Origin of the sequence: Knoellia altitudinis, assembly GCF_042666355.1 — a bacterium.
GTDB classification, from domain to species: domain Bacteria; phylum Actinomycetota; class Actinomycetes; order Actinomycetales; family Dermatophilaceae; genus Knoellia; species Knoellia altitudinis.
The window spans coordinates 115,343-170,582 of record NZ_JBHTDK010000002.1 but is presented as its reverse complement, the minus strand read 5'-3'; the positions used below and the strand labels follow the sequence as shown (position 1 = coordinate 170,582).

General features: G+C 69.8%; 58 protein-coding genes (2 of these 58 cut by a window edge). 34 read left to right on the top strand and 24 right to left on the bottom strand.

From position 1 onward, the window contains the following. Positions 1-169, top strand: the 3' portion of a protein-coding gene (locus ACFQW8_RS15540; protein WP_380088954.1) for an Lrp/AsnC family transcriptional regulator. Its footprint begins 110 nt before the window's first position; the window shows 169 of its 279 coding nt (coding positions 111-279); its start codon lies beyond the left edge, outside the window; the stop codon is at positions 167-169. 38 nt (positions 170-207) lie between these two features. Here the strand turns inward: ACFQW8_RS15540 and trpD are convergent, their stop codons facing one another. Both trpD and ACFQW8_RS15530 read right to left on the bottom strand, forming a co-directional pair. Beyond that, the gene (gene trpD, locus ACFQW8_RS15535; RefSeq protein ID WP_380088953.1) at positions 208-1,281 is read right to left on the bottom strand and encodes an anthranilate phosphoribosyltransferase; all 1,074 of its coding nucleotides are present in this window, start codon (positions 1,279-1,281) and stop codon (positions 208-210) included. 1 nt (position 1,282) lies between these two features. Next, entirely contained in the window at positions 1,283-1,744 is a 462-nt protein-coding gene (locus ACFQW8_RS15530; RefSeq protein WP_380088951.1) for a hypothetical protein, read from the bottom strand. A gap of 86 nt (positions 1,745-1,830) precedes the next feature. Here ACFQW8_RS15530 and ctaE point away from each other — a divergent pair, with 86 nt between their 5' ends. From ctaE to ACFQW8_RS15495, 7 genes are all read left to right on the top strand, one after another. Continuing rightward, the gene (gene ctaE, locus ACFQW8_RS15525; RefSeq protein WP_380088949.1) at positions 1,831-2,499 is read left to right on the top strand and encodes an aa3-type cytochrome oxidase subunit III; all 669 of its coding nucleotides are present in this window, start codon (positions 1,831-1,833) and stop codon (positions 2,497-2,499) included. 75 nt (positions 2,500-2,574) lie between these two features. Beyond that, positions 2,575-3,378, top strand: coding sequence for a cytochrome bc1 complex diheme cytochrome c subunit (gene qcrC, locus ACFQW8_RS15520; protein WP_380088947.1), 804 nt, complete (start codon positions 2,575-2,577; stop codon positions 3,376-3,378). 49 nt (positions 3,379-3,427) lie between these two features. Next, complete coding sequence (qcrA, locus tag ACFQW8_RS15515; protein WP_380088945.1) at positions 3,428-4,555, top strand: cytochrome bc1 complex Rieske iron-sulfur subunit; 1,128 nt, start codon at positions 3,428-3,430, stop codon at positions 4,553-4,555. Then, on the top strand, positions 4,552-6,363 hold the full coding sequence (gene qcrB, locus ACFQW8_RS15510; protein WP_380088944.1) for a cytochrome bc1 complex cytochrome b subunit: 1,812 nt from the start codon (positions 4,552-4,554) through the stop codon (positions 6,361-6,363). Before qcrA ends, qcrB begins: the two co-directional genes overlap by 4 nt. Positions 6,364-6,605: 242 nt before the next feature. Continuing rightward, positions 6,606-7,019 carry a YciI family protein gene (locus ACFQW8_RS15505; protein WP_380088943.1) on the top strand — a complete coding sequence of 138 codons (414 nt, stop codon included), beginning with the start codon at positions 6,606-6,608 and terminating at the stop codon, positions 7,017-7,019. A 14-nt stretch (positions 7,020-7,033) separates the two neighbouring features. After that, positions 7,034-8,188 carry an RNA polymerase sigma factor gene (locus ACFQW8_RS15500; RefSeq protein ID WP_380088941.1) on the top strand — a complete coding sequence of 385 codons (1,155 nt, stop codon included), beginning with the start codon at positions 7,034-7,036 and terminating at the stop codon, positions 8,186-8,188. Positions 8,189-8,200: 12 nt separating this feature from the next. Further along, positions 8,201-8,554, top strand: coding sequence for a metallopeptidase family protein (locus ACFQW8_RS15495; protein ID WP_380088939.1), 354 nt, complete (start codon positions 8,201-8,203; stop codon positions 8,552-8,554). Here ACFQW8_RS15495 and ACFQW8_RS15490 read toward each other — a convergent pair. From ACFQW8_RS15490 to ctaC, 4 genes are read right to left on the bottom strand one after another with little or no spacing between them, the layout of a single operon-like run. Further along, the gene (locus tag ACFQW8_RS15490) at positions 8,551-9,528 is read right to left on the bottom strand and encodes a DUF3500 domain-containing protein (RefSeq protein WP_380088938.1); all 978 of its coding nucleotides are present in this window, start codon (positions 9,526-9,528) and stop codon (positions 8,551-8,553) included. The two genes, ACFQW8_RS15495 and ACFQW8_RS15490, sit on opposite strands and share 4 nt — an antisense overlap. A gap of 22 nt (positions 9,529-9,550) precedes the next feature. Further along, a complete protein-coding gene (locus ACFQW8_RS15485; protein WP_380088936.1) occupies positions 9,551-9,955 on the bottom strand; it encodes a cytochrome c oxidase subunit 4 in 405 nt (134 codons plus the stop codon). Positions 9,956-9,958: 3 nt separating this feature from the next. Further along, complete coding sequence (gene ctaD / locus ACFQW8_RS15480) at positions 9,959-11,689, bottom strand: aa3-type cytochrome oxidase subunit I (protein WP_380089796.1); 1,731 nt, start codon at positions 11,687-11,689, stop codon at positions 9,959-9,961. A 31-nt stretch (positions 11,690-11,720) separates the two neighbouring features. Then, a complete protein-coding gene (ctaC, locus tag ACFQW8_RS15475) occupies positions 11,721-12,647 on the bottom strand; it encodes an aa3-type cytochrome oxidase subunit II (RefSeq protein WP_380088935.1) in 927 nt (308 codons plus the stop codon). Positions 12,648-12,707: 60 nt separating this feature from the next. Between ctaC and ACFQW8_RS15470 the strand changes: the two genes are divergently transcribed. Beyond that, positions 12,708-13,838 carry a cysteine desulfurase family protein gene (locus tag ACFQW8_RS15470; protein ID WP_380088933.1) on the top strand — a complete coding sequence of 377 codons (1,131 nt, stop codon included), beginning with the start codon at positions 12,708-12,710 and terminating at the stop codon, positions 13,836-13,838. Then, a complete protein-coding gene (locus ACFQW8_RS15465) occupies positions 13,835-14,077 on the top strand; it encodes a sulfurtransferase TusA family protein (protein ID WP_380088932.1) in 243 nt (80 codons plus the stop codon). The genes ACFQW8_RS15470 and ACFQW8_RS15465 overlap by 4 nt, the downstream gene beginning before the upstream one ends. A gap of 3 nt (positions 14,078-14,080) precedes the next feature. Here ACFQW8_RS15465 and aat read toward each other — a convergent pair whose 3' ends face one another. Together aat and ACFQW8_RS15455 are read right to left on the bottom strand one after the other, a co-directional pair. Next, the gene (gene aat, locus ACFQW8_RS15460; RefSeq protein WP_380088931.1) at positions 14,081-14,767 is read right to left on the bottom strand and encodes a leucyl/phenylalanyl-tRNA--protein transferase; all 687 of its coding nucleotides are present in this window, start codon (positions 14,765-14,767) and stop codon (positions 14,081-14,083) included. Positions 14,768-14,777: 10 nt separating this feature from the next. Continuing rightward, positions 14,778-15,761 carry a carbohydrate kinase family protein gene (locus ACFQW8_RS15455; RefSeq protein WP_380088929.1) on the bottom strand — a complete coding sequence of 328 codons (984 nt, stop codon included), beginning with the start codon at positions 15,759-15,761 and terminating at the stop codon, positions 14,778-14,780. 93 nt (positions 15,762-15,854) lie between these two features. Between ACFQW8_RS15455 and ACFQW8_RS15450 the strand changes: the two genes are divergently transcribed. The 4 genes from ACFQW8_RS15450 to ACFQW8_RS15435 are packed head-to-tail and all read left to right on the top strand — an operon-like array spanning position 15,855 to position 17,528. Next, positions 15,855-16,226, top strand: a complete 372-nt coding sequence (locus ACFQW8_RS15450; RefSeq protein WP_380088927.1) for a PadR family transcriptional regulator — start codon at positions 15,855-15,857, stop codon at positions 16,224-16,226. After that, the gene (locus ACFQW8_RS15445; protein ID WP_380088926.1) at positions 16,223-16,522 is read left to right on the top strand and encodes a hypothetical protein; all 300 of its coding nucleotides are present in this window, start codon (positions 16,223-16,225) and stop codon (positions 16,520-16,522) included. Before ACFQW8_RS15450 ends, ACFQW8_RS15445 begins: the two co-directional genes overlap by 4 nt. Beyond that, positions 16,507-16,758 (top strand): hypothetical protein, encoded by a 252-nt coding sequence (locus ACFQW8_RS15440; RefSeq protein WP_380088925.1) that lies wholly within the window; start codon positions 16,507-16,509, stop codon positions 16,756-16,758. Before ACFQW8_RS15445 ends, ACFQW8_RS15440 begins: the two co-directional genes overlap by 16 nt. Positions 16,759-16,802: 44 nt before the next feature. Then, a complete protein-coding gene (locus ACFQW8_RS15435; protein WP_380088923.1) occupies positions 16,803-17,528 on the top strand; it encodes a flavodoxin family protein in 726 nt (241 codons plus the stop codon). A gap of 147 nt (positions 17,529-17,675) precedes the next feature. Here ACFQW8_RS15435 and ACFQW8_RS15430 read toward each other — a convergent pair whose 3' ends face one another. Continuing rightward, positions 17,676-18,062, bottom strand: coding sequence for a HesB/IscA family protein (locus ACFQW8_RS15430; protein WP_380088921.1), 387 nt, complete (start codon positions 18,060-18,062; stop codon positions 17,676-17,678). Between the two features lie 120 nt (positions 18,063-18,182). Beyond that, complete coding sequence (locus ACFQW8_RS15425; protein ID WP_380088919.1) at positions 18,183-19,346, bottom strand: glycerate kinase family protein; 1,164 nt, start codon at positions 19,344-19,346, stop codon at positions 18,183-18,185. A gap of 178 nt (positions 19,347-19,524) precedes the next feature. Between ACFQW8_RS15425 and ACFQW8_RS15420 the strand changes: the two genes are divergently transcribed. The 4 genes from ACFQW8_RS15420 (at position 19,525) to nadA (ending at position 24,624) form a co-directional block, all read left to right on the top strand. After that, positions 19,525-21,183, top strand: coding sequence for an FAD-dependent oxidoreductase (locus tag ACFQW8_RS15420; RefSeq protein WP_380088918.1), 1,659 nt, complete (start codon positions 19,525-19,527; stop codon positions 21,181-21,183). Continuing rightward, a complete protein-coding gene (locus tag ACFQW8_RS15415) occupies positions 21,183-22,571 on the top strand; it encodes an ATP-binding protein (protein WP_380088917.1) in 1,389 nt (462 codons plus the stop codon). Before ACFQW8_RS15420 ends, ACFQW8_RS15415 begins: the two co-directional genes overlap by 1 nt. Before the next feature lie 96 nt (positions 22,572-22,667). Further along, positions 22,668-23,354, top strand: a complete 687-nt coding sequence (locus tag ACFQW8_RS15410) for a M15 family metallopeptidase (protein WP_380088915.1) — start codon at positions 22,668-22,670, stop codon at positions 23,352-23,354. Positions 23,355-23,430: 76 nt separating this feature from the next. After that, positions 23,431-24,624, top strand: coding sequence for a quinolinate synthase NadA (gene nadA / locus ACFQW8_RS15405; protein ID WP_380088913.1), 1,194 nt, complete (start codon positions 23,431-23,433; stop codon positions 24,622-24,624). A 19-nt stretch (positions 24,625-24,643) separates the two neighbouring features. Here nadA and ACFQW8_RS15400 read toward each other — a convergent pair whose 3' ends face one another. Both ACFQW8_RS15400 and ACFQW8_RS15395 read right to left on the bottom strand, forming a co-directional pair. Next, complete coding sequence (locus tag ACFQW8_RS15400; RefSeq protein WP_380088911.1) at positions 24,644-25,612, bottom strand: hypothetical protein; 969 nt, start codon at positions 25,610-25,612, stop codon at positions 24,644-24,646. Then, positions 25,609-26,151, bottom strand: a complete 543-nt coding sequence (locus tag ACFQW8_RS15395; RefSeq protein WP_380088910.1) for an RNA polymerase sigma factor — start codon at positions 26,149-26,151, stop codon at positions 25,609-25,611. The genes ACFQW8_RS15400 and ACFQW8_RS15395 overlap by 4 nt, the downstream gene beginning before the upstream one ends. Before the next feature lie 220 nt (positions 26,152-26,371). Between ACFQW8_RS15395 and ACFQW8_RS15390 the strand changes: the two genes are divergently transcribed. Beyond that, positions 26,372-27,598 (top strand): extracellular catalytic domain type 1 short-chain-length polyhydroxyalkanoate depolymerase, encoded by a 1,227-nt coding sequence (locus ACFQW8_RS15390; RefSeq protein ID WP_380088908.1) that lies wholly within the window; start codon positions 26,372-26,374, stop codon positions 27,596-27,598. A 2-nt stretch (positions 27,599-27,600) separates the two neighbouring features. On the opposite strand, the gene ACFQW8_RS15385 is transcribed toward ACFQW8_RS15390, so the two are convergent. Then, positions 27,601-28,641: a glutathione S-transferase family protein gene (locus tag ACFQW8_RS15385; protein ID WP_380088906.1), complete on the bottom strand. Its 1,041-nt coding sequence runs from the start codon at positions 28,639-28,641 to the stop codon at positions 27,601-27,603. 2 nt (positions 28,642-28,643) lie between these two features. Next, the gene (locus ACFQW8_RS15380; protein WP_380088904.1) at positions 28,644-30,017 is read right to left on the bottom strand and encodes a dipeptidase; all 1,374 of its coding nucleotides are present in this window, start codon (positions 30,015-30,017) and stop codon (positions 28,644-28,646) included. Between the two features lie 70 nt (positions 30,018-30,087). On the opposite strand from ACFQW8_RS15380, the gene ACFQW8_RS15375 reads away from it, so the two are divergent. Continuing rightward, the gene (locus ACFQW8_RS15375; RefSeq protein WP_380088903.1) at positions 30,088-30,666 is read left to right on the top strand and encodes a DUF3043 domain-containing protein; all 579 of its coding nucleotides are present in this window, start codon (positions 30,088-30,090) and stop codon (positions 30,664-30,666) included. Here ACFQW8_RS15375 and ACFQW8_RS15370 read toward each other — a convergent pair. Genes ACFQW8_RS15370 through gcvT form a run of 3 tightly spaced genes read right to left on the bottom strand, consistent with a single transcriptional unit; the run spans position 30,663 to position 32,488 of the window. Next, the gene (locus ACFQW8_RS15370) at positions 30,663-30,878 is read right to left on the bottom strand and encodes a hypothetical protein (RefSeq protein WP_380088902.1); all 216 of its coding nucleotides are present in this window, start codon (positions 30,876-30,878) and stop codon (positions 30,663-30,665) included. The two genes, ACFQW8_RS15375 and ACFQW8_RS15370, sit on opposite strands and share 4 nt — an antisense overlap. Continuing rightward, positions 30,875-31,351 (bottom strand): OsmC family protein, encoded by a 477-nt coding sequence (locus ACFQW8_RS15365; RefSeq protein WP_380088901.1) that lies wholly within the window; start codon positions 31,349-31,351, stop codon positions 30,875-30,877. Before ACFQW8_RS15365 ends, ACFQW8_RS15370 begins: the two co-directional genes overlap by 4 nt. A 24-nt stretch (positions 31,352-31,375) precedes the next feature. Continuing rightward, complete coding sequence (gene gcvT / locus ACFQW8_RS15360; protein WP_380088900.1) at positions 31,376-32,488, bottom strand: glycine cleavage system aminomethyltransferase GcvT; 1,113 nt, start codon at positions 32,486-32,488, stop codon at positions 31,376-31,378. Positions 32,489-32,549: 61 nt separating this feature from the next. Here gcvT and ACFQW8_RS15355 point away from each other — a divergent pair, with 61 nt between their 5' ends. Further along, positions 32,550-34,130: a leucyl aminopeptidase gene (locus tag ACFQW8_RS15355; protein ID WP_380089794.1), complete on the top strand. Its 1,581-nt coding sequence runs from the start codon at positions 32,550-32,552 to the stop codon at positions 34,128-34,130. 67 nt (positions 34,131-34,197) lie between these two features. Here the strand turns inward: ACFQW8_RS15355 and ACFQW8_RS15350 are convergent, their stop codons facing one another. Further along, positions 34,198-34,389, bottom strand: a complete 192-nt coding sequence (locus ACFQW8_RS15350) for a DUF5302 domain-containing protein (RefSeq protein WP_380088898.1) — start codon at positions 34,387-34,389, stop codon at positions 34,198-34,200. 118 nt (positions 34,390-34,507) lie between these two features. Here ACFQW8_RS15350 and ACFQW8_RS15345 point away from each other — a divergent pair, with 118 nt between their 5' ends. After that, positions 34,508-35,464 carry a hypothetical protein gene (locus ACFQW8_RS15345; RefSeq protein ID WP_380088896.1) on the top strand — a complete coding sequence of 319 codons (957 nt, stop codon included), beginning with the start codon at positions 34,508-34,510 and terminating at the stop codon, positions 35,462-35,464. Positions 35,465-35,479: 15 nt separating this feature from the next. On the opposite strand, the gene ACFQW8_RS15340 is transcribed toward ACFQW8_RS15345, so the two are convergent. After that, positions 35,480-35,809, bottom strand: a complete 330-nt coding sequence (locus ACFQW8_RS15340) for a hypothetical protein (RefSeq protein ID WP_380088895.1) — start codon at positions 35,807-35,809, stop codon at positions 35,480-35,482. A gap of 201 nt (positions 35,810-36,010) precedes the next feature. Here ACFQW8_RS15340 and lpdA point away from each other — a divergent pair, with 201 nt between their 5' ends. The 3 genes from lpdA to ACFQW8_RS15325 are packed head-to-tail and all read left to right on the top strand — an operon-like array spanning position 36,011 to position 40,377. After that, entirely contained in the window at positions 36,011-37,390 is a 1,380-nt protein-coding gene (lpdA, locus tag ACFQW8_RS15335; protein ID WP_380088893.1) for a dihydrolipoyl dehydrogenase, read from the top strand. Between the two features lie 39 nt (positions 37,391-37,429). Next, positions 37,430-39,463 (top strand): 2-oxoglutarate dehydrogenase, E2 component, dihydrolipoamide succinyltransferase, encoded by a 2,034-nt coding sequence (sucB, locus tag ACFQW8_RS15330; RefSeq protein ID WP_380088891.1) that lies wholly within the window; start codon positions 37,430-37,432, stop codon positions 39,461-39,463. 14 nt (positions 39,464-39,477) lie between these two features. Beyond that, positions 39,478-40,377 (top strand): TIGR01777 family oxidoreductase, encoded by a 900-nt coding sequence (locus tag ACFQW8_RS15325; RefSeq protein WP_380088890.1) that lies wholly within the window; start codon positions 39,478-39,480, stop codon positions 40,375-40,377. A gap of 69 nt (positions 40,378-40,446) precedes the next feature. On the opposite strand, the gene ACFQW8_RS15320 is transcribed toward ACFQW8_RS15325, so the two are convergent. After that, entirely contained in the window at positions 40,447-42,030 is a 1,584-nt protein-coding gene (locus ACFQW8_RS15320; protein ID WP_380088888.1) for a serine/threonine-protein kinase, read from the bottom strand. Positions 42,031-42,117: 87 nt separating this feature from the next. Here ACFQW8_RS15320 and ACFQW8_RS15315 point away from each other — a divergent pair, with 87 nt between their 5' ends. Beyond that, the gene (locus ACFQW8_RS15315; protein ID WP_380088886.1) at positions 42,118-42,852 is read left to right on the top strand and encodes a Type 1 glutamine amidotransferase-like domain-containing protein; all 735 of its coding nucleotides are present in this window, start codon (positions 42,118-42,120) and stop codon (positions 42,850-42,852) included. A gap of 9 nt (positions 42,853-42,861) precedes the next feature. Here the strand turns inward: ACFQW8_RS15315 and ACFQW8_RS15310 are convergent, their stop codons facing one another. The 3 genes from ACFQW8_RS15310 to ACFQW8_RS15300 are packed head-to-tail and all read right to left on the bottom strand — an operon-like array spanning position 42,862 to position 46,707. Further along, complete coding sequence (locus ACFQW8_RS15310; RefSeq protein ID WP_380088884.1) at positions 42,862-43,455, bottom strand: DinB family protein; 594 nt, start codon at positions 43,453-43,455, stop codon at positions 42,862-42,864. Further along, positions 43,452-44,516, bottom strand: coding sequence for a Gfo/Idh/MocA family protein (locus tag ACFQW8_RS15305; RefSeq protein WP_380088883.1), 1,065 nt, complete (start codon positions 44,514-44,516; stop codon positions 43,452-43,454). The genes ACFQW8_RS15310 and ACFQW8_RS15305 overlap by 4 nt, the downstream gene beginning before the upstream one ends. 10 nt (positions 44,517-44,526) lie before the next feature. Continuing rightward, on the bottom strand, positions 44,527-46,707 hold the full coding sequence (locus ACFQW8_RS15300; protein ID WP_380088882.1) for an MMPL family transporter: 2,181 nt from the start codon (positions 46,705-46,707) through the stop codon (positions 44,527-44,529). Positions 46,708-46,826: 119 nt separating this feature from the next. Here ACFQW8_RS15300 and lipB point away from each other — a divergent pair, with 119 nt between their 5' ends. From lipB to ACFQW8_RS15280, 4 genes are all read left to right on the top strand, one after another. Next, positions 46,827-47,459 (top strand): lipoyl(octanoyl) transferase LipB, encoded by a 633-nt coding sequence (gene lipB, locus ACFQW8_RS15295; protein ID WP_380088880.1) that lies wholly within the window; start codon positions 46,827-46,829, stop codon positions 47,457-47,459. A 93-nt stretch (positions 47,460-47,552) separates the two neighbouring features. Continuing rightward, on the top strand, positions 47,553-48,578 hold the full coding sequence (gene lipA, locus ACFQW8_RS15290; protein ID WP_380088879.1) for a lipoyl synthase: 1,026 nt from the start codon (positions 47,553-47,555) through the stop codon (positions 48,576-48,578). 55 nt (positions 48,579-48,633) lie between these two features. Then, positions 48,634-49,365: a DUF4191 family protein gene (locus tag ACFQW8_RS15285; protein WP_380088877.1), complete on the top strand. Its 732-nt coding sequence runs from the start codon at positions 48,634-48,636 to the stop codon at positions 49,363-49,365. 145 nt (positions 49,366-49,510) lie between these two features. Next, a complete protein-coding gene (locus tag ACFQW8_RS15280; RefSeq protein WP_380088876.1) occupies positions 49,511-50,164 on the top strand; it encodes a LysE family translocator in 654 nt (217 codons plus the stop codon). Between the two features lie 10 nt (positions 50,165-50,174). On the opposite strand, the gene ACFQW8_RS15275 is transcribed toward ACFQW8_RS15280, so the two are convergent. Beyond that, positions 50,175-50,591, bottom strand: a complete 417-nt coding sequence (locus ACFQW8_RS15275) for an RDD family protein (RefSeq protein ID WP_380088874.1) — start codon at positions 50,589-50,591, stop codon at positions 50,175-50,177. A 172-nt stretch (positions 50,592-50,763) separates the two neighbouring features. On the opposite strand from ACFQW8_RS15275, the gene glnA reads away from it, so the two are divergent. The 4 genes from glnA to ACFQW8_RS15255 form a co-directional block, all read left to right on the top strand. Then, a complete protein-coding gene (glnA, locus tag ACFQW8_RS15270) occupies positions 50,764-52,188 on the top strand; it encodes a type I glutamate--ammonia ligase (RefSeq protein WP_380088872.1) in 1,425 nt (474 codons plus the stop codon). A 322-nt stretch (positions 52,189-52,510) separates the two neighbouring features. Further along, positions 52,511-53,809, top strand: a complete 1,299-nt coding sequence (locus tag ACFQW8_RS15265; RefSeq protein WP_380088871.1) for an ABC transporter substrate-binding protein — start codon at positions 52,511-52,513, stop codon at positions 53,807-53,809. Further along, the gene (locus ACFQW8_RS15260) at positions 53,806-54,729 is read left to right on the top strand and encodes a carbohydrate ABC transporter permease (protein WP_380088870.1); all 924 of its coding nucleotides are present in this window, start codon (positions 53,806-53,808) and stop codon (positions 54,727-54,729) included. The genes ACFQW8_RS15265 and ACFQW8_RS15260 overlap by 4 nt, the downstream gene beginning before the upstream one ends. A 20-nt stretch (positions 54,730-54,749) precedes the next feature. Further along, positions 54,750-55,240, top strand: the 5' portion of a protein-coding gene (locus ACFQW8_RS15255; protein ID WP_380088868.1) for a carbohydrate ABC transporter permease. The gene runs 370 nt beyond the window's last position; 491 of the gene's 861 nt are visible here — the first part of the coding sequence; its start codon is at positions 54,750-54,752; the stop codon falls past the right edge of the window.

The window sequence follows — 55,240 nt, the reverse complement described above, 5'->3', positions numbered from 1 at the left end:
CGCCGACCTCATCGCCATGGTGCGTGTCCGTCAGCACGACGAGCTCGCGCAGGTCATCGCCGACAACCTCAACAAGGTCGAAGGGGTCACCGGCACGGCCACCCACATCGCCTTCCAGACCTACTCGAGGCACGACCTCGAGGCCGCCTTCAGCCTCGGTCTCGAGTAGCGAGCCTTCGGCTCGCCGGTCGGGGTATGCCGGCCGGCTCAGCTGTGGCCAACGGCGCGGCTCGCGCTGACCCAACGGTCCAACACTGCAGCCGCGTCACCGGAGTCGATCGCTCCGGCAGCTCGCTCGACACCCGCCGCGATGGCCGCGTGGATCTGGGGAGCCGACGTGCCAGCAGCACCTGCCGCCACGGCGAGGGCTGTGCCGGCGTTGAAGACGACGGCGTCACGCGCCGGACCTCGGTCACCGGCGAAGACCCGGCGGGCCACCTCGGCGTTCTCGTCAGCCAGGCCCCCCCTGATGCTGTCGATCGTCGAGACCTCGAGCCCCACGTCGGACGGGTGCACCGACACCTCCTCCACCGTGCCGCCACGAACCCACAGCAGGCTCGTCGGCCCCGCGATGGACATCTCGTCGAGCCCCTCGTCACCACGGAAGACCGCCGCCGACGTGCCCCGGTCCGCGAACACTCCCGCGACGATCGGCAGGAAGCGCACGTCCGCGACGCCGACTGCGGCATACGTCGGCTGTGCCGGGTTCGTGAGCGGTCCCAGGAGGTTGAACGCGGTGGGGACGCCGAGCTCGGCGCGAGCCGGACCGGCGTGGCGCATCGACGGATGGAACGTCTGCGCAAAGCAGAAGGTGATGCCCGCGTCGAGCGCGACCCTGCGCACCTGGTCGGGGGTGAGGGCCAGGTTGACGCCGAGGGACTCGAGGACGTCGGCCGAGCCGGACTTCGAGGATGCCGCCCGGTTGCCGTGCTTGACGACGCGCAACCCGGTCGCGGCGATGACGACCGACGACATCGTGGAGATGTTGACGGTGCCGAACCGGTCGCCCCCCGTGCCCACGATGTCGATGCTCTCGCCCGCCACCTCGATGCGGTGGGCGTGCTCGAGCATGACGTCGGCCAGACCGCGCACCTCGGACACCGACTCGACCTTGGAGCGCAGCGCCATGAGGAACCCCGCAACCTGGGCGGGGGTGGCTTCGCCCCCCATGATGCGCGTCATCGCCCAGCGCGCCTCGTCGAGCGAGAGGTCCTCGCGGGCGAGGAGCCGGTTGAGCAGGTCGGGCCACGTCAGGCCCGCAGAGGGGGTCGTGGCCGCCACCTCAGCTGCGGTCCGAGGCGCGTGTGCGCGCGAGCCCGGCAATCGCCTCGGCGACCTTGATGGGGTCCAGAGGGTGGGGCACTGCATCGTCGGCGAGCGACCAGGCGGCGAGCCAACCGTCCTGGGGGCGACCCGTGAGGACGAGGATGGGCGGGCAGCGGAAGATCTCGTTCTTGAGCTCACGGCACAGACCCAGGCCACCGTTCTTGGCGGCCTCACCGTCGAGGACGACGACGTCCCACCCACCGGCGTCGAGCGCCTCGGTGACGGCGAAAGCCGTCGCACACTCGAGCCAACGGGTGACCTCGACGTCGCGGGCAGGACGACGACCCGCCGCCGCGCGCACGGCGTCACGCGTTGTGATGTCGTCGCTGTAGAGCAGGACGGAGACCTGGTGGGCAGGGCCGCTTCCGGTGGTCGCCGGACCCGTCGTCGCGTGGTCAACCGGGTGTGCTGAGGTCATGTCGTCATCTTAGCCACGGGGGGTTCCTGCGCCGGACACCACCAACCCGGGGGTCGGTGCAGCATTCGCGGACGAATGCGGCAATAATGACGCTTGTGGCGATCGCAGAAACAACGACTCGAGTCTCCGGTCCGGTTCCGAGCATCCCGGACTACGGTCCGGCGACCCGACCCAACATGGTCGCCGTCGGCACGATGGTCTGGCTGGCCAGTGAGCTGATGTTCTTCGCGGCCCTGTTCGCCTTCTACTTCTCGCTCCGCGGCAACCTGCCGCAGCAGTGGGACGTCCGGACCGAGCAGCTCAACGTGCCGTTCGCCTTCGCCAACACGGTGATCCTCGTGGTCTCGTCGGTGTGGTGCCAGCTCGGCGTCTGGAAGGCCGAGAGTGGGCAGGTCGCCCGCACCGGCTCCTTCCGGCAGTTCAAGCAGTGGGGCATGCGCGAGTGGTACGTCCTGACCTACATCTTCGGCTCGATCTTCATCGCCGGTCAGGTCTACGAGTACGCCCACCTCGTCCACGAGGGCATCACCCTGAGCACCGACTCCTACTCGTCGATCTTCTACCTCGCGACGGGCTTCCACGGCATGCACGTCACCGGTGGCCTCATCGCCTTCCTGCTCATCATCGGACGCACGTTCACGACGCGCCGCTACACCCACCTCCAGGAGACCGGCGCGGTCGTCACCTCCTACTACTGGCACTTCGTCGACGTCGTGTGGATCGCGCTGTTCGCGATGATCTACCTGCTGAAGTGACGTGACCACGCTCCCGACTAGCCTGAACAGCTCCACCGCACAAGACATCCCCGAGACCCCCGACAGGACCGCACCGTGAACGCACTGGCAGCCCGCCGCCGTCACCCGGCGGCGATCGCCATCCTGCTCATGCTCGGCCTGCTCGTGACCGGCTTCGCCTATGCGGCCGTCGCGCCGCAGCCGGCGCAGGCCGAGGCGAGCACCGCCGAGGACGTCGCCGCGGGCAAGAACCTCTTCGTCGCCAACTGCGCCTCGTGCCACGGCGTCAACGCCGAGGGCCGCGCCACCGGTAACGACGACAGGATCGCCGGACCCGCCCTCGCCGGCGTCGGAGCAGCAGCCGTCGACTTCCAGATGGGCACCGGCCGCATGCCGATGCGCCAGCCGAGCGTCCAGGCCGAGCCGTCCGACGTCCAGTTCAGCCAGGAGGAGATCGACCAGGTCGCCGCCTACATCGCGTCCCTGGCTGCCGGCCCGGCCGTCCCCTCCGAGGAGGACGTGGACCCGGCTGCGGGAGACCCCGCCAAGGGTGGTGAGCTCTTCCGCGTCAATTGCGCCATGTGCCACAACTTCGCCGGCGCCGGCGGCGCCCTCACCCGCGGCAAGTACGCCCCGTCACTCGAGGGCGTCGAGGGCAAGCACATCTACGAGGCCATGGTGACCGGCCCGCAACAGATGCCCGTCTTCAACGACGCCAACATCGCCCCCGAGGACAAGCGAGACATCATCGCCTTCCTCAAGTCGGTCGAGGACGCGCCCCAGCAGGGCGGTCACGCCCTGGGCTCCCTCGGACCCGTCACCGAAGGCTGGTTCGCCTGGTTCTTCGGACTCGGCCTTCTGGTCGCCGCATCGGTCTGGCTCGGCCAGAAGTCGGCCTGACCGTGCGCGCCGCCGCTCCCCACTCTCCGTCGACAGGATCGAACGACCGATGAACGAGCAGGACAGCCACTCCACCCGAGGCGAGGTCATCCCCACGGGTGAGTTCGGTTCGGGTGCCGTTCGCCTCGACGAGGGCCACGTCGTGGGTGACGGCGGCATCCCCGAGCGCTTCGAGAACCCCGGCTTCGCGCCCCACGTCCAGCGTGGCACCGACCTCGACGAGGGCGCCGCCAAGCGCGCCGAGCGCGTCGTCGGGGGGCTCTTCCTGATCTCGATCCTCGGCACGCTCGGCTTCATCATCGCCTACTTCGCGATCGACGAGCAGGCGACGATGTTCGTCCCCGGCATCGGTCGCACCAACGCCCTCCACCTGGTCCTCGGCGTGACCATGGCTGCGTCCCTCCTCGGCATCGGCTTCGGTGCGGTCCAGTGGGCCAAGGCCCTCATGCCCGACGACGAGGAGGTCGAGGAGCGTCACCCGATGCGCTCGGCCGACGAGCACCGCGACGGCTTCGTCAAGATCCTCGGTGACGGCGCCGAGACCTCGCACCTCACCCGTCGGCCCTTCATCAAGTACGCCATGGGCGGGGCCCTGGGCCTGTTCGCCGTGCCGGTCGTCCTCCCCCTCATCGGCGGTCTCGGACCCATGCCCGGCGATGACCTCTCGGTGAGCTTCTGGAACGGCGAGCAGGAGGACGGCACCTACCTCAACGCGCCGATGCGCCTGGTGCGCGACCCCCAGAACACGCCGATCAAGGCCAGCGACGTCACCATCGGCTCGGTCTTCCACGTGCTGCCCGAGGGTCTGCTCGACCTCGAGCACCACGTCCTCGAGGAGAAGGCCAAGGCGGCCGTGCTCGTCATGCGCCTCGACCCCGACGACATCGTGTCGCAGAAGGAGAAGGACTGGGGCCACCAGGGCATCGTCGCCTACTCCAAGATCTGCACCCACGTGGGTTGCCCCGTGGGCCTGTACGAGCAGCAGACCCACCACCTGCTCTGCCCGTGTCACCAGTCCACGTTCGACGTGACGCAGGACTGCAAGGTGATCTTCGGGCCGGCCAAGCGAGCCCTTCCGCAATTGCCGATCACCGTCGATGATGAGGGGTATCTCATCTCCAAGGGCCCGTTCAAAGAGGCTGTCGGACCGAGTTTCTGGGAGCGTGGTTCCGCATGAGTACCGAGACCTTCCCCACCGGGCGACCGGCGGACCGTCTGCGCGAAGGCGACACCAAGGTGCCGCCCGGGTCCAGCGCGGCGGCGCGCAAGGCCGGCGGCATGGCCGGGTGGATCGACGACCGCACGAGTGCCGCCAAGGGCGTCAACTACCTCCTGCGCAAGGTCTTCCCCGACCACTGGTCGTTCATGCTCGGCGAGATCGCGATGTACTCGCTGATCATCTGCCTCATCTCGGGAGCCCTGCTCACCCTCTGGTTCGTCCCCAGCGCCGGCCAGATCGTCTACGACGGTTCGTACGTCCCGCTGCGGGGCCAGACCGTGTCCGAGGCCTACGCCTCGACGCTCGACATCTCCTTCGACATCCCCGGTGGCCTGCTCGTCCGGCAGATCCACCACTGGGCGGCGCTGATGTTCGTCGTCGGCCTCACCGTCCACATGTTCCGCGTGTTCTTCACGGGGGCCTTCCGCAAGCCGCGTGAGCTCAACTGGGTCATCGGCGCCGTCCTTGCCCTCCTTGCGGCGATCGAGGGCTTTGCCGGCTACTCCCTCCCCGACGACCTCCTCTCCGGGACCGGTCTGCGGGCCATGGAGGGCTTCGTCCAGACCGCACCGGTCATCGGCTCCTACCTCGCCTACGGCATCTTCGGCGGACCGTTCCCGGGTGAGGCGATCATCCCGCGCCTCTACAGCGCCCACGTGCTGCTTCTCCCGGCGATCATCGTCGGCCTGTTCACCGCGCACATCATCCTCGTGGCGGTCAACAAGCACACCCAGTTCCCCGGGCCGGGCCGCACCAACGACAACGTCGTCGGCTACCGCGTCATGCCGGTGTATGCCGCCAAGGCCGGCGGGTTCTTCTTCATCGTCTTCGGGATCATCGCCCTCATCTCGGCCCTGTTCACGATCAACCCGATCTGGGCCTACGGCCCCTACGACCCGTCGCCGGTCACCGCCGGTTCGCAGCCCGACTGGTACATGGGTGCCTACGACGGCGCGTTGCGCCTCCTGCCCGGTTGGCTGGAGTTCGAGATCTTCGGGAACACCCTCTCGCTCAACATCGCGCTGGGAGCGCTCGTCCTGCTGCCGCTGGTCTACATCGTCATCGGTGTCTACCCCTTCGTCGAGCGCTGGGTCACCGGAGACACCGGTGAGCACCACCTGCTCGACCGCCCGCGCAACAACCCGACCCGCACCGGAATCGGCATGGCCGGGATCGTCGCCTACTCGGTGTTCCTCTTCGCCTCCGGCAACGACATCATGGCCATCAAGCTCGGCATGTCGATCAACGACCTGACCCGGTTCTTCCAGATCGGCCTGTTCCTCTTCCCGCCGCTGGCCTTCATCGTCACCAAGCGCATCTGCCTCAGCCTCCAGCGGCACGACCGTGAGCTCGCCCTCCACTCGCGGGAGTCCGGGCGCATCATCCGCGGCGCGGACGGCTCGTTCCACGAGCGGCACGACGCCCTCACCGACCGGGAGCGGTGGATCCTCGTGCAGCACGAGCCGGTCAAGCCCCTGGAGCTCAGCCCCGACGTCGACGAGAACGGCGTCGCGCGGCCGGTTGCTCTCAAGGAGCGGCTCCGCGCCAAGCTGTCGCACTTCTACTTCAAGGACGCCGTCAACCCGGTCACCCCGGCCGAGCTCGCAGCGGCCCACCACGACGGCCATCAGGCCGAAGAGATCGAGGCACCCTTCGACTACGAGGGCATCGAGGGCACCCAGGACCATGGTCCGGGCGACGGTGGCCACGGCGCCGACACCGATGCCGACTCCTCCATCGGGAGCGCCAGCCGCGTCCGCGAATGAGCGTGCGCGGCGGGCCTGACGGACCGCCGACTCCTGCTTCACCGACAGCGACCTCGAGGACCTCTCCTCGAGGTCGCTGTCGTCTGCGACGCGCTCTCGCACCCTCTCCATGGGTGTGCGCGGATGGCCTCCATCGCCGGGTCGCGAAAGAATGGTCGCGAGGATGTCGAGAACCGGCGCACGGCTCCGTCTCAGGGGTGTCGGCGGCCACTCGGGTCGCGACCGAACAAGGAGAGACCACGATGGCGAAGTACCTGCTTCTCAAGCACTACCGCGGCGGACCGGAGCGACAGCTCCACGAGGACGTGCCCATGGACCAGTGGACGCCGCAGGAGGTCAGCGACCACATCGCGTTCATGGGTCACGTCGCGGACACGCTGCGGGAGCAGGGAGAGTACGTCGACGAACGGGCGCTCTCCCCCGAGGGCACGTTCGTGCGCTTCGGCGGCGAGGGCAAGCCACCGGTGACCGATGGCCCGTTCGCCGAGACCAAGGACCTCATCGCCGGATGGATGGCCATCGACGTCGACTCGCAGGAGCGGGCCCAGGAGGTCGCAGCCTTCCTCTCGTCTGCGCCCGGTCCGGGGGGCACGCCGCTTCACGAGTGGATCGAGGTCCGGCCGTTCCTCGAGGCACCGCCCGAGATCGACGGCTGAACCCGGAGAGGCCCATGCACGACCTGGACGGACTCTTCAAGGACCTCGGCCCCTGGGTCCTCGGCGTCCTCGTCCGGCGAGGTGCTGACTTCGCCTCCGGCGAGGACGCCGTCCAGGAGGCGCTCCTCGAGGCCTCCCGCAGCTGGGTCGCACACCGGCCCGACGACCCGTTCGCCTGGCTCGTGACGACGGCATGGCGCAAGCACCTCGACGCGATGAGATCACAGAGCGCACGGCGGCGGCGCGAGGTCGCCGACCACCAGGAGCCCGTGGCGGGGCCTGTCACCGGCGCGGACGAGACCCTTCTCCTGCTCTTCCTGGCCTGTCATCCGGCGCTCACGCCAGCCTCGGCCGTGGCACTGACCCTGCGGGCCGTCGGTGGCCTCACGACGCGTCAGGTGGCCACGGCATACCTCGTGCCCGAGAGCACCATGGCCCAGCGCATCTCGCGGGCCAAGCGCACCCTGGCGCAGGAGCGCCTCACCGAGCCCGGGGACCTCGGGGTCGTGCTCCGGGTGCTCTACCTCATCTACAACGAGGGCCACACCGGCGAGGTCGACCTGGCCCAGGAGGCCATCCGCCTGACCCGCCAGCTGGCTGCCTCGACGAGCGAGCCCGAGGTCGGCGGGCTGCTCGCCCTCATGCTGCTCCACCATGCCCGGCGACCTGCTCGGTGGGCGAGCGACGGGGCACTCGTGAGCCTGACCGACCAGGACCGCGCCCGCTGGGACACCACGCTCATCGCCGAGGGCGTCGAGATCATCCAGTCGGCCCTCGCGCAGGACCGCCTGGGCCAGTACCAGGCACAGGCGGCGATCGCCGCCCTCCATGCCGACGCACCCACCGCCGACCAGACGGACTGGACCCAGATCCTCGAGTGGTACGACGAGCTCCTCCGGCTGCATCCCACACCCGTGGTGGAGCTGAACCGTGCCGTCGCCGTCGGTGAGGCTGACGGACCCCTCGCCGGGCTGGCCGCGGTCGCCCGCGTCGCCGAGACCGTGCCCAGGCACGCCGCCGTGCGGGCGCACCTCCACGAACGCGCCGGCGACCTCGTCCGGGCCCAGGCCCTGTACGCCGTGGCCGCCCGGGCCGCAGGCAGCGTGGCCGAGCGCGACCATCTCACTCGGCAGGCGGCTCGGCTGCACGCCCGTCCGCCGCAGGCGTGACAGGGTTGGGCCGTGGAGCCCATCGATGCAGCAGCCTTCGAGTCGATCGTCGAGGAGTCGCTCGACGAGGTGCCCGAGGAGCTCATGTCGATGCTCGACAACGTCGTCTTCCTCGTCGAGGCCGAGCCTCCGTCGGATGACCCCGACCTGCTCGGCGTCTATGACGGCATCCCGCTGACCGAGCGGGACTCCGGGTGGGGCCTGGGCAACCTCCCCGACCGCATCACCCTCTTCCAGGGGCCGCTCACGCGCATGTGTGACGACCTCGAGGACCTGCGTGAGGAGATCGCCGTGACCGTCGTCCACGAGATCGCTCACCACTTCGGCATCGACGACGCCGCGCTGCACGAGCTCGGGTGGGGCTAGCTCGCAGTGGAGCCGTGGGAGCCGTGGGAGTCGCGGTGGTGGCGCCGCAGTGCGTCACCACCAAAGTCGTCCCGCAGGTGACGCAGGACGGAGTGGGCGTGGTTGGCGCCGTCCTGGGTGTTGTCGTACTCGAGAAGGAACACGGGCGTGGTGAGGCAGTAGTAGTGCCCTTGACCGACCGCGGTGCCACCCGCCCAGGCGAAGGCCATGTCGTCGGCGGCGACGTCCATCGCCTCGGCCCAGCACGCCTCGGCGTAGGCCGTGGGCAGGCGATCGAGGTAGCACCCGGCCAGTGCGTCGAACGTCCGCCGCTGGTCGGTGTCGAGCTCCGCGCGCCGGATGCCGGTCGGCAGGACGCTCGGGTCGACGACCGGGTCCATCGCGCTGAGGATGTCGGCGGGGGCGGTCTCGGAGCTGAGGGCGACCTCGCGCTGGGCTGGTCGCAGCTGGGCCACGAGCTCGCGTGCGAGGTCCTCCTCGCGGCCGAGGAGCCGCGTCCCGGCAGCCTCTCCGTCGGTAAGGCGTGCCGGTTCGGACCCGATGAAGTGCGGAGTGGCCGTGAAGTCGTCGCCCCTCACGCTCACGTGGACCCCGACGTGATGGCCGTTGAGCCGCCACGCCCAGGCCGTGTCCGAGCCCGGTGTCCCATGGACCCGAAGCCAGTAGCGGTCACCGCTCGGGGCCTGCCCGGTGATGGACCTGCGGCGTTCGCGCTCCACCGCGATGGCACCGGCCACGAGGTCGGCGCCTCTCTGCGAGTGCGAGGCCGCGATCAGTGCGCTGACGTGACCCAGCAGCTCGGGATCGGCGTGCTCGAGCGAGAGGCCCGGGCGATCGCCGGGCAGATAGCTCCACCGGGACCACGAGGGGTCATGCAGGGGCGCCGTCACGTCGACCCGGTCGGCTCCCGACACAGCGTCGAGCAGGTCCGACGCCACCCGCGTGAGCGTCGTGGTCAGGTCTCGGCCCGTCATGTCCGAACTCGTCCTCCCCCGGTCAGAGGGCGTGCGGGCCCTTCCAGTACTCGAAGACCCAGCCGACGAGTGCCGGGATGACGAAGAGGGCGCCCAGGGCGACGACCCACCAGCCGATGGCCAGCCCGAGGAAGATCAGGGCGCAGGACACGCCGAGCCAGAGGGGCCACCAGCTGTAGGGGCTGAAGAAGCCGTAGTCCCCCGCGATGTCGCTGATCTCGCCGAGCGGGTCGTCCTCGGGAGGCACACCGTCGAGCTTGCGACGGGTGATGTTGAGGTAGCCAGCGATCATGAAGCCGAGCAGCGCGGTCACGACCAGACACACGACGCCGATGGGCTCGGACCATTCGTTCCAGAAGCCGTAGATGACCGCCACCAGCGCGGCGAAGACACCGAGGATGTAGCCGATCCGTTCCATCGCCAGCATCGGTCAGGACTCCTGCTTCTTCGTCGTGTTCGACATGGAGTCATCGCCGATGTCGGCGGCGCCAAGTGCCTTGACGAGCCCGGTGGAGTCGTAGCCGGCCGGGGCGGCCTCGGGGTGGTTGAGGTCGAAGGCCGGACGCTCGGAGCGGATCCGCGGGATGGAGTTGAAGTTGTGTCGCGGCGGCGGGCAGGACGTCGCCCACTCGAGTGAGGCGCCGTAGCCCCAGGGGTCGTCGGTCTCCACCAGTGGTGCGTAGCGCCACGTCTTCCAGAGGTTGTAGAAGAACGGGAGCATCGAGGCGCCGAGGAGGAAGGCGCCGGCCGACGAGATCTGGTTGGCCAGAGTGAAGCCGTCCTCAGGGAGGTAGTCGGCGTAGCGGCGCGGCATGCCCCAGATGCCCAGGAGGTGCTGGATGAGGAAGGTGGTGTGGAAGCCGATGAACAGCATCCAGAAGTGGATCTTGCCGAGCTTCTCGTCGAGCATTCGACCGGTGAGCTTGGGCCACCAGAAGTAGAAGCCGCCGAACATCGCGAAGACGACCGTGCCGAAGACGACGTAGTGGAAGTGCGCCACGACGAAGTAGCTGTCGGTGAGGTGGAAGTCGAGCGCCGGGCTGGCGAGGATGATGCCGGTGAGACCGCCGAAGAGGAAGGTCACGAGGAAGCCGACGGCCCACAGCATCGGGGTGGCGAAGGTGAGCTTGCCGCCCCACATCGTGCCGATCCAGTTGAAGAACTTCACGCCGGTCGGGACGGCGATGAGCATCGTCATGATCGCGAAGAAGGGCAGGAGGACCTGGCCCGTGCCGTACATGTGGTGGGCCCAGACCGAGACCGACAGCGCGGCGATCGCGATGGTCGCGTAGACGAGGGTCTTGTACCCGAAGACCGGCTTGCGGGAGAAGACCGGGATGATCTCGGAGATGATCCCGAAGAAGGGCAGCGCGATGACGTAGACCTCTGGGTGACCGAAGAACCAGAAGACGTGCTGCCAGAGCATCACGCCGCCTGCGTCAGGGTCGAAGATGTGGGCTCCGAACCGTCGGTCGGCGCCGAGCGCGAAGAGCGCGGCGGCCAGCGCCGGGAAGATGAGGAGCACGAGGATCGAGGTAATGAGGACGGTCCACACGAAGATCGGCATCCGGAACATCGTCATGCCGGGGGCGCGCATCGTGAGGATGGTCGTGATGAAGTTGACCGAGCCGAGGATGGTCCCGAAGCCGCTGAGCGCGAGGCCGAAGACCCAGAGGTTGCCGCCCATGCCCGGGCTGTAGGAGGCGTCGGAGAGCGGGGTGTAGGCGAACCACCCGAACGCGGCCGCGCCACCGGGGGTGAGGAAGCCACCGGCCGCGATGAGGCCGCCGAAGAGGTAGAGCCAGTAGGCGAACATGTTGAGCCGCGGGAACGACACGTCCGGCGCACCGATCTGGAGCGGCATGAGCGCGTTGGCGAAGGCCGCGAAGAGCGGCGTCGCGAACAGGAGCAGCATGATCGTGCCGTGCATGGTGAACAGCTGGTTGAACTGGTCGGGGTTGTCCACGACCTGCATGCCCGGCTGCAGCAGCTCGGCGCGGATGATGAGCGCCATGACGCCGCCCATGAGGAACCACGCGAACGAGGTGATGAAGTAGAGGTTGCCGATGACCTTGTGGTCGGTCGTGGTGATCCACTTGACCACCGTGGCGCCGGGCGCGAGCCGCGGCCGTGCGCGAGTGGACTCACGCTCACGGAGCATGGTGCTGGTTTCGGTTGCCGCGCTCATCTGGTCAGTTCCTCAGCTCTTCGGGCAGCTTCTCGTCCTCGCCGGGAACCAGGCCCGAGCCCTCACGGTTGAGGTCGGTGCCCAGCATGCCGGTCTGGCCGCGTGACTCCAGGTCGGCCAGGTGCGCGTCGAACTCCGCACGGGGCACCACCTTGACGTTGAACAGCATCTGCGAGTGGTAGGCGCCGCACAGCTCCGCGCACTTGCCCCTGAAGGTGCCTTCCTCGGTCGGGACGACCTGGAACTTGTTGACCTTGCCGGGGATCATGTCGAGCTTCTGCAGGAACTGCGGCACCCAGAACGAGTGGATGACGTCGCGGGCGGTGAGCACGAACTCGACGCGCTCGCCCACCGGGAGGTACAGCGTCGGGATGGTCTCCTCGGCGCCGGGCTCGCCCGTGAGGATCGCCTGGGTGCCGGTCTCGTGGACGTCGCCCTCGACGTAGTTGAAGTCCCAGGACCACTGCTTGCCGACGACGTTCACCGTCACGGCGGGGTCCTTGGAGGTGTCGAGCAGAGCGCTCTGGTCACGAGCGGTGTAGAAGAAGAACACCGCGACCATGAAGATCGGGACGATCGTGTAGAGGATCTCCAGCGGAACGTTGTAGCGCAGCTGCACCGGGAGCTCGTTGTCGTCGCGCCGGCGACGGTAGGCCACCACGCACCACAGGATGAGGCCCCAGACGAGGGCTCCCACGAGGAGGGCCGCGATCCATGCGCCGATCCAGAGCGAGCGCACCCGCTCGGCGTTCTCGGTGACGCCCCGGGGCAGGAATCCGTCGCTGACGTCACCCAGCTCGCACCCGCTGAGAGCCAGCATCGCCACCGCGGCCACAGCGGCCCAGGTGGCAACCCGCCGGCCACGTGTGCGGGGCGTGAAAGGGTCGAGCTGAGGCACCGCGGCACCCTCCTGCTTCGTCTGCTGGAACACGAGCCAAGACTAGTGCATGGAAGGGATCCGCCCTGGGACGGGTGGCGTTACGGTCGAGGCGTGCTGGACGCCACCCGCAGCCCTCTGCACCCCTCCGCCCGCGACACCCTGCTCGCGGCCCTCGACGCGGGGTGGGCCGACCCTCGACGCCTCCACCAGGACGGTCGCCGGGCCCGTCTCCTCCTCGACCGGGCCCGCGAGAGCGTCGCCGCGTCGCTGGGCGTCCGGCCCGACGAGGTCTCCTTCCATCCGAGCGGCGCGCACGCCCTGCGCACAGGGGTGGCGGGTCTGCGACATGCACGCCGGCGCGTCGGCACCCGGGTCGTGACGTCCGCCGTCGACCAGGCCGTCCTCCTCCATGAGGCCCACGACGCCGACCCCGACGCCGATCCCCTGCCCGTGGACCGGCTCGGTCGCCTGCTCCCCGAGACGCTGCGCTCCGCCCTCGCGGCCGGTCCGCCGGTGGCCGCGGTGACCCTCCAGCAGGCCAACGGCGAGGTCGGCACGACCCAGCCCCTCGAGGACCTCTTCCCGGTATGCCGTGCAGCTCGCCTTCCGCTCCTGGTGGACGGCACCTCCTCGCTGGGGCGCCTGCCCACGCCCGAGAGCTTCGACGTCCTCGTCGGGGACGCCTCGTCCGTGGCCGGGCCCCCGTTCGGGGTGCTCGTCGTCCGGACCGGAACGCGCTTCGACCTGCCGGGCCCGCGGTGGGAGCCCGAGCACGGGCGCGAGCCGGCGGATCCGTGGGTGCCGCTCGCCCTGGCCGCTGCTGAGGCGTGGCAGCAGACGACGCACGCACGTGCTGCCGAGTCGGCCTCGGCCCACGCGCTCGTCGACCGGGTCCGGGCGGCCGCCGCCGACATCCCGGACGTCGACGTTGTGGGCGACCCGACCGACCGACTCCCCCACGTCGTGACCTTCAGCGCGCTCTATGTCGACGGCGAGAGCCTCGTCGACGCCCTCGACCGGCGCGGGATCGTCGTCGCGTCGGGGTCGGCGTGCACCTCGAGCCGCCTCGAGCCCAGCCACGTCCTGGCCGCCATGGGCGCCCTCACCCACGGCAACGTCCGGGTCACGCTCCCCCTCGAGGCCGTCGCACCCGACCGGGCGAGCGACGTGGAGACCCTCTGCCGCGAGCTCCCCGGCGTCGTCGCCGACCTCCGCTCCCGCCTCGGGGTGACCGACCTGTGAAGCCTGCTCCCGATCCGGACCGGGCACCCGATGTCGATGCTCGAGGCCTCAAGTGCCCGCTGCCCGTGATCCACCTTGCGCGGCTGGCGCGTGAGCTGCCTTCCGGCACAACGGTGCTCACCTGGGCCGACGACCCTGCGGCGGAGGCAGACATCCCGGCCTGGGCCCGGATGCGGGGTCATGTGGTGACCGTCGAACGACAGGGTGCGCACACGGCATACACCGTCGTTCTGGGGTGAGGCTCAGCCGAACTGCACGGCCGGCGCCTGCAACGCCTCTCCGAGCGCTGCGAGGTATCGCTCCCGTGGCCACTCCTGCACCCCGAGCCGTGCGAGGTGCTCGGTGGCCCACTGGACGTCGATGAGCCGGCGTGGGTCGCCGTCGGCGTGGACGATGTCGACCAGACCGGCCAGGGCGACCTTGGACGCGTCGCGCTCCGAGTGGAACATCGACTCACCGGCGAAGAGACCACCGATCGCGATGCCGTAGAGCCCGCCGACGAGAGACCCGTCCCGCCACGTCTCGACGCTGTGCGCCCAGCCGAGCCGGTGCAGCCCGGTGTATGCCGCGATGATCTCGTCGGTGATCCAGCGACCCTCGCGCTCGGGGTCGGCGCACCGTGCCATGACGTCGGCGAAGGCGGTGTCGACGCGGATCTCGAAGCGGGCCCTGGCCTTCTTGAGGGAGCGCCGCTCGCGGAATCCGCCCGGCACGAGCACTCCGCGTGGTTCAGGGGACCACCACCCGATGGGCCGCGCACCGTGGTCCCCGAGCCCCATGGGAAACAGACCCGCTCGATAGGCCATGAGCAGGGTCCCCGGCTCGAGGTCGGCACCGGCAGCGACGAGGTCCTCGCCCGCACTGGGGCGCACGTGTCCGAGGGCCCACTCGCTGGAGGGCGGCTCGACAGGAGGGAACGGGACGCTCACGGGCGTGGTGTCAGGGCCTCACGCACGTGATGTGCGGCTCGACCTCGGCTGCCGAGTCGTCGCCGTAGGACTGCGCGAGCCGGTCGAGGAAGGCCTCCTTGTCGAGGACGTACTCCTGGGTGCCGATCGTCTCGAGGACGTAGGTCGCGAGGAGCGACCCGATCTCGGCGCAGCGACGGTGACCGAGGCCCGCCGAGAGCCCGGTGAGGAAGCCGGCCCGGAACGCGTCGCCGACGCCGGTCGGGTCCGCCCGACGCGTCTCGCCGGCGATGGGGACCTCGATGGGCTCCTCGCCGCGGGTGATGATGACGGCGCCGTCCTTGCCCTTGGTGATGACCCGGGTCGTCACCTGGGCCTCGATGTCGGCGGCGCTCCATCCGGTCTTCTGCTCGGTGAGGTGCGCTTCGTACTCGTTGGTGAAGAGGTAGTCAGCGCCCTCGATGAGCTTGCGGATGAAGGGCCCGTCGGCGAAGGCGAGCTGCTGCGACGGGTCCGCGACGAAGGTGATGTCGCGGGTGCGGCACTCGTCGGTGTGCCGGAGCATCGCCTCGGGGTCGTTGGCGCCGATGAGGACGAGGTCGAGCGGGGCGGCGTTCTCGATCGGACCGAGCTCGATGAGCCGCGCCTCGCTCATGGCCCCGGCATAGAAGGTCGCCATCTGGGCCATGTCGTCGTCGGTCGTGCAGACGAAGCGGGCCGTGTGCTTGGTCGTGGAGATGAGGACGTGGTCGCAGTTGACGCCGTGCCGGGTCAGCCAGCTGCGGTAGTCGCCGAAGTCCTCACCGGCCGCGCCGACGAGCAGCGGCCGCTGGCCGAGCGCCGCCATGCCGAAGCAGATGTTGCCGGCCACCCCGCCTCGACGGATCTCCAGCGTGTCGGCGAGGAAGCTCACCGAGATCTTGTCGAGCTGCTCGACGACGAGGGAGTCGGCGAACCGACCCTTGAAGGTCATGAGGTGGTCGGTCGCGATGGACCCGGTGACAGCGATACGCACGTCGGCAACCTACCCCGTCCCGGCGGGCCGGCCACCCTCCGTCCCCCCGTGCGCTACTTGACATTGCCCAGTACTGCACATCACAGTAGAGCCGTGCCCACCCACGACCCACAGATGCTCAAAGGAGTCCTCGGGCTCCTGCTCCTCAGCGCCCTCGCGACCACGGACCACTACGGCTACGGCCTCGTGACCCAGCTGCGATCGGCCGGCTTCGACGAGCTCGCCGAGGGCACGGTCTATCCCGGTCTCACACGCCTCGAGAGTGCCGGCTTCCTCGAGTCCTACCTCCTGCGCAGCGACTCGGGTCCGGCGCGCAAGTACTACCGCCTCACCGACGCCGGCGCTGCCGAGCTCGACCACCGCCGCACCTCGTGGAGCGACCTCGTCCAGTCCGTGGCCACCGCCACCGCCACAACCACCAGCACCGCAACCACCACCACCCACCAGTCAGGGGACACCGCATGAAGCCCGTCGACCGCCTCCGGATCGAGTCCGCCGTCCTGCGCTACGACTTCTGGCTGGAGATGCGCGGAGTGCGTGGGCGCCGCCGCCGCGCCCTGCGCTCGGAGCTGCGCGCCAACCTCCTCGAGGCCACCTCCGACGTGGGAGTGACCCGCGCACTCTTCGGGATCGGGTCACCCAAACAGCTGGCGTATGCCGCGCAGCCGGCCGACCCGTCCCGGCCCCGCTGGTCGCAGGGGTTCTGTGGGCCACGGCAGCCTTCGTGCTCGTGTTCTGGGGACTCATGGCCACCCTCCTGACGATCCTCCAGACGGTCGAGGCCGCCGGCGTGACCGACGCCGTCGAGGTCCGGTCCTTCCCATGGCTCGGGACGAGCTTCACGGCTCAGCACACTCCCGGAACCATCAACGCCGGCTATCAGCAGCCCTGGGCGTTGCTCGTGGCGCCTCTCCTGGTCTTCGTCCTCGTCGCCCAGCCGTGGCGACTCCTGCGACGCGGGCCCCGGGCCGCTGCCATCGAACCGGAGGGCGCCTGACCCCGCCGTTGCCGGACAGAGGGGCAGAGGGGCAGGGTGTGCTCATGGACACCCCCCACTGGCAGGACGCCGACTTCACTGGCCTGCGGGCCATGATCTTCAACTGCACCCTCAAGCGCTCCCCCGAGAAGAGCCACACCCAGGGGCTCATCGACGTGAGCACCGCGATCCTGGAGAAGCACGGTGTCGAGGTGGAGGTGCTGCGCGCCGTCGACCACGACATCGCGACCGGTGTCTATCCCGACATGACGGAGCACGGGTGGGACAGCGACGCCTGGCCGCAGATCTGGAAGCGGGTGCAGGCCAGCGACATCATCGTCATCGCGGGTCCGATCTGGCTCGGTGACAACTCCAGCGTCACCAAGCGCGTCATCGAACGCCTCTACGCCATGAGCGGCATGACCAACGACCGGGGCCAGTACATCTACTACGGCAAGGTCGGTGGGGCGATCGTCACCGGCAACGAGGACGGCATCAAGCACTGCGCGTCCAACATCCTCTACAGCCTCCAGCACCTGGGCTGCTCGATCCCACCCAACGCCGACGCCGGCTGGATCGGTGAGGCCGGCCCGGGACCGTCCTACCTCGACGCCGGCAGCGGCGGGCCGCAGAACGAGTTCACCCAGCGCAACACGACGTTCATGACCTGGAACCTCATGCATCTCGCCTGGCTGCTCAAGCAGGGAGGCGGCTTCCCCGCCGGCGGCAACGAGCGGGTCGAGTGGGACCGGGGCACGAGCTTCGACCACCCGAACCCCGAGTACCGCTGACCCGAGCCGGCTCTGGTTCGCTGAAGTCCGCACGCTTCGCCGCACCTCCGTCAAGACCAGCGCGGATCAGCGAGACAGGCACCACGGCATACGCGAAGGGCCCCTCACCACGACGGTGAGGGGCCCTTCGGCAGTGCCTGGCCGGGCTCAGCCGAACGAGTCGCCGCAGGCGCACGAGCTGCCTGCGTTGGGGTTGTCGATGGTGAAGCCCTGCTTCTCGATCGTGTCGGAGAAGTCGATCGTGGCGCCCTCGAGGTAGGGACCGCTCATGCGGTCGACGACGACCTCGACACCGTCGAAGTCGCGCACGAGGTCACCGTCGAGGGACCGCTCGTCGAAGTAGAGCTGGTAGATGAGTCCGGAGCAGCCGCCGGGCTGCACGCCGACGCGCAGGCGCAGGTCCTCGCGACCCTCCTGGGCGAGAAGGGACTTGACCTTGCCCGCAGCGAGGTCGGTGAGGAGGACGCCGTGCGCGGGCGCAGAACCGGGCTCGGCCGCTGTGGTGGTCGGGGTCTGGGTGTCGAGCTCGCTCATGGTCACTCCTGTGATGCGTCGGGGCTCGGGCTGGGTCTGTGGGTGGTGCATCAGGTCGCAACTGCCGAGAGTCGCGATCTGTTCCCGTGCGTCCCCCCAGACTACGTCTCTTCCACCGGATCACCGAGCAGGGGACCACGTCCTGGCGACGCGGGCCGCCCTTGCCCGCAGGGTGCCGACCGGGTCGAGGAGCGCGGCGTCGACCTCCTCGGGAGTCTCGGCGACGGCATACGTGCCGCTGATCCCGAGCCCCATCGTCTCGCGACGTCCGACGAGGACCTGTCCGGCGAGCACGATGCTGGGGAGGCCGGCTTCGAGGGCCGCCACGGCCACGCCGGACGCGACCTTGCCCTGGAGGCTCTGCCAGTCGAACGTGCCCTCGCCGGTCACGACGAGCTCACTGCCGCGCACGACGTCACGGAACCCGACGGTGTCGAGGACCAGCTCGACCCCGCTGACCCGGTGTCCACCGAGGAGGAACAGCGCGTAGCCGAGGCCACCAGCAGCTCCAGCCCCGGGCTCGCGGTCGAGTCGCCGAGGCGCGCCGGTCAGGAGGTCGAGGGGCTCGGGGACGGTGCGAGCCACGATCTCGGTGAACCGTCCGAGGGCGCCCTCGAGCTCCTGGGCGAGCTCGGGTGTGGCGCCCTTCTGCGGCCCGAAGACGGCACTGGCGCCCTTGAAGCCGAGCAGCGGGTTCTCGACGTCGGTCGCCAGCACGAGGTCGACACCGGCGAGCTGCTCGCGCGCCGACAGCAGCCCGGACAGCGCGTCGTCGGGCGCATCGGCGAGGGCCCCGCCACCACGGGCCAGGTGCTCGGCCGGACCGGCGCCGAGGGCAGCGAGCAGCCCGGCGCCACCGTCGTTGGTGCCACTGCCGCCGAGGCCGACGACGATGCGCTGGGGCTTCTCCGCGAGGGCGGCCAGGAGCAGCTGGCCCACTCCCCAGGTGCTCGTGAGCGCGGGGTTGCGCTCGTCGGCGGCGAGCAGGTGCAGGCCTGCGGCCTGGGCAGACTCGATGTATGCCGTCCGCTCACCCGGCGCACCCGCGACGAGGACCGCTGCGGGCACCTCGCGCCCGAGGGGGTCGCTGACGGTGAGCGCCACGATGTCTCCGTCGAGAGCGCCCGCGAGGACGTCGAGGAAGCCCGGCCCGCCGTCGGACAGCGGGAGCAGGGTCAGGGTGTCCTGGGGGGCGGTGTCGTGCCATCCCGCCGCCATCGCCTCCGCGGCCTGGGTGGCGGTGAGGGTTCCGGTGAAGCAGTCCGGGGCGATGACGACGTGCACGGCACGCACGGTATCGGGTGCCCCTCGGCCATGGCGAGGCCCGGCACGGGAGGCTCCGCACGGTGCCCCCCTCGACCGGCGTGCCTTCGTGGTTCCGCGTTCTCGCGTATGGGCCGCAGCCGGGTCCGCCTGCTGGCAGGATCGTGCGTGCACCAGGCGCGCCGACGGAACGAGCGACATGGCCTCCAAGCCCACCATCCTTGCCGTGGATGACGACCCCGTCGTGTCCCAGGCGATCGTGCGCGACCTTCGCAAGCGCTACGGCGGCGAGTACCGCCTGGTGTCGGCCACCTCCGGGGGCGAAGCGCTTGCCCTGCTGGACGAGCTGATCCTGCGAGACCGGTCGGTGGCGCTCGTGGTCTCGGACCAGATGATGCCGCAGATGACCGGGATCGAGATGCTGGCGGAGGTGCGTGAGAAGTCCCCGGAGTCCAAGCTCCTGCTCCTGACGGCCTATGCCGACACTGACGTCGCCATCAGGGCGATCAACGACATCGCCCTGGACTACTACATGTTCAAGCCCTGGGACCCACCCGAGGAGCAGCTCTACCCCGTCGTCGACGGGCTTCTCGACGACTGGGTCGATGCACATCCCCCGGAGACCTCCGAGGTGCGCGTCCTCGGCCACCGGTGGTCGGAGCGCAGCTACGAGATCAAGACCTTCCTGGCGCGCAACCACGTCCCCTACCGATGGCTGGACCTGGAGCGCGACGAGGAGGCACGGCTGCTGCTCGACCTCGCCAAGCGCACGGCCGACGACCTCCCCCTGGTCCTTGTTCCCGACGGTGACTCGCTGGCCTCTCCCTCCACACGAGACCTCGCCGCAGCGCTGGGTCTGCGCACCCGGGCAGAGCAGACCCTCTATGACCTGTGCATCGTCGGGGCGGGGCCGGCGGGCCTCGCCGCCGCCGTCTACGCGGCCTCGGAGGGGCTGTCCACGGTGGTCGTCGAGCGTGACGCCCCGGGGGGTCAGGCCGCCCAGAGTGCGTCGATCGAGAACTACCTCGGCTTCCCGAAGGGGTTGTCGGGAGCGGACCTCACCCACCGAGCGGTCGCCCAGGCAGCCCGCTTCGGCGCGGAGACGGTCCTCGCCAGCGGTGTCACCGGCTTCGAGACGAGAGGCCCGGTCCGCGCCGTCCTCCTCGAGGGAGGCGACTCCATCGAGGCGCGCGCCGTCCTGGTGGCCACAGGCGTGTCCTACCGCCGCCTCGACGCGCCAGGGGTCGAGGAGCTCGGCATGCGAGGCGTGTACTACGGGGCCTCGGCGAACGAGGCGCTCCAGTGCGAGGGTGAGGACGTCTACATCGTCGGTGCCGCGAACTCCGCCGGCCAGGCGGTGCTGAACTTCGCCCGTCACGCCCGGCGCGTCGTGATGCTGGTGCGTGGCAGTGAGCTGGAGGCCGGCATGTCGCAGTACCTGGTCGACCGGATCCGTTCGACGCCGAACGTCGAGGTGCGCCTGAACACCGAGGTCGGGGCCGTCTCCGGTGAGGGGCATCTCGAGCGCCTCACCCTGGTCGACCGTGCGTCGGGAGACGAGGAGGAGGTGAGGGCCAGCTGGCTGTTCGTCTTCATCGGTGCGACTCCCCGGACCGACTGGGTTGGCGACGTGGCTCGTGACGCCAAGGGGTTCCTGTTGACCGGGCAGGAGATGATGGCGAGTCCGAGTGGTGAGCAGTGGCCGCTCCCCCGGCCACCCTTCGCCCTGGAGACGAGCGTCCCGGGCGTCTTCGCTGCGGGCGACGTCCGCCAGGACTCGATGAAGCGGGTCGCCTCGGCGGTCGGTGAGGGCGCCATGTCGGTCTATCTGGTCCACCGCTACCTGGCGACGATCTGATGGCGCTCGAGGACCTGCGCCGGATCGCCCTGTTCGACGGCCTGAGCGACGCACAGCTCGCACAGCTGGAGCACGTCGGCAGCGAGATGGTCGCCGAGCCGGGCGAGGAGCTGTGGCGTGAGGGGCAACCCGCCGACATGTGGTGGGTGATGCTCGAGGGGTCGGTCAACCTCCTCAAGCGCGTCGGCAAGGAGGAGACGGTCGTCGGGGCCATGACGACCCCCGGGCAGTGGGCAGGCGGGTTCGCCGCCTGGGACCCCAACGCGCTGTGCTTCGCGACCGGACGCGTGGTGGAGCGCACCCGGCTCATGCGTGTTCCTTCCCACGAGCTCGGCAGGCTCGGCAACGAGTGGTTCGCGTTCGGCGTGCACTTCATCCGTGGCCTGGTCGACACGGTGCGGCGAGTGGAGTCGAACGCCCGACAGCGCGAGGCGCTCGTCGCGCTGGGGACGCTCGCGGCTGGGCTGGCCCACGAGATCAACAACCCTGCGGCCGCCGCCACCCGGGCCGTGGACTCGTTGGCAACGACCTCCGAGGCCCTGGTCTCAGCCATGCTGCGCCTGGTGTCGCAAGGCGTCACGCCTGGACAGGTGGCCCGCCTCGAGGAGCTGCGCCACGTCGCCGCTCCGCAGGCAGCCGCGCTCGATCGGCTCGCAGTGGCTGACCGCGAGGACGAGCTGGCGGACTGGCTCGCGGACCACGGTGTGGACGAGGCCTGGATGCTCGCCCCGGCACTGGCAGCGGCGGGGATGGACACGGGCTGGTGCGACGAGGTGGAGGAGGCTGTCGGTCCGGCTGCGCTCGCGCCCGGGATCGAGTGGGTGGCCCACTCGTTGACCGTGCACGCGCTCCTGTCGGAGGTCAAGGACGCGACCGGGCGCATCTCGAGCCTCGTTGGCGCAGTGCGTTCCTACTCGCAGCTCGATCGCGCCGGGGTCCAGCGGATCGACCTGGTCGAAGGGCTGGAGAGCACGCTGACGATGCTGGCCCACAAGCTCGAGGGCATCACGGTCGAACGCGACTTCACCCCGGAGGTACCGACGATCGAGGGCATCCCGGGCGAGCTCAACCAGGTGTGGACCAACCTGATCGACAACGCCGTGGACGCCATGGACGGCAACGGCACCCTCCGGGTCTCCACCCACGTCGACGAGCTCGGGCTGGTCATCGTGACCATCGAGGACTCCGGTCCCGGGATGCCTGCCGACGTGCAGGCGCGTGCCTTCGAGCCGTTCTACACGACGAAGGACGTGGGCAAGGGCACCGGACTCGGGCTCGACATCTCCCGACGGATCGTCGTCGAACGGCACTCGGGAGAGATCTCGATCGACTCGCGTCCCGGCCGGACGAGCATGCGGGTGAGCCTGCCCGTGGGCGGGCAGAGCTGATCGCCGGCAGGACGGACTGAGCCGCCACCGGGTGAAACTTCTTCACGGACGTGGTTGCATGAAGGGAAACAACTCACGACCACCAGGAGTCACCCCGTGAAGCTGCGCCACCTTGCCATCGCCACCACTGTCGCCGCACTGGGGGCGGTTGCCGCCAGCGGGCCGTCGGCCTCGGCCACGCCCGACGGCAGGGGACTTCCACCGGGAGGCGGCTTCCACGCAGTGATCCGCCCCGTCGACGACGCGACCCGCGCCACCATGCTCGGCGTCTCGTGGAAGCCCGGCTGCCCCGTCCCCATCGAGGACCTGCGGATCATCGACATGACCCATCGCGGGTTCGACGGCGAGGACCACGAAGGCCAGCTCATGGTCCACGAGGACATCGCCCGCGACACCGTCAACGCCTTCCGCAAGCTCTACCTCGATGACTTCCCGATCCGCCGCATGGAGCTGATCGAGAACTACGGAGGGTCCGACGACGCGTCGATGGACGCCGACAACACCTCGGCCTTCAACTGCCGAGCCATCACGGGCGGCACCCGCTACTCGACGCACTCCTATGGCAAGGCCATCGACATCAACACGATCGAGAATCCCTACGTCAAGGGCTCCAGCGTCTACCCGCCAGCCGGAAGAGGGTTCCTCGACCGCACCGACGTCCGTCCCGGCATGCTCATCGACGGCGACATCACCGTGACGTCGTTCACGAGCCGTGGCTTCGACTGGGGCGGGCACTGGACCTCGCTCAAGGACTACCAGCACATGGAGATCCCCCAGCCCTGAGCGAGGTCTCTCGTGCCCGGCGTCGTCACGAAAGGCACGGGACACGACATCCAGCCACCCGGCATACGATCGTCGGGTGACGACCACGACCCCCGCCCCGCTTCCGCTCCTCGTCCTCGGCCAGGGACGCGACCTGCACAGCGAGCGCGGAGTCGAGTGCCCCGGCGACCTCCCGCTGCCCTCCGACCCGGACCTGGTGGCCCGGGCCCGCGCGGCCAAGGCGGCGCTCGGCGACAAGGTGTTCGTCCTCGGCCACCACTACCAGCGCAACGAGGTCATCGAGTTCGCCGACGTCACCGGTGACTCGTTCAAGCTGGCCAAGGAGGCCGCCGCGCGACCCGATGCGCCCTGGATCGTCTTCTGCGGCGTCCACTTCATGGCCGAGTCGGCCGACATCCTCACGAGCGACGACCAGACGGTGATCCTGCCGGACCTCGCGGCGGGGTGCTCCATGGCCGACATGGCGGCCATCGCCCAGGTCGAGGACTGCTGGGACCAGCTCGTCGACGCCGGGGTCGCGGAGCAGACCATTCCCGTGACCTACATGAACAGCTCGGCCGCGATCAAGGCCTTCACCGGTCGCCACTCCGGCACCGTGTGCACGTCCTCGAATGCGAGGACCGCGCTCACCTGGGCGTTCGGTGAGTCCGGTGGCGTCGGCGGCGCCGGCAAGGTGCTCTTCCTGCCCGACCAGCACCTCGGACGCAACACCTGGGCGCGCGACCTCGGTGGCTCGCTCGACGACTGCGTCGTCTGGGACCCGCACCGTCCCATGGGTGGTCTGACGGTCGAGCAGCTCCAGGCAGCCAGGATGATCCTGTGGCGCGGACACTGCTCGGTCCACGGACGCTTCACCACGGAGGCCGTCGAGGCCGCTCGAGCCACCATCCCCGGCGTCAAGGTCATCGTGCACCCCGAGTGTCGTCACGAGGTCGTCGAGCTGGCCGACGAGGTCGGCTCGACCGAGAAGATCATCCAGACGATCGCCGCGGCACCGGACGGCACGGCCTGGGCGGTCGGCACGGAGCTCAACCTCGTCCAGCGCCTCGGCCAGATGTTCCCCCAGCAGCGCATCACCTTCCTGGAGAAGAACGTCTGCTACTGCTCGACGATGAACCGCATCGACCTGCCGCACCTCGTGTGGGCCCTCGAGTCCCTCGTGGACGGCCGGGTCGTCAACGCGATCCGGGTCGACGAGCAGGTCGCCGTCGAGGCGCGAGCCGCTCTCGACCAGATGTTGGCCCTCCCGGGGGAGACGTCCAAGGACTGACTGACCGGGAGGCGTCGGCTCAGTGGAGCCGGATCCAGGTCTGTCGGCTTCCTGCGGGGAAGCAGCCACCGGCAGCACTTGTCGTCGTGAGGGTCGCTTCGTTGGACACCACCTTCGTGAACACGGGAGAACACCCTGGGGTGTCCTGCGCGAAGGGGCGCACCTGCACGGACCCATTCGTGTTCACCGAGATCAGCCCGCGCTGGTCCGGATCAGTGGACCCGTCGCCGTCGTCGTCGATGACGTAGGTCAGGGATGCTCCGACGGGGCGCAGACCGACCGACAGCAGAGTTCCCGATTCCACGTGCAGCCATGACCCTTCGAGCGATCCGTTTGAGTCGACGACGAACGGGTCCGTGGCGGGGACGGCTGGCTCCTCTGCCTGAGGGCCGGCCGGTCGCGGAAGCACGCGTTGAAGGGGGAATCCGTCTGGATCCGGTTGGCAGCCCTCGGTCAGACTCGCAAACATCAGGACCCCGGGTGACAGCAGTCGGAAGCTGTCGGTGCCATCGCATCCGGCGATAGGTTCCGCACCGTCGAGCGTGAACTGGTCGCCCACCCGTCGGGTGATCCTGTCCTTTACGGTGTCGCCCCTCAGGTACCCGCCTGAGTTGTCCGTCACCCCGACCCGTCCATCTGCCCTGAACTCCCACAACCACTGGGAGTTCCCCTCGGCGCGCCACAGGCCGACGAGCCATGGTGGAACCGGCGGTTGCTCCTGGGTCGGGGCTCCCGCCGGCTGGGTGGGCCCCCGCTCCCTCTGCCCCAGGGCATATCCGCCCGCGACGAGTGCGACAGCCGCGGCCACGGCCGCGGCGACGCTCACGGTGATCCGTCGGCGCGGCACGGACACGATGCCGGCGCGCGGACGTCCCTCGATGGCCTCACGCAGTTCGGTCTCGAGGCGGGCGACGTCGGCGTCGGTGACGTCGATCGCGTCACCCTCGCCATGGAGGGCGTCGCGGAGCAGGTCCTCGATGGCGCTCATGGTGACACCTCCAACTGGTCGTGCAGCTTGGCGATCGCCCTGCTGGCGTGCTTCTTGACAGATCCGACGGTCACGTCGAGCAGGTCGGCGGTCTCGCGCTCGGTGAGGTCGAGGTAGTAGCGGCACACGATGACCTCGCGCTGTCGCTGCGGGAGGATCCGGACCTGGCTTGCGATGCGGTGGGAGGCTTCGTGCGCAAGGGCGTCACTGTCAGCCCCCGGCGACGAGACGAGATCGGGCCGGAGGGGTTCAACCGCGCGGATCGTGCGCGCACGACGTCGGTGCACCGACCGGCACCGGTTGACGACGGCGGCTCGGAGGTAGGCCCGGCTCGCCGAGTGGTCACGCACGGAGTTCCAGTGCCGATAGAGCGAGATGAAGGCGTCCTGAGTTGCCTCCTCGGCCGCCCCCCTGTCCCCCGTGAGCGCATATCCGAGGCGGATCAGGTCTGCACAGTGCGCCCGGAAGAGCACGGCGATGGCTTCGTCACGACCCACGTCGGCGACCGTGTCCGGCGCACCTGCCTCGGCCCTGCTCATCGATCGCAGAAGTGGACTCACACCAAGACAGTCGCACTGACCGCCCAAAAGGTTGACCGCTCACGAGAACTGGTCACCTCCTCACTCGGGCAGCTCACATGGTGTGCGGGACCAACCCGCCGAGCCCGATCATGGGAGCAGCGACCACCTTCTCTGGCGACGCGCGTCACTAACGTCGAACGGACCAGGGCGTCGACGGCGATTCCCGGAACTGGGAGACATGGTGCGCACCCACTGGCTGCTCCGCTGGACGACCGCGCTGGCGGTGGCCGCTGCGGCCACCCTGGGCGTCGTCACGGCACAGGGGGCGTCCGCTGCCACGCTCCAGCAGGTGACGTCGTTCGGCTCCAACCCCGGCGCCCTGACGATGTGGAGCTATCGCCCGGACAACGCAGCCAGTGGCGCTCCCCTGGTCGTCGCCCTGCACGGGTGCACCCAGGACGCGGCGGGCTACCTGAGCGGCTCGGGGTGGCGTGACCTCGCCGACCGCCGGGGCGTCACGGTCGTCCTACCCCAGCAGTCCACGACCAACAACTCGAGCCGGTGCTTCAACTGGTTCCAGTCGGCCGACGTCACCCGCGGGCAGGGTGAGGTCGCCTCGATCGCCAGCATGGTCCGGCATGCGATCTCGGCCTATGGGGCGAACCCGAGCCGGGTCTACGTCACCGGGCTCTCGGGGGGCGGCGCCATGACGGCCAGCATGCTCGCGGCATACCCGGATCTCTTTGCCGGTGGATCCGTCAACGCCGGGATCGCGCACGGGTGCGCGACGACTGTGGCACAGGCCTACTCGTGCATGAACCCGGGCGTGGACAAGACGCCGCGCGCGTGGGGTGACCTTGCCAGAGCGGGGTATGCCGCGTGGTCCGGACCGCGACCCAAGGTCGCCGTCTGGCACGGCCAGTCCGACACGACCGTGACCCCCATGAACGGGCGGGAGCTGCGTGACCAGTGGACCGACGTCGCCGGTGTGAGCCAGTCACCCACCGCCACGGGCACGTTGGCGTCGGGAGTGACCTGGACGGAGTACGGCGGAGGCGCTGTGCGACTCACCGAGATCGTCGGCATGGGCCACGGCACGCCGGTGGATCCCGGCAGCGGTCCGACCCAGTGCGGCACCGCGGGTGCCTACTTCATCGACACCGTCTGCGGCGCCCACCACGACGCCCAGTTCTTCGGGCTGCTCGGGTCGCCTCCGTCACCCACACCGACGACGTCGCCCACGGGGTCGGCGACTGCCACCCCGACACCCTCGCCCACGCCGACGGCGACCAGCACACCGACCTGTGTGACGTCCACGAACTATGCGCACGTCCAGGCAGGTCGGGCGAGGCACTCGGGCGGCTACGCACTGGCCCTCGGCTCGAACGACAACCTCGGCCTCTACAACACCTTCAACACGTCAGCGGTGCGCGAGACGACCCCGGGCTACTGGCAGAAGTGCTGACGTCAGAGTGAGATGAGGCCGTCGTCGCCCACGTGCGGGTTGTTGCCCGGCGAGACTCGCTCGCCCTCGGGCGGCGGACCCGGCGGCGTCCCGTCGCCGAACGGCCGCCCCCCGAGCGACTCCCGACCGTGGGCCGTCCCCCAGCCCGACAGGTCCGGTCCGGCGGGGACGACCCCGGTCGGGTTGATGTCGCGGTGGACCTCGTAGTAGTGGCTCTTGATCTGGACGAAGTCGGTGGTGTCACCGAAGCCGGGGGTCTGGAAGAGGTCACGGGCATAGGCCCACAGCACCGGCATCTCGGTGAGCTTGCTGCGGTTGCACTTGAAGTGGCCGTGGTAGACCGCGTCGAAGCGGGCCAGTGTGGTGAAGAGGCGGACGTCGGCCTCGGTGATCGTGTCGCCGACGAGGTAGCGCTGCGTGGCGAGGCGCTCCTCGAGCCAGTCGAGGGCGGTGAACAACCGTTCGTATGCCGCGTCGTAGGACTCCTGCGTGCCGGCGAACCCGCATCGGTAGACCCCGTTGTTGACCTCGGTGTAGACGCGCTTGTTGACCTCGTCGATCTCGGCCCGCAGGTGCTCGGGATAGAGCTGCGGCGCTCCCTCCCGGTGCAGCTCGGTCCACTCCCCCGAGAGGTCGAGGGTGATCTGCGGGAAGTCGTTGGTCACGACCTCGCCGCTGGGCACGTCGACGATGGCGGGCACGGTGATGCCCTTGGGGTAGTCCGGGAAGCGGGCGAGGTAGGCGTCCTTGATGCGGGGTATCCCCAGCACCGGGTCGAGCCCCTCGGGGTCGAGGTCGAAGGTCCAGGAGTCCGCGTCGTGCGTCGGTCCGCAGATGCCCATCGAGATCGCGCCCTCGAGACCGAGCAGTCGACGGACGATGATCGCCCGGTTGGCCCAGGGGCACGCGCGGGCGACGACGAGGCGGTAGCGACCCGGCTGGACCGGCCACTGCTCGCCGTCCCGGGTGATCCGGTCCTCGATGTAGTCGGTGTCGCGCTCGAACTCGGGCTCGACGTACTTCCCCTGGGTGGGCTCGGGCATGCTCAGCTCCTCCTCATCGAGCCGAGGCGGGCGAAGAGCACTGCCTCGGCGACACAGACCTTCTCGAACTCGCCGAGATGGAGTGACTCGTTGGCGCCGTGGGCGCGCGTGTCGGGGTCCTCGACACCGGTGACGAGGATGGCCGCGTCCGGGAAGCGCTCGGCAAAGGCCGCGACGAACGGGATCGAGCCGCCGACGCCGATGTCGACGGGCTCCTTGCCCCAGGCGTCCGCGAACGCAGCACGCGCCTGGTCATAGACCGGGCCGCTGGCGTCCGCGGCGAACCCCGCACCCTGGTCGTCGAGGGTGATCTCGACCTTGGCGCCCCAGGGTGCGTTCTCGAGCAGGTGCTTCTCGAGGGCGACGAACGCGTCGGTCGGCACCTCGTCGGCGGCGATGCGCATCGAGAGCTTCGCGGACGCGGTGGGGACGAGGGTGTTGGACGACTTCTCGACCGAGGGCGCGTTGATGCCGATGGTCGTGAGCGACGGCTTGGTCCACATGCGTGACAGGAGCGAGCCGGAGCCGATCGTCGACACCCCGTCGAGCAGGCCCGACTCCTCGCGCAGCCGCTCCTCGGAGAACTCGAGGTCGGCGGCCTCACCGGACCTGAGCCCGGTGACGGCCACGTTGCCCTCGTCGTCGTGGAGGGTGGCGATGAGGCGGACGAGCGCGGTGATGGCGTCGGGGACGGCCCCGCCGAACATGCCGGAGTGGACGCCGTGGTCGAGGGTCGTGACGGTCACGACGACGCGGATGAGCCCGCGCAGGGTCGTCGTGAGCGCAGGCGTGCCGATGTCCCAGTTCGTCGAGTCGGCAAGGACGATGGCGTCGGCCTCGAGCTTGTCGCCGTGGCGCTCGAGGATGGTCATGAGCGAGTCCGAACCGACCTCCTCCTCACCCTCGACGAAGACCGTGACACCGACGGGCAGCTGGCCGGCGTGGGCGCGCAGGGCGGCGATGTGCGCCATGATCCCCGCCTTGTCGTCTGCGGCCCCCCGGCCATAGAGACGACCGTCGCGCTCGGTCGGCTCGAACGGCGCGCTGTCCCAGTCGGCGTCGTCACCGGGCGGCTGCACGTCGTGGTGCGCGTAGAGCATGACGGTCGGGGCACCGTCCGGCCCGTCGATGTGGCCGATGACCGCGGGAGCGCCTCCCTCGCGCACGATCTCGACCTCGAGCCCTTCGGCCCGCAGGAGCGCCGCGGTCGCCTCGGCCGAGGCGTCCACATGACTCTGGTCGAAGGCCGGCAGCGAGACGCTCGGGATCCGCGTCAGCGCCTCGAGGTCGGTCCGCAGCCGCGGCATGAGGCCGCGCACGGTGTCGCGCAGCGCAGCGAGCTCAGCCGGGTCGCTCTGGTCGGTGGAGTCAGTCACCCTGCCGACCCTACCCACGGCCCCCGGTGACGTGCACGGAGGACTCAGCCCGGCGGCATACACTCGGGCCGTGTTCGGACGCAGCAGGACCACCAACGATGAGCTCGCGGAGCAGTCGGCGATCGCCCGCGAGGGCGCCAAGAACCGCCCCACGCCCAAGCGGCGCGACCAGGAGGCGGCTCGCAGGCAGCCCCTCGTCGTCAAGGACCGCAAGGCGGCCAGGGGCGTCGACCGGGCCAAGCGCCGCGAGCAGCTGGCCAAGCAGCGCCAGGCGATGCTCACCGGCGACGAGACGCACCTGCCGGCGCGCGACAAGGGTCCGGCCAAGCGCTTCATCCGCGACTACGTCGACGCGCGGTGGGGCGTGGCCGAGTTCATGCTCCCGGTGATGGTCATCGTGCTGGCGCTGTCGTTCGTGCGTCAGCCGTGGGCCATGCTCATCGTCTTCGCCCTCGTCTACGGGCTCATCGCCGCCGCGGTCGTCGACACGTTCCTCGCCTGGCGTCGGATCAAGAAGAAGCTCGTGGCCAAGCACGGCGAGAACGCCGTGCAGCGAGGCGACGGCTTCTATGCCGCGATGCGCGCGTTCCAGATGCGCCGCACCCGCATGCCCCGCCCGATCGTCAAGCGCGGCGACTACCCGAGCTAGACGGAGGCGTCGAGCGGCATCGGGCCGTAGATCTTCTCCCCGTCGCGGTGCAGCGTCACCGCCGCGACACCGGACTCGGCCAGCTCGCGCCACACCTCGCCGAACCAGTTCTCGGCGTCGGACTGCGTGGGGAACGCCGTCTCGGTGGTCGGCTCACCCGTCACGGCTGCTCCGGCGGCGTTCTCATAGGTCCAGGTCCAGGCCTCGGTCATGACACGTTCTCCTCTGGGGCTGTCTCGACGGTCGGCTCGAGCACGACCTCGGTGGTGAGTGAGTTGGCGATGAAGCAGCTCTCGTGGGCCTCGTGCATGAGCTCGTCGAACCGGCTCACATCACTGCCCGCGGCGACCAGCACCCTGGGGCGCAACGTGATCCGCGTGATGCGCATGGGCTTCACGTCCTCGGGCATGACGCCCACGGCGTCGTCGGTGTAGTCGAGCACGTCGAGCTTCGCGCTCGCGGCGACGTGGAGGAACGACAGCAGCTGGCACGAGCTGGCAGCGAGCACGAGGAGCTGCTCGGGGTTGGCCCGGGTCGCGTCACCGCGGAAGTGCGGGTCGGCGCTGAGGGCCAACGGCTCGGTCGCCGGCGGGACGCCTCCGTCGTGGTCACGCGGGTATGCCGTGTAGCCGCCACCCGTGGATCCCTCCCACGCGACCGTGGCCCGGTAGCTGTGCTCACCCATGCGCGTCGCCTCGGCTCTCGTCCGTCAGCTCTTGCGGACGCCGACCTCGACGAACGGTGGCTTGGTCACCGTCGCCGGGACCTCGCGGCCCCGCACGTCGACGACCACCTCGTCCCCGATGGCGACCGAACGCTCGAGCTGCGCCAGCGCAATGCCCTCCTTGCGAGTCGGGCTGAACGTCCCGGAGGTCACCTCGCCGACGACCTCTCCGTCCTTGAGGACGGTGCAGTGGGCACGAGGGATGCCACGACCGGTGACGACGAGACCGCGGCCCAGCCGTGAGGTCTTGGCGGCGCGCTGCTCAGCGAGCGCCTCCTTGCCCCAGAAGCTCTCCTTGTCCCAACCGACGGCCCACGCCGCTCCGGCCATGACGGGCGTGATCTCGGTGCTGAGGTCGTTGCCGTGCAACGGGTAGCCCATCTCGGTGCGCAGGGTGTCGCGCGCGCCGAGACCGGCCGGCATACCGGACTGGTCCGCGACGGCGGAGGCGAGCGCGTCCCAGAGCGAGCCGGCCGCGTCCCAGGCGGGCACGAGCTCGTAGCCGCGCTCCCCCGTGTAGCCCGTCCGGCAGACGATGACGGGCAGCCCCTGCCACTCCGTCTCGACGAACGACATGTAGTCGTGGTCGACCGGCAGCCCGAGCGAGGTGAGCACCTCGTCGCTCCTCGGACCCTGGACGGCGAAGACGGCATAGGCGTCGTGCAGGTTCTCGACGGTGATGCCCTCCGGGGCCGCGGCCCGCAGGAGCTCGACGACGGCGGTGGTGTTGGCGGCGTTGGGGATGAGGAAGACGTCGTCCTCACTGCGGACGTAGGCGATGAGGTCGTCGACGACTCCACCGTCGTCCTGGCAGCAGAGGGTGTACTGCGCCTGTCCCGGACCGATGCGGCGCAGGTCGTTGGTCAGGCACGAGTTGACGAAGTCGACGGCGCTGACCTCGCCGGCACGCCCGCTCACCCGGGCCTTGCCGAGGTGGCTGACGTCGAAGAGGCCGACCCGCTCGCGCACGGCCGTGTGCTCGGCGACGACGCCGCCACCCGGGTACTCGATCGGCATCTCCCAGCCGCCGAAGTCGGCGAGCTTGGCACCGAGCGCGACGTGCCGGTCATGGACGGGAGAGTGCAGCAGATCGGTCATGACGGCACGCTATCGCGACGCCTCCGTCACCGTCGCGGCTAGGGTGCGACGCACAGGGGCGATGATCTCGCCTGCCCGGATCGGCCGTAGGAGACACAGCGTGACAGCAGCGCCAACCCTCAACATCACCACCCGCGACGCCGGGGGCCTCAAGGTCGACGCTCTCGTCGTCGGCTCGGTCTCGAGCGACTCGGGGGCCACGCTCGCGTCGGGACACGGTCTGCCCGCGCCCGCCGCCAAGCACCTCGCGTCGGTGCTGGCCGACCTCGAGGCCAAGGGCAAGCCCGGCGAGACCGTGCGCGTCGTGGCCGTCCCCGGAGTCTCCGCGACGGCGGTCGTCATCACCGGCCTCGGCGCCGCTGCCGACCTCACCCCGGACGTGCTCCGTGCTGCCGCCGGCTCGGCGCTGCGCTCGGTCGCCACCAAGGCGAGCGTCGCCGTCGCCCTCCCGGCCACCGACGAGGCCGCGCTCGCGGCTGTCGCCGACGGTGCGTATGCCGGGTGCTACAGCTTCGATGCCGCCTCCACCAAGGTGTCGGTCGGGGCACAGGCCAAGGCCCGGAAGGCCCCTGCCGCGTCGGGCGGGCCCAAGATCACCGTCGTGTCCTCGCTCGGTCAGGGCAAGTCGGTCAAGGCGCTCCTCGAGCGTGCCGCCGTCATCGGCGCGGCCCGCGATCTCGCCCGCGACCTCGTCAACACCCCGCCGAACCTCCTCACCCCGCAGGCGTTCGTCGACCGGGTCAAGGCCGTCGTCGCTGCGTCCTCGGGCAAGGTCTCGATCTCCGTCCTCGACGAGAAGGCGCTCGCCAAGGGTGGCTTCGGCGGCATCGTCGGCGTCGGCCAGGGCTCGGTCAACCCCCCGCGCATCGTGACGATGACCTACTCCCCCAGCGGATCCCGCGGCTCGAAGGCCGGGTCGGTCGCGCTCGTGGGCAAGGGCATCACCTTCGACTCCGGCGGCCTGTGCATCAAGCCGGCGGGCAGCATGCTCACGATGAAGTCCGACATGGCCGGCGCCGCCGCCGTCGCCGCCACGGTCGTCGCCGCTGCCGAGCTGGGCGGTCCCGTGGCGGTCACCGGCTACCTCTGCCTCGCCGAGAACATGCCCAGCGGCACCGCGCAACGTCCCGGGGACGTCGTGACGATGCGCAACGGCACGACCGTCGAGATCATCGACACCGACGCCGAGGGGCGCATGGTCCTCGGTGACGGCATCTGCCTGGCCAGCGAGAGCGAGCCCGACGTCATCGTCGACATCGCCACGCTCACCGGTGCGCAGATGGTCGCGCTCGGCGCCCGCGTCGCCGGCGTCATGGGCAACGACGACGCCTTCCGCAGCCGGGTCGTCGACGCCGGTGGCGCCGAGGGCGAGGACTCGTGGGCGATGCCCCTGCCGCGCGAGCTGCGCGCCGGCCTGGACTCGGTCGTGGCCGACCTCCAGCACAAGGCCGACCGGTGGGGCGGCATGCTCACGGCCGGGCTCTTCCTCCAGGAGTTCGTCGGCGAGGGCATCCCCTGGGCCCACGTCGACATCGCCGGCCCGTCGTTCAACGAGAAGGGTGCCGACGGCGCCATCCCCAAGGGCGGCACCGGATACGGCGTCGCGACCCTGGTGAACCTGATCGAGAACCACACCGCCTGACCGACAGGACGAGAGAGGTCCCCGCCTGCGCCGAGCGCGGACGGGGACCTCTCTCGTTCCGGCCGGGTCAGCCGGACTTGCGGCGGAACATCTGGTCGCGCCCGGAGGTCTCCGGGCCGTGCCCGTGGTCGACCTTCCCGTGGTCGCTGCCGGCCGAGACATCGGCGCCGCCGTGGGCGTGCTTCTTGTCCAGGGCCTCGCGGAACTTCTTCTTCATGTCCTCGCTGGGCGTCGGACGGGAACTCTTCGACTCGGACACGGGTCCTCCTGGATCGGTGGTGCGGTCGCCCTCACTCTCCCACGACCCGCCGCAGGGCGGCCACAGGCTTTCCGTCATCCACGAGACACCGGGCCCTCGGGGGTGCGATCTTGGGCCCATGGTCGCGGGTGCCCGGTGGGATCGGCTGACGTGGGGGCCCCGGCGGCGCCGACGCCGGATGCTGCGCCTGCTGCGCGAGCTCGACCGGCAGGACGCCCTGGCGTCACCGCCCGCCTGGCGTGCACCACCAGACCTTGCGTATGCCGTGCCACCCCGCCCGCGTCGCCGCACAGCCGTCGCGGTGGTCCCGATCGTCGCCACCCTCGCCATCACGGGGGGCCTGCTGTGGGTCCGGGGTGTCGCCGACGAGCACATCGACCACGTCGCCAGCATCATCCCGATGTCCGACACGCGGCCACCCGTCGCGGCCGACGCCCAAGCCGGGCGCCTCGTCCCGGCGCCGCGCGCACCCAGCGGCTCCGGCGGCTTCGATCTCCTGTCCACGAACGCGGTCAGCGTCGCGGCCTACGACCCCTGCCGTCCCCTGCACCTCGTCGTCAACCACGAGGCCGCACCACCGAGCGCCGATGTCATCCTGCGGGACGCCATCGCCATGGTCGGGCCGGCCGCCGGGCTCCGGATCGTCCTCGACGGCGCCACCGACGAGCTGGCACAGAGCCGTCGGCCACCGACGGACGCGAGTCGCTACGGGAGCAGGTGGTCTCCGGCCCTCGTGGCCTGGACGACCCCCGAGCGGGTTCCCGTCCTCGACGGAGATGTCGCCGGGGTCGGAGGCAGCGTCGCGGTGACCGACAGCAGCGGTCACCTCCACAACGTCTCGGGGATCGTCCACCTCGACGGGCCGGCCCTCACGGAGCTCACCCGTCGCCGGGGTGGGCACGAGGTCGCCGTGGCCGTCGTCGCGCACGAGCTGGTTCACCTGCTCGGGCTGGCCCACACGCAGGAGTCCGGTCAGCTCATGAACGCCGAGAACAGTGGCCAGACCACGCTCGGCGACGGCGACCGGCGAGGCCTCGCACTGCTCGCCGACCGGCCCTGCGCCCGTGAGCTCTGACCCGATCGGTGAGGGTCAGCGACCGCGCTGCCGCGCGTTCCAGTCGCGCATCCGCTGCGGGTAGCCGGTCTGGTTGACGTCGTAGGTCGGGAGGTGCAGGTCGGTCGCGAGCCTGAACGCGTCCTCGCGCGACGGCACCGCGCGCCGCGTCCACTCGCCGTCGTGCGCGATCAGGATGACGGTCGTCGCGGTGACGTTGGTCGCGGGCTCGACGAACGCCTCCACCCCGCGGCGGCTTCGCGCGAACTCCTCGAAGTGCGTTCGCGCCCTGCGGACGTCGTCCTTCGAGGGCGCCGACGCACCCTGCGCGGGCGCCCCGCCCTTTCGTCGCCTGAACCACGCCATGGCGCCACGATACGGAAGAGCGCTGGAAGGTGGGTGTGAGTTCGCTCGGCGCGCCGACGGCATACGCAGAGGGCGCTTCTCCTGCTCGGACCTCGTGTGACGCCTGACACGGCGCAGTGACAGGATGTGCCGCACTGGCGCGGCGAGGGCGAGACCCGTTCGGCTCGTGCCTCACGGACCCGACCCGAGGGAGCAGCACGCATGCCGGCCACCGCCGAGGACACCTACGACGTCGTCATCCTGGGAGGCGGGAGCGGCGGATACGCCTGCGCCTTCCGCGCAGCCGAGCTCGGACTTCGTGTCGCGCTCGTCGAGAGGTCCAAGCTCGGCGGCACGTGCCTGCACGTCGGCTGCATCCCCACCAAGGCCCTCCTCCATGCCGCCGAGGTCGCCGACTCCGCCCGCGAGAGCGAGCAGTTCGGCGTGCGGGCGACTCTGGAGTCGATCGACATGGCCGGGGTCAACGCCTACAAGGACGGCGTGGTCGGCCGCCTGCACAAGGGGCTGCTGGGCCTGGCCAAGGCGCACCGGGTCGACATCGTCGAGGGCACCGGTCGGCTCGTCGACCGCACCACCGTCGAGGTCGACGGACGCCGCGTCACGGGACGCAACGTCGTGCTGGCCACGGGTTCGTATCCCAGGACGCTTCCCGGTCTCGAGATCGCCGGCCGCATCATGACCAGCGAGCAGGCCCTCCAGCTCGACTTCGTGCCGGACCGGGTCGTCGTCCTCGGGGGCGGTGTCATCGGGGTCGAGTTCGCCTCGGTCTTCCGGTCGTTCGGCTCCGAGGTCACCGTCGTCGAGGCGCTGCCCCGGCTCGTGGCCGCGGAGGACGAGGCCGTCTCCAAGGTGTTGGAGCGCACCTTCCGCAAGCGCAAGATCACCGTCAGGGCCGGCGTGAAGTTCGCTGGCGCGACGCAGGAGGGCGACGTCGTCACCGTCTCCCTCGAGGACGGCACCACCATCGACGCCGACCTGCTGCTCGTCGCCGTGGGACGCGGCCCCGTCACCGACGGCCTCGGTCTCGCCGAGGTGGGCGTCACGCTCGATCGTGGCTTCGTCACGACCGATGACCGCCTCCGTACCGGGGTCGACGGCGTGTATGCCGTGGGCGACATCGTCCCCGGGCTCCAGCTCGCGCACCGCGGCTTCCAGCAGGGCATCTTCGTCGCCGAGGAGATCGCCGGCCTCTCGCCGGCACCCATCGTGGAGACCCTCATCCCGCGCGTCACGTACAGCAACCCCGAGATCGCGTCGGTCGGCCTCACGGAGGCGCAGGCGCGCGAGGTGCACGGCGAGGTCGAGACGTACGAGTACAACCTCGGCGGCAACGGCAAGTCCCAGATCCTGCAGACCCAAGGGTTCGTCAAGCTCGTGCGCTCCAAGGACGGACCGGTCGTCGGTGTCCACATGGTCGGCGCGAGGATGGGCGAGCAGATCGGCGAGGCCCAGCTCATCGTCGGCTGGGAGGCGCACCCGGACGATGTCGCACCCCTCGTCCACGCACACCCCACGCAGAACGAGGCCCTCGGCGAAGCCCATCTGGCGCTCGCTGGCAAACCGCTGCATGCTCACAACTAGAGTTGACGACAAGCCACCGTCGATAGGAGAACTGACACCATGTCCGAACGTGTGACCATGCCCGCCCTCGGCGAGTCCGTGACCGAGGGCACCGTCACCCGGTGGCTCAAGAACGTCGGTGACCAGGTCGCGGTGGACGAGCCGCTGCTCGAGGTCTCCACCGACAAGGTCGACACCGAGATCCCCTCGCCGGTCGCCGGCACCCTGCAGGAGATCCTCGCCGAGGAGGACGAGACGGTCGCCGTCGGCGCCGACCTCGCCGTCATCAGTGACGGTCCCGCGGACGGTGGCGACGACGCCGCGCCCGCAGAGGAGCCCGCTGAGGCTCCCGCGGCAGAGGCCGCGCCCGCCGCCGAGGACAGCTCCGGCGACAGCAGCGACGGCGACGCCATCGACTCTCCCGACGATCGTGACGAGGTGGCTGCGGCCGGCGACGAGGGCGGCCAGGAACCGGCATCCCCCCACACCGAGGCACCCGCCGAGTCCGAGTCCGGCTCCTCCGACTCCGCATCTGCCGAGTCCGCCCCGGCAGCCCCGAGCGGCGGTGGCGGCGGTGGCGGTGGCACGACCGTGACCATGCCGGCCCTGGGTGAGTCCGTCACCGAGGGCACGATCACCCGCTGGCTCAAGGCCGAGGGCGACGAGGTCGCTGTCGACGAACCATTGCTCGAGGTCTCCACCGACAAGGTCGACACCGAGATCCCCTCACCCGTGGCAGGCACGCTGAGCAAGATCCTCGTCCAGGAGGACGAGACCGTCCCCGTGGGCGCCGACCTCGCCGTGGTCGGTGGCGACGCCGACGGCGCAGACGCCGCAGCCTCGGACAACACGGACACGTCACAGGCTGCGGCACCCGCGCAGCCCACTGCCGAGGAGGCAGCTCCCGAGCCGGAAGCCGCCAGCCCCGGCCAGTCCGCGGAGCCCGAGGCCACGCAGCCGGTTGAGCAGCCCAAGCAGCAGGAGCAGCCCAAGCAGGCGTCCGAAAAGCCTGCCGACACCGCCAGCGGCCAGCCCACGCAGGCCCAGAGCGTCGCACCCGACGAGCCGGCACCGTCCGAGGGCGAGGTGGCCCAGGCCACTGCTCCGGCGCCTAAGGCCGCTGGGTCCGACGAGGCGCAGGACGCGTCGGCCTATGTCACTCCCCTCGTGCGCAAGATCGCGAACGAGAACGGCATCGACCTCGCCTCCGTCAAGGGCACCGGCGTCGGTGGACGCATCCGCAAGCAGGACGTCCTTGCCGCCGCCGAGGCAGCCAAGGCTCCTGCCGAGACTCCCGAAGCGGCCCCGGCAGCGAGCGCGACGACCGCCGCGCCCGCGCCCTCCTCGACCGGCAAGTCCGCCGCCGTCGACACGAGCCTGCGAGGCACGACCCAGCCGATGACGCGACTGCGCAAGGTGATCGCCAAGCGGATGGTCGAGTCGCTGCAGACGTCGGCCCAGCTGACGACCGTCGTCGAGGTGGACGTCACCAAGATCGCGCGCCTGCGTGACCGCGCCAAGGGTGACTTCGCCCGCCGTGAGGGCACCAAGCTCAGCTTCCTGCCGTTCTTCACCCTCGCCGCCATCGAGGCCCTCAAGGTTCACCCCACCGTGAACGCGAGCATCGACGGCGACACGGTGATCTATCACGGCAGCGAGAACGTCGGCATGGCGGTGGACACCGACAAGGGCCTGCTCGTGCCGGTGGTCAAGAACGCCGGCGACCTCAACATCGCCGGCCTCTCCCGCAACATCGCCGACCTCGCGGAGCGCACGCGCACCAACAAGATCACGCCCGACGACCTCGCCGGCGGCACGTTCACCATCACCAACACCGGGTCCCGCGGCGCACTCTTCGACACGCCGATCATCAACCAGCCTCAGGTCGCCATCCTCGGCACCGGCGCTGTCGTCAAGCGGCCGGTCGTCGTCAGCGACTCCGACGGTGGCGAGACGATCGCGATCCGCTCGATGGTCTACCTCGCGCTCTCCTACGACCACCGGATCGTGGACGGCGCAGACGCCGCCCGCTTCCTCACCACGGTCAAGGAGCGACTCGAGGAAGGCGCCTTCGAGGCGGACCTGGGCCTCTGAGGCAGTTGACCCACATGACACAGCGCATCGCCGTCGCCGGCTCGTCGGGACTGATCGGTGGTGCGCTGTGTCGTTCGCTGCGTGAGCGGGGCGACGAGGTCATCCAGCTGGTGCGACGCCCTGCGCAGCAGGCGAGCGAGGTGCAGTGGGATCCCTCGACCCGTCACCTCGCACCCGAGGTGCTCGACGGAGTCGACGCAGTCGTCAACCTCGCGGGTGCCAGCATCGGTGCGCACCGGTGGACCCCCGACTTCAAGACCGAGCTCATCGCGTCGCGCACCGACGGAACCACCGCCCTGGCGACGGCCATCGCGGCGACAGGTAGGCCGATCCACCTCGTCAACGGGTCGGCGGTGGGCTACTACGGTGACCGCGGCGACGAGATCCTGACCGAGGAGAGCACTGCCGGGTCCGGCTTCCTCGTCGACCTCGTCCACGGGTGGGAGGGCGCGACCGAGCCCGCCCGCGCGGCCGGCGCGCCGGTCGCCCTCCTGCGCACCGGCATCGTCCTGGATGCGCAGGGCGATGCGATCAAGATCCTGCTCCGACTCACCAAGCTGGGGCTGGGCGGACCGTTGGGCAACGGGCAGCACTACTGGTCGTGGATCACGCTGGCCGACGAGGTGCGGGCGATCGAGCACGTCATCGACCAGCGGCTCGAGGGACCGGTCAACCTCACCGGCCCCGAGCCTGCGCGACAGCGTGACATCGTGGCCGAGATGGGCCGTCAGCTCCATCGCCCGACTCTGCTGCCGGCGCCCAGGCTCGCGCTGCGCGTCATCGTCGGCGAGATGGCCGGCGACATCGTCTCGAGCCAGCGCGCCCTGCCACAACGTCTGCAGGACAGCGGGTTCGTCCACGCCCAGGCCACCCTCCCCGACGCGGTCCGCTGGCTGCTCACCGCGGGCTCCTAGCCGGCCGAGCCCTCCCTACGCCACCCTGGCCAGGGCGAACCCACAGTCGACGCGTGAGTTTGCTGGTTGTCAGCGCGCGCCGGCTGCTCGCACGTCGTGAACGCGCCACCCGGCGTCGGTGCGGACGAGGTCGAGCAGCACCGGCGCGGCCGTGACAGCAGGTCGCGGCAGGTCGCCACCGCGACCCCGCACGACGTGAGCGCCGGTGTCGATGCGCGCCCTGACGGTCGCCACGCCGCCCGACTCCCCCACGAAGGCCGCCTCGCGAACGACGAAGGCCAGACCCACGTACCGCTGGTTCGCTCGCTGGACCCCGGCCAGGACCTCGGTGTCGCGTGCCAGCGCCTGGGAGCGCGGCGCATCGACCTCGACGAGTCTGGCGGCGATCCCGCTCGACCAGGCTGCCGCCCGCGCCTGCGCCAGAGAGCCCACGAGGGCGAGCGGCCGAGTGCGGGGGGCATCCGCCACCATGCGGACATCGGCCGTCCCGGAATCAGCAGACCACTCACTGCTCGACGTCGTGGTCGTCCCCGGTCCACTCGCTGCCGAGGCCCGGGCGTCCCCGCGACCGTCGCTCCACGCCAGCACCCCGAGGGCCACCGCGACGACAATCCCGACCACGACGACGAAAGGCACCAGCGTTCGGATGCCCCGCAGACACGCCGCCGTCCTCCTCGTGACGGTCGCGGTCTGGGGAAGGCCACGACGGGCGACGTCCCGGACGCGGCGATGAGCCGAGGCCGCCGCCGTTGCTGCTGAGGGGTCATCAGCCCCCACCCGGGCGGCCGCCCTGATCCGCCGGGTGAGCAGACTGACGTCGTCCTCACCCTGCACGAGCACGAGCGGCTCCGGGGCGGCGCTGTCGAAGATCGCCAACGCCAGGGCGTCGGCATCCGGGCGGTCCTCGGGGCGGGAGCGCAGAGCCCCCTCGACCGCGGTTGCCAGCTCGGCAGGGAGGCCGGCGACCCGGTCGCCGAGGCGTCCTCGCAGCACCGCCGGGCCCGGTGCCTCACCCGTCAGGCAGAACCACGCCAGCGCCCCGAGGGCATAGGTGTCGGAGGCGATCGTGGGCATCCCTCCCACGGCCACCTCCGGTGCGATGAAGCCCTCGGTGCCACGGACCTCAGCCGACTCGCGCCCGGTGATGCGCGCCACCCCCAGGTCGGCGAGGAAGGGGCGGCCCTCGAGATCCAGGAGCACGTTGCCGGGCGACACGTCACCGTGCACGACACCGAGGCCGTGCAGGCGGCCCAGCGTGGACGCGATCGGGCTGAGCACGGTGACGGCCTCACCCGGTGCGAGATGCCCACGGGCACGCACCGCCGCCCCGAGGGTGCCGCCCGCGAGGTGGTCGAGCACGATCGCGATGTCGCCCCCGGGCAGCGCCGTGGCTTCGTGCATCCGGACGAGGTGCGGCTCGCAGATCCGACCGAGCACGGCGAGCTCGACGAGGGCGTCCTCGGCGTCGATAGCCGAGACGACCTTGATCGCCACCGTCTCCCCGGCCGTGTTCGTCGCCGACCACAGGGCGCCGGACCCGCCCTGCCCGATCGGCTCGAGCACTTCGTACCCGGGCACGCTGGGAGCACGGTGGTCCACGATCCGGTGGCGTCCGGCATACCGGCCGTCAAGCGCCTTGTCCACGGTCTCCATCGGCTCATCGTTGCCCAGGGCGCCGAAGCCACCGCGAGGTTTTCCACAGGGCAGGGGCGTCCGTCCCGCTCGGCTAGGGTCGCGGGCATGCCTGCCGACCAGCCGACCATCCTCGCCACCTCGGGTGGCTACCGCCCCGCCAGCCGGACCTACCTCGAGTTCGACGCGCTCGTGCACCACGCCGTCGAGCTCTCCGGCGTCACAGGGCGGGCGCCGAAGGTCACGGTCGTGGGGACGGCGAGCGGTGACCAGCGGTTCTTCAACGACCATCTCCACCAGGCCGGTCGGGTTGCGGGCTTCGACATCTCGACCCTCGATCTCTTCCCGATGCCGAACCACGACGACGTGCCCGGGATGCTCCTCGAGCAGGACGTCGTCTGGGTCAACGGTGGTTCGGTCGCCAACCTCCTCGCGGTGTGGCAGGTCCACGAACTCGGTGCGCCGATGCGCGCCGCCTGGGAGGCCGGTGTCGTCCTGGCGGGTGTCTCGGCCGGGTCGATCTGCTGGTACGTCGGGGGCACGACCGACTCGTTCGGCCCGGAGCTGCGGGCCGTCACCAACGGGCTCTCCCTGCTCCCCTACGGCAACGGCGTGCACTACGACTCGGAGGCCCGCCGTCGGCCGCTCGTCCACGAGCTCGTTGCTGCCGGCACGCTGCCCACGACCCATTGCACCGACGACGGGGTGGGGCTCGTCTATCACGGTACCGAGCTCGTCGAGGCCGTCTCCGAGCGCGACGGGAAGGGTGCCTACATCGTCACCCGCGAAGGTGACGCGGCAGTCGAGGAGCGCCTCGAGCCGCGCCGCCTCGTCAACCCCTGAGGCGAGCCCTCAGCGGAAGCTTTCTGCGCTCTGCTGCACCCTGTTCCGATAGGTCTCCCAGTAGTCTGGGCCACCCTCGGGAAGGTTCGACGCGTCGACGCGCATGCCCAGCGCACCGTCGATGAGCTCACGGACGATGTCCAGCTGGCCCCCGTGCCGGTTGGTCTCCGCGACCAGGTGGACGAGGAGCCACTGCAGGGTGACGTCCGTGCCGTCAGGTCCCCACCACGACACGGTGCCGCCACTGTCGAGGTCCAGCTCGTCGATGACGGTGTCGGCGTGGGCCGTCACCCTCTTGTAGAGGTCGAGGATCGAGTCGCTGGACTCCTCCGCCGTGGCCCACATGTCCGCGTTGTCCTCGCCCGAGTCGGCCATCATCTCGGCGTACCACGGCGGCATGTCCGGCACGGGACGACCGAGGCTGTCGCCGAAGTAGCCAGCCTCGACCCCGGCAAGGTGCTTGACCACCCCGAGGGCGTTGGTGCCCGTCGGGGTCAGGGGGCGACGCAGGTCGTACTCGGACAACCCCTCGAGCTTCCAGAGGACGGCCTCGCGGGCCCGGCCCAGGTAGCGCTGCAGGACCGCCTTGTGGTCGTCGGTCATGTCAGGGGCTCCTCATCGGTGTGCCCGGGACGCAGCCCCGGAGTGATGACCTCGACGACCCGCTCGCCCTCGGCGCTCGCCCGGGCTGCGTCGATCACGGCCAGGGTGTGGATGGCATCACGCGGGTCGACCGGCATGGTCGCCTGGCGGTCCGGCGCGTCCAGCGCTGCCCCGACCGCACGGTAGAAGTCGACCTGGTCGGCGGGTGTGGTCGGCACCGCCTCGCGCTCCAGCGCCCGGAAGAGCCAACCGCAGTGGTCCGCGTCGGCGTCGGCCGTGTCCGGGAAGACGTTGGGCTCACCCTCGAAGTCGTTCTGGACGTATGCCGCGTCCCGACCCAGCAGTCGCACGCGCGGACCGGCCGCGCCGGCGACCGAGGTGGCGCCGAGGTGGCTGACCACCCCGGACGTGTGGCGGCACACGAGGAATGCGTCGTCCTCGGCAGGAGTCGTGTGCGACTCGACCGTGGCGAAGACGGTGAGGATCGGCCCGAAGAGCTGCACGGCGGAGTCGATGAGGTGTGCGTGGAGGTCGAGCAGGATGCCCCCTCCCTCGGTCGCAGAGGCGTTCTCGCGCCAGCGGTCCTTGGGCACCGGGCGCCACCGCTCCCAGCGAAGCTCGCACCGGAAGGGCTCTCCCGCAAGGCGATCCGCGACCACGGTGGCGAGCGTGGTGTGTGACGGGTCGTAGCGGCGGTTGTGGAAGACGGTGAGTGGCACACCGGCCTGCTCGGCAGCGTCGACCACGGTCAGGCAGTCGTCCGCGGTGACGGCGAGAGGCTTGTCGACGACGCAGGCGATGCCCGCCTCGATGACCTTGAGCGCGTGCTCGAGGTGGCTCCCGCTCGGCGTCGCCAGCACGATGACGTCGAGCCCTTCGACCGCCAGGAGCGCATCGAGGTCGTCCACGACCAGCGCGTCGGGGAAGTCGGCGTCGACCTCGGCCCGACGGTCCGGGTTCGACGTCGCCACGGCGGCGAGCTCGAGGCCTGCCTCCCGGATGAGCGGCGCGTGGATCCCACGCCCCGCCGATGCGTACCCGGCCAGTCCGACTCTCACCATGCGCAGAACCCTAGTGCGCGGCACCGTCACCGACCGGAGCCGGCTCCGTCGCGCCCGAGCGGTCACCGGCCAGCCGCGCCGGCCACCACACCCTGGCCCCAATGTCGTGGGCCAGCGCAGGAACGAGCAGGCTGCGGACGACGAAGGTGTCGAGGATGACGCCGAACGCGACGATGAACGCCACCTGCACGAGGAAGACCAGGGGCAGCACGACCAACGCCGAGAAGGTCGCCGCGAGGACGATCCCGGCGCTCGTGATGACGCCTCCGGTCACGGCCAGGCCGACGAGGATCCCCGGTCTGGTCCCGCGGCGCACGGACTCCTCCCGCACCCGGGTCATGAGGAAGATCGAGTAGTCGATGCCGAGCGCGACGAGGAAGACGAAGCCGTAGAGCGGGATCGCCGGGTCGCTGCCACCGAACCCGAGGAGGTGGTCGAAGACGAGGGCCGAGACGCCGATCGTCGCCGCGAACGAGACGACGTTGGCCAGGACCAGCAACAGCGGCGCGACGAGCGAGCGCAGCAGCAGGCAGAGGACGAAGAAGATGACGACGAGGATCGTGGGGACGATGACGCGCAGGTCGCGGCCGCTCGCCTCCAGGACGTCGAGGTTGATCGCGGCCTGACCGCCGACGAGGGCGTCGGGGCTCACGGAGTCGAGCGCGGTGCGCAACCGCCGCACGGTCTCCTCGGCCTCGGCGCTGTCGGCCGCCCCGGTCGCGGTGCCCTGCACGAGCTGCCGTCCGTCGACCGGCTCGGCGTCCGGGGCGGGCTGACCGGGGACCGGAGGTGTCAGCCCGATGTAGGCGGACTCGATGCCCGGGTCGGCGTCGAGGGCTGATCTCACCGCGGCGGCATCGTCCTCGGGGACGACGACCTGCACCGGGCTGCCCGCGCCCGCCGCGAAGTGCCGCTCGATCGCCTCCTGCGCGTCGACCGAGTCGGTGGCGACGAGGAAGGTGTCCTTGATGGTGACTCCCTCGGCCTTGAACGTCGGCGCGAATGCAGCCGCCGCGAGGAGTGCAGCGAGGGTGAGCACCCACGTCCGTCGCGGGTGTCGGCCGACGAGACCCGAGACCCGTCCCCAGAGCGATCGGGTGCCGACGGCGTCCTCGGCGTGACGGTGGTCGACTCGAGGCGCGAACGGCCAGAACGCCTTGCGCCCGAAGAGGAGCAGCACGGCGGGCAGGAAGGTCAGGGATGCCAGGAGCGCCCCGGCGACACCGAACGCCCCCACCGGGCCCAGTCCCGCCGTGTTGCGCAGGGACGCCAGCATGAGGCACAGCAGGCCGAGGATGACGGTGGCCGCGGACGCCACGATGGGCTCGACCGAACCGCGCCATGCCCTCCGTAGCGCCACCCACGTGCTCTCGTGCTCGTGCAGCTCCTCGCGGAAGCGGCTGACGAGCAGCAGTGCATAGTCCGTGGCGGCGCCGACGACGAGGATGAACATGATCCCCTGCGACTGACCCGACAGCTCGATCGTGCCGTTCTCGGCGAGCGGCCGGACGACGAGCACGGCCAGGCTCAGCCCGAAGATCGCGCTGAGCAGGACGGCGATGGGCAGGATCGGGCTGCGATAGACCACGAGCAGGATGACGAGCACGACGGCCAGGGCCACGAGGAGCAGCACGCCGTCGATGCCCGCGAACGCGGCGGAGAAGTCGGCCACCAGTCCGCCAGGACCACCGACGCTCGTCGTCAGCCCGGTGCCGCCCAGGGCGACACGCGCCTTGACGCGGACCTCCTCGGCGGCCGCGACGATCGGCGCCTCGCCGTCGACGACGTCGGACACCGCCGTCTCCCTGAGCGGGATGGCGACGAGTGCCGCACGTCGGTCCTCGCTCGGCACGGGGACGATCCGAGCCCCCGGGACGACGTAGTCGCCGAGGGTCCTGTCCATTCCGGGGAGCGGCAACGACGGCAGCTCCTGACCGAGCTCGAGGAGAGCCAGGCCGTCACGCTCGTCGAGCTGCCCACCATCACTCTTCTCGACGATGAGGAAGAGCGGGATCTCCGGCTCGTCGGTGAACCGGCCCACGGCCTCGAGCACCGCGGTGGACTCGGCCTCGGTCGGGAGGAAGGACGCGTTGTCGTTCTTCTGGACCTCCGAGAGACGGCCCGTGGCAGGGCCGCCGACCGCGCCGACGGCGAGCCAGCAGAGCAGGACGACGAGAGCCCCGAGCAACACCCGTCGAGGTCGGCGCGGCCCAGGCTTAACCTTGCGGTGCCTCACACGCCTCACCCTAGGTCGCCCGAGCGCTGTGGGGAGGCGAGACGAGAGGTTCGCGGACGGCATACGGTGTGGTCATGCGTTTCCTGCATCTGGGCTTTGCGCCTGACCTGGTCGACTACCTCGATGGCTGGGAGCGTCAGCGTGAGATGCACGCCGCCGTCGCTGAGGGGCGCGAGCCCGACACGACGCTGCTGCTCGAGCACGCAGCCGTCTACACCGCGGGCAAGCGCACCCAGCCCGAGCAGCGGCCGTTCGACGGGACACAGGTCGTCGACGTCGACCGGGGCGGCCTCATCACCTGGCACGGACCCGGGCAGCTCGTCGGCTACCCGATCGTCGCGCTCCCGGAGGTGCCGATCGACGTCGTCGCCCACGTGCGCCGGCTCGAGGAGGCGATGATGCGGATGACGCGCGACTTCGGGGTCGAGACGGTGCGCGTCGAGGGCCGTAGCGGCGTCTGGGTCCTCGCCGACGACCGCGGTCCGGACCGCAAGCTCGGCGCGATCGGGGTCCGGGTGAGCCGGCGCACGACGATGCACGGGTTCGCCCTCAACTGCGACGCGGACCTGTCCTGGGCCGACAACATCGTGGCCTGCGGCATCGACGACGCCGGTGTCTCGTCGATCAGTCGCGAGGCCGGCCGCACCGTGACGGTCCAGGACGTCCTCCCCTATGCCGAGAAGCACCTCACCGACGTCCTCGGCTGAGTTCGACCACGACGGTGTATGCCGTCCGCCCCCTTCCGCGTCACTGCGCCGGCGGGTTCGGGGCTGTCGGATGCCGGGCGTACGCTGGTGGGTGTGACTGTCGCACCCGAAGGACGTCGTCTCCTGCGCGTCGAGGCCCGCAACGCCGAGACCCCCATCGAGCGCAAGCCCGAGTGGATCCGCACCACCGCCAAGATGGGGCCGGAGTACACCCAGCTCCACTCGATGGTGAAGAAGGAAGGCCTGCACACGGTCTGCCAGGAAGCCAGCTGTCCCAACATCTTCGAGTGCTGGGAGGACAAGGAGGCGACCTTCCTCATCGGCGGTGACGTCTGCACCCGCCGCTGCGACTTCTGCGACATCGCCACCGGCCGGCCGACCTCGCTCGACCTCGACGAGCCGCGACGGGTCGCCGAGTCCGTGCAGCAGATGGGCCTGCGCTACTCCACCGTCACCGGTGTGGCCCGCGACGACCAGCCCGACGGCGCCGCCGGCCTCTACGCCGAGACGATCCGCCAGATCCACGCCCTCAACCCCAACACCGGTGTCGAGATCCTCCCGCCCGACTTCGGCGCCAAGCCCGAGCTCGTCGGTCAGGTCTTCGACGCCCGCCCCGAGGTGTTCGCCCACAACCTCGAGACCGTGCCCAGGATCTTCCGGCAGATCCGGCCCGCCTTCACCTACGAGAAGTCGCTCGCGGTCCTGTCCATGGCTCGCGAGGCCGAGCTCGTCACCAAGTCCAACCTCATCCTGGGCATGGGCGAGGAGGACCACGAGGTCGAACAGGCGATCGCTGACCTACACGACGCCGGCTGCGACATCCTCACGATCACCCAGTACCTCCGACCCTCCAAGTTGCACCACCCGATCGACCGGTGGGTCAAGCCCGAGGAGTTCGTGCACTGGAGCACGGTGGCCGAGGACATGGGCTTCAAGGGCGTCATGGCCGGACCCCTGGTGCGTTCGTCCTACCGCGCGGGCCGCCTCTGGGCCACGGCGATGAAGAAGTGGGGCCGCCCGATCCCCGCGCACCTGTCGCACCTCGAGCAGGCCGCGAGCGACCCCGCCCGCCAGGAAGCAGCGTCGTTGGTGGCGCGCTCCGTCAGCGCCGTATCCTGAGCTGAGCACCAGGGCGTCCGACGACGCCATCCACCGACGCAGGAGCACGTACCTCGTGGCCAAAGAGACCACCGAAGCCAAGAAGCCCGGCCGGTTCGCCGAGATCCGACAGGCCTACAGCGCCATCAAGACGCTCGACGCCAAGATCGGTTGGACCATGTTGGCGGCGGCCCTCGTCACCTTTGCGGTGATCGTCGGCCTCGGCTTCCTCCTCGGTGGCCTGTGGCGCTGGTACCTCATCATCATCGCCATCCCGTCGGCCCTCCTCGCGGCCGTCTTCGTCATGAACCGACGCGGCAACAAGGCCATGTACGGCGCGCTCGAGGGCCGCGCCGGTGCCGCCGGTGCTGCTCTCCAGGGCGTGGGCAAGCGCGGCTGGTACGCCTCGACCGAGCCGGTGGCCGTCGACGTCAACCGGGCCGCCAAGCCCAGCGACCTCGCGGGGTCGGCGATGGTCTTCCGTGCCCTCGGGCGTCCGGGAGTCGTCCTCATCGGTGAGGGTCCCAAGCAGCGCGCCCTCAAGCTCCTCAAGGCCGAGGAGAAGAAGGTCAGCCGCGTCGCTCCCGGCGTGCCGATCCACCTCTGGGTCATCGGCGACGGCGACGACGAGGTCAAGGTGAGCAAGATCAGCTCCAAGCTCACCCGTATGCGCCCCGTGCTGACCAAGGACGAGGCCTCGGTCGTCAACAAGCGGCTCAAGTCGCTCGGCGGCCTGCGCACCGGCGTGCCCGCGGGCATGGACCCGACCCGCGCCCGTGTCGACCGCAAGGCCATGAAGGGCAAGTAGGCCTTCACCGGGCGCGACGGATGACGTCGAGCCGGTCCGACGCACGTCTCGAACCACGCCATGGGTGGACCTGGGGATACGGCTGACCGCCCACGTCTCGGATTGTCGTGGCCGTTCGTGGGTGGTGAGGTCTAGCGTGCGACGTATGCCGTCCCCCACCACCGTTGCCGCGTTCGCCGGTGCGTCGCTGCTGCTCATCCTCCTGCCCGGCCCCGCCATGCTCTTCCTCGTGGCACGCGGGGTCTCCGGAGGTCGCCGGGCGGGTGTCATGTCGGCACTCGGGGTCGACTCCGCGACTGCGACCTTCGTCGTCGCCACCGCGCTCGGGCTCACTGCGGTCCTGGCCACGTCGGCACTGGCACTGTCCGTCGTGAGGTACGTCGGGGCGGCATACCTCGTCTGGCTCGGGATCGGAGTGCTGCGCTCGCGCGGCCAGGCAACCACGATCGAAGCTCCAGTCGTCACCGCTCCGCCGAGTGACTTCACGAACTGGCGGCAGGGTTATGTCGTCGGCATCGCCAACCCCAAGGTGGCGCTGTTCTTCCTCGCGTTCTTCCCGCAGTTCCTCGACCCGGCTCGAGGATCGATGACCGGGCAGATCCTCGTCCTGGGCGCGGTCTTCGTCGCGATCGGGGTCGTCTTCGATGCCACCTACGCAGCGCTCGCCGGGACGATCTCGTCCCGGCTGAGCCGTCGTCATCGCCCTGGCAGGGGCGCGGCCAAGGGCAGGATCGCGATCGGTCTGACCTACATCGGGCTCGGCGGCTTCACCGCGGCCACCGGTTCGCGCACCCTCTGAGACCCGGCCCTCAGCGGCGGACGATGACGGTGCCGGCCGCCGCGTCGTGGAAGCCACGGCCGTTGCGGTCCGTGAGGACCGCAGGGACGAAGAGGCACAGCAGCAGCGTCCTGATGACGACCTGCAGCGAGAACGAGCCCGGACGCACCTGAAGCACCTGGAGGCGCACGATCGCCTGTCCGGGAGTCGCGGCGAACGCGGTGATGCTGAGGACGTTGACCACGGCAAGCACTCCGAGCGGAACGAACGCCTGCGCTCCCCCGGACCCCAGCTCGGCACCGAAGGCGAGCACCGAGACGAGCTGCGCGATGAGCCAGTCGACGAGCAGACCCAGGGCGCGCCGCCAGAGCGGGGCCATCGACCCGGGACCGGAAGCCGGCATGCCCAGGTGCTGACCGGCATACTCCGACGGCTTCTCCGTGCTCACCCGAAGGACTGTATTCGCTCTCGCGACGGACGCCCCCGACGGGTCTGCGCGAGCTCTGGCAGGGTGTAACACCGGTGAAACATTCGGGTCATGACCGAGAAACCGCTCCCACCTAGGGTTTTCGACGTGCCCGGGCGCCGCCCGACCTTCCCCTTTGCCTAGGAGGCCCCACTTGTTCAGCTCTGCTGACGAGGTCCTTTCGTTCATCAAGGACGAGGACGTCAAGTTCGTCGACATCCGTTTCTGTGACCTGCCCGGCGTGATGCAGCACTTCAACGTGCCGGCCCAGTCGGTCGACGAGGACTTCTTCACGAACGGCCAGGCGTTCGACGGATCCTCGATCCGCGGGTTCCAGGCCATCCACGAGTCCGACATGAAGCTCATCCCCGACGTGAGCTCGGCCTACCTCGACCCGTTCCGTGAGCACAAGACGCTCATCATGAACTTCTCCATCGTCGACCCGTTCACGGACGAGCCCTACAGCCGCGACCCGCGCAACATCGCCGCGAAGGCCGAGGCCTACCTCAAGTCGACCGGCATCGCCGACACCGCCTACTTCGGTGCCGAGGCCGAGTTCTACGTCTTCGACGACGTGCGCTTCGAGACCAAGGCCAACGCCTCGTACTACTACCTCGACTCGATCGAGGCCGCGTGGAACACCGGTCGCGTCGAGGAGGGTGGCAACCAGGGCTACAAGACCCGCTACAAGGGTGGCTACTTCCCCGTCCCGCCGGTCGACCACTTCGCCGACATGCGCGACAACATCTGCCTCAACCTCGACAAGGTCGGGATCAACGTCGAGCGCAGCCACCACGAGGTGGGCACCGCCGGTCAGCAGGAGATCAACTACCGCTTCGACACGCTGCTCGCCTCCGGCGACGACATGATGAAGTTCAAGTACGTCGTCAAGAACACGGTCTGGCAGAGCGGCAAGACCGCGACGTTCATGCCGAAGCCCCTCTTCGGTGACAACGGCTCGGGCATGCACACCCACCAGTCGCTCTGGAAGGACGGCGAGCCGCTCTTCTACGACGAGCGCGGCTACGGCGGCCTCTCGGACCTTGCGCGCTGGTACATCGGTGGCCTGCTCAAGCACGCCCCCGCGGTGCTCGCGTTCACGAACCCGACGGTGAACTCCTACCACCGTCTCGTGCCGGGCTACGAGGCCCCGGTCAACCTCGTCTACTCGGCGCGCAACCGCTCCGCCTGCGTCCGTATCCCCATCGCCGGCGACTCGCCCAAGGCCAAGCGCATCGAGTTCCGCATCCCGGACCCGTCGTCGAACCCGTACCTCGCGTTCGCGGCGCAGCTCATGGCCGGTCTCGACGGCATCAAGAACCGCATCGAGCCCCCCGAGCCGGTGGACAAGGACCTCTACGAGCTTCCGCCGGAGGAGCACGAGGCCATCGAGCAGGTCCCCGGTTCGCTGCCGGCTGTGCTGGAGGCGCTCGCTGCCGACCACGAGTTCCTGCTCGAGGGGGACGTCTTCACCCAGGACCTCATCGACACCTGGATCGAGTGGAAGACCAAGAACGAGGTCGACCCGATCCGCTTCCGCCCGCACCCGCACGAGTTCGAGATGTACTTCGACATCTGATCGGAGCAAGGAACGAGCGAGGCCAGATGTCGAACGAAGGACACAGCGACATCTGAGGCAGTTCCCGCAACTTGGGCTGCGGCTCCTTGCTCCGAAGCCATGAACACGCCGTCCGTGCACGACACGGGCGGCGTGTTCTGCGTCCGGGCACGGGTTCCCCAGGGTGTTCGACGCACGCTCAGCGGGTCCGCATCGTCGCGCCCAAACATTCCACAAACATTCGACCACAGTGTCGGTGCGCGTGGTTATGCTCAAAGCCGCCTAGGTCGACCAGGCTGCCTCGGGCCTTCTGACCAGCCATGTTCCGAGCGGAGACCCCATCATGCAGCTCACTCGACGCCAGCTCCTCGGTGTTTCCATCATTGCCGCCCCCGTGGGTCTGGCCGGGTGCGCCGGCTTCTCGACACCCGAGACCGAGCCGTCCGCGAAGTCGGGCACGGTGACGTTCACGACGTGGGGCACCGACGCCGAGCTCGAGGGTTTGCGCACCGCCATCGCCTCCTTCGAGAAGGCGAACACGGGGGTGAAGGTCCAGCTGAACGCCGTTCCCTATGACCAGATGTTTACGTCGATCGACGCCCAGCTGCAGTCGAACACCGCGCCCGACGTCTTCCGCGTTCCCTACTACCTGTTCGGCAGCTATGCCGGGCGCGGTCAGCTCCTCGACCTGGAACCGCACCTGTCGGACGGGCTGGCCGACGGGTTCACTCCGGCCGCCTGGCAGGCCGTCCAGTCCGAGGGCAAGCCGTACGGCGTCCCCCACCACACCGACACCTCGGTCATCCTCTACAACACCGCCCTGCTCAAGAGCGCGGGCATCACCTCGATCCCCACGAAGGTCGAGGATGCCTGGACCTGGCAGGAGTTCGCTGACGTCGCCCAGAAGCTGCGAAGCGTGCTGCCCGACTCCAAGTACCCGTTCGTCTACAACTGGCAGGGCAACGGAGTCACCCGTTGGCTGAGCTGGCTCTTCGAGTCGGACGGCCGCTTCCTCGCGGAGGACCTGAAGTCCGCTGCCATCGACTCGGCCGCTGCCCGTGAGGCGATCGAGTTCACCCAGAGCTTCTTCACCAGGAAGTTCGTGCCTCCCAACACGTCCGTGAAGGCGACGACCCTCGCGGCCGACGTCTTCTACTCACAGACCGCCGCGATGACGTTCGGCGGCGCGTTCCTCATCCCGGACGCGACCACGACGCTCGACTTCGAGTGGGGAGCGACGTTCCCGCCCCGCAACAAGCGCTCAGCCGGCGACTTCGGTGGCAACGCGCTCGTCGCAACCTCCAAAGCCAAGGACCCCAAGCTGGTCGCCTCGTTCCTCGAGCACATGACTGCCACCGAGCAGATGCGCGACTTCTGCGCCGGTGCCTCTCTCCTGCCGACCCGGCGTGACCTCGTCGAGTCCGGCATCGAGTTCAAGGTCCGTCCCGAGCTGTTGCCCGTCTTCATCGGTCAGGCAAGCACCGTGCGCCCCGGGGACTCCGGTCAGGTCGCCTCGCCGTCGATGTCGAAGATCATCACCGTCCTCAAGGACCAGCTCGAGAACGCCTTCGTCGGGGGCAAGGACGTCGAGACGACGATCCGCGGTCTCAACGACGGGATCACCGCGGCGATCGCGCAGTGACCCTCGCCGCTGGACCCGGGACTCGTCGGATCGACAAGGCACGCGCTGGCCGACCTCGGGGGGAGACGACCACGGCCTACGCCTTCCTCACACCGACCCTGGCGCTGCTCGGCGTCTTCGTCTTCGTCCCCCTGGGTGCGGCGCTCCTGCTCAGCCTGCAGCGCACCAACGGCTTCGGCGACGGTGTCTACGTCGGCATGCAGAACTACACCCGGCTGCTGTCCGACCCACTCTTCTGGCGGGCCACCGCCAACACGGCCCTGTTCACGATCATCGTGACCCCGCTGTCCATGGCTCTGGGTCTCGGCATCGCCGTCCTGCTGAACTCCGTCCTGCCACTCCGGTCGGTCTTCCGCTCGATCGTCATCGTCCCGATGGCTGTCTCCGGCGTGGCCACCGCGCTCATCGGAGTCCTGGTCTTCGACGAGAACACAGGGATCCTCGACAAGCTGACCCGCTCGCTCGGACTGCCCGAGGTGGCGTGGCAGTCCGGCGGGGCGGCAGCCTTCGCCTCGGTGGTGCTGGTGACCCTGTGGTGGCGTACCGGGTTCAACATGCTGATCTATCTCGCCGGCCTGCAGGGCATCGGACCCGAGCTCTACGAGGCCGCCCACATGGACGGCGCGAACGCGTGGCAGCGGTTCCGTCACGTCACGGTGCCCATGCTCGGGCCCTCCTCGTTCTTCCTTGTCATCATCAACGTCATCTACTCGTTCCAGGTGTTCGACATCGTGTTCGTCCTCACGGGGGGTGGCCCACAGAACGCGACGTCGGTGCTCGTGACCTACGCCTATGACAACGGCTTCGTCGTCCGTGACCAGGGCTACGCCTCGGCGATCGGTATCTTCCTGCTCGTCGTGAGCATGGTGTTCACCGCCGTGCGCTGGCGCGCGAGCCGCACGAGGGACCTGGTCGGATGACCGCCACCACACGTTCAGCAATGACGAAGCCGACCCGCGCGTCCCAGACCGTCAGGCATCGGCGTCGCCGCGACCGGTGGCTCCCTCTCCGGATCCTCGCTGCCGTGCTCATCTGCACGGTCATGCTCTTCCCGCTCTACTGGATGGTCGTCGTCGCGTTGTCCAGCCGGGCGGACCTCCTGGGTGGCGAGCTGCGGCTCTGGCCGCAGACGCTCACTCTTGACAACTTCGAGCGGGTCTTCGCGTCGTTCCCGGTGCTCACGTGGGTCGGCAACTCGGTCGCGATCGGGCTCGTCGTCTCACTCGTCACCGTGGTCACGAGCCTGCTCGCCGGTTACGCTTTCGCACACCTGCGCTTCCGCGGATCGACTCCACTGCTGCTGCTGGTGCTCACCACCCTGACGATCCCGCTGCAGGTCATCATGGTGCCGCTGTTTCGCCTCGTGACCGGCATGGGCATCTACGGCAGCTACTGGGCGGTCATCCTACCGACCGCCGCCTCTGCGTTCGG

Bases quoted from the DNA above. Each gene is read 5' to 3' on its own strand.
- ACFQW8_RS15440 (WP_380088925.1), top strand. From the start codon at position 16,507: ATGGCCACCCTCCTGACGATCCTCCAGACGGTCGAGGCCGCCGGCGTG.
- ACFQW8_RS15340 (WP_380088895.1), bottom strand. From the start codon at position 35,809: ATGGCGTGGTTCAGGCGACGAAAGGGCGGGGCGCCCGCGCAGGGTGCG.
- ACFQW8_RS15530 (WP_380088951.1), bottom strand. From the start codon at position 1,744: ATGACCTCAGCACACCCGGTTGACCACGCGACGACGGGTCCGGCGACC.
- ACFQW8_RS15400 (WP_380088911.1), bottom strand. From the start codon at position 25,612: ATGAGCGCCATCGAGGACCTGCTCCGCGACGCCCTCCATGGCGAGGGT.
- ACFQW8_RS15420 (WP_380088918.1), top strand. From the start codon at position 19,525: ATGGCCTCCAAGCCCACCATCCTTGCCGTGGATGACGACCCCGTCGTG.
- ACFQW8_RS15390 (WP_380088908.1), top strand. From the start codon at position 26,372: ATGGTGCGCACCCACTGGCTGCTCCGCTGGACGACCGCGCTGGCGGTG.
- qcrA (WP_380088945.1), top strand. From the start codon at position 3,428: ATGAACGAGCAGGACAGCCACTCCACCCGAGGCGAGGTCATCCCCACG.
- qcrB (WP_380088944.1), top strand. From the start codon at position 4,552: ATGAGTACCGAGACCTTCCCCACCGGGCGACCGGCGGACCGTCTGCGC.
- ACFQW8_RS15395 (WP_380088910.1), bottom strand. From the start codon at position 26,151: ATGAGCAGGGCCGAGGCAGGTGCGCCGGACACGGTCGCCGACGTGGGT.
- ACFQW8_RS15430 (WP_380088921.1), bottom strand. From the start codon at position 18,062: ATGAGCGAGCTCGACACCCAGACCCCGACCACCACAGCGGCCGAGCCC.
- ACFQW8_RS15445 (WP_380088926.1), top strand. From the start codon at position 16,223: ATGAAGCCCGTCGACCGCCTCCGGATCGAGTCCGCCGTCCTGCGCTAC.
- ACFQW8_RS15415 (WP_380088917.1), top strand. From the start codon at position 21,183: ATGGCGCTCGAGGACCTGCGCCGGATCGCCCTGTTCGACGGCCTGAGC.
- sucB (WP_380088891.1), top strand. From the start codon at position 37,430: ATGTCCGAACGTGTGACCATGCCCGCCCTCGGCGAGTCCGTGACCGAG.
- ACFQW8_RS15345 (WP_380088896.1), top strand. From the start codon at position 34,508: ATGGTCGCGGGTGCCCGGTGGGATCGGCTGACGTGGGGGCCCCGGCGG.
- ACFQW8_RS15315 (WP_380088886.1), top strand. From the start codon at position 42,118: ATGCCTGCCGACCAGCCGACCATCCTCGCCACCTCGGGTGGCTACCGC.
- ctaE (WP_380088949.1), top strand. From the start codon at position 1,831: ATGACGCTTGTGGCGATCGCAGAAACAACGACTCGAGTCTCCGGTCCG.
- lipB (WP_380088880.1), top strand. From the start codon at position 46,827: ATGCGTTTCCTGCATCTGGGCTTTGCGCCTGACCTGGTCGACTACCTC.
- ACFQW8_RS15355 (WP_380089794.1), top strand. From the start codon at position 32,550: ATGATCTCGCCTGCCCGGATCGGCCGTAGGAGACACAGCGTGACAGCA.
- ACFQW8_RS15505 (WP_380088943.1), top strand. From the start codon at position 6,606: ATGGCGAAGTACCTGCTTCTCAAGCACTACCGCGGCGGACCGGAGCGA.
- ctaD (WP_380089796.1), bottom strand. From the start codon at position 11,689: ATGCTCCGTGAGCGTGAGTCCACTCGCGCACGGCCGCGGCTCGCGCCC.
- ACFQW8_RS15490 (WP_380088938.1), bottom strand. From the start codon at position 9,528: ATGACGGGCCGAGACCTGACCACGACGCTCACGCGGGTGGCGTCGGAC.
- ACFQW8_RS15310 (WP_380088884.1), bottom strand. From the start codon at position 43,455: ATGACCGACGACCACAAGGCGGTCCTGCAGCGCTACCTGGGCCGGGCC.
- ACFQW8_RS15500 (WP_380088941.1), top strand. From the start codon at position 7,034: ATGCACGACCTGGACGGACTCTTCAAGGACCTCGGCCCCTGGGTCCTC.
- ACFQW8_RS15265 (WP_380088871.1), top strand. From the start codon at position 52,511: ATGCAGCTCACTCGACGCCAGCTCCTCGGTGTTTCCATCATTGCCGCC.
- ACFQW8_RS15305 (WP_380088883.1), bottom strand. From the start codon at position 44,516: ATGGTGAGAGTCGGACTGGCCGGGTACGCATCGGCGGGGCGTGGGATC.
- ACFQW8_RS15370 (WP_380088902.1), bottom strand. From the start codon at position 30,878: ATGACCGAGGCCTGGACCTGGACCTATGAGAACGCCGCCGGAGCAGCC.
- ACFQW8_RS15325 (WP_380088890.1), top strand. From the start codon at position 39,478: ATGACACAGCGCATCGCCGTCGCCGGCTCGTCGGGACTGATCGGTGGT.
- ACFQW8_RS15365 (WP_380088901.1), bottom strand. From the start codon at position 31,351: ATGGGTGAGCACAGCTACCGGGCCACGGTCGCGTGGGAGGGATCCACG.
- gcvT (WP_380088900.1), bottom strand. From the start codon at position 32,488: ATGACCGATCTGCTGCACTCTCCCGTCCATGACCGGCACGTCGCGCTC.
- lpdA (WP_380088893.1), top strand. From the start codon at position 36,011: ATGCCGGCCACCGCCGAGGACACCTACGACGTCGTCATCCTGGGAGGC.
- ACFQW8_RS15280 (WP_380088876.1), top strand. From the start codon at position 49,511: ATGCCGTCCCCCACCACCGTTGCCGCGTTCGCCGGTGCGTCGCTGCTG.
- ACFQW8_RS15435 (WP_380088923.1), top strand. From the start codon at position 16,803: ATGGACACCCCCCACTGGCAGGACGCCGACTTCACTGGCCTGCGGGCC.
- ACFQW8_RS15485 (WP_380088936.1), bottom strand. From the start codon at position 9,955: ATGCTGGCGATGGAACGGATCGGCTACATCCTCGGTGTCTTCGCCGCG.
- ACFQW8_RS15385 (WP_380088906.1), bottom strand. From the start codon at position 28,641: ATGCCCGAGCCCACCCAGGGGAAGTACGTCGAGCCCGAGTTCGAGCGC.
- ACFQW8_RS15320 (WP_380088888.1), bottom strand. From the start codon at position 42,030: ATGGAGACCGTGGACAAGGCGCTTGACGGCCGGTATGCCGGACGCCAC.